This is a genomic window from Pseudomonas sp. UBA1879, assembly GCF_002338065.1.
GTDB lineage: Bacteria > Pseudomonadota > Gammaproteobacteria > Pseudomonadales > Pseudomonadaceae > Aquipseudomonas.
The window spans coordinates 487,913-543,972 of record NZ_DDHJ01000004.1; the positions used below are offsets into that span (position 1 = coordinate 487,913).

The 56,060-nt window shown below is 59.1% G+C and carries 56 protein-coding genes and 2 pseudogenes (2 of these 58 running past the window's edge); 34 read left to right on the forward strand and 24 right to left on the reverse strand.

The features are described from left to right. The 5 genes from B3N48_RS05365 to B3N48_RS05385 all read right to left on the reverse strand — a co-directional run. Nucleotides 1–118, reverse strand: the start of a protein-coding gene (locus B3N48_RS05365) for an SMP-30/gluconolactonase/LRE family protein (RefSeq protein WP_296180375.1). Its footprint begins 803 nt before the window's first position; only the first 118 of its 921 coding nucleotides appear in the window; its start codon is at nt 116–118; the stop codon falls past the left edge of the window. A 326-nt stretch (nt 119–444) separates the two neighbouring features. Continuing rightward, nucleotides 445–1,605 carry a lactonase family protein gene (locus B3N48_RS05370; RefSeq protein WP_296180378.1) on the reverse strand — a complete coding sequence of 387 codons (1,161 nt, stop codon included), beginning with the start codon at nt 1,603–1,605 and terminating at the stop codon, nt 445–447. A 90-nt stretch (nt 1,606–1,695) separates the two neighbouring features. Next, complete coding sequence (locus B3N48_RS05375; RefSeq protein WP_296180381.1) at nt 1,696–1,950, reverse strand: hypothetical protein; 255 nt, start codon at nt 1,948–1,950, stop codon at nt 1,696–1,698. Between the two features lie 25 nt (nt 1,951–1,975). Further along, nucleotides 1,976–3,322: a TRAP transporter large permease subunit gene (locus tag B3N48_RS05380; protein ID WP_296180383.1), complete on the reverse strand. Its 1,347-nt coding sequence runs from the start codon at nt 3,320–3,322 to the stop codon at nt 1,976–1,978. 55 nt (nt 3,323–3,377) lie between these two features. Then, nucleotides 3,378–4,622 (reverse strand): alpha-hydroxy acid oxidase, encoded by a 1,245-nt coding sequence (locus B3N48_RS05385; RefSeq protein ID WP_296180385.1) that lies wholly within the window; start codon nt 4,620–4,622, stop codon nt 3,378–3,380. Between B3N48_RS05385 and B3N48_RS05390 the strand changes: the two genes are divergently transcribed. Next, nucleotides 4,614–5,576, forward strand: coding sequence for a LysR family transcriptional regulator (locus tag B3N48_RS05390; protein WP_296180388.1), 963 nt, complete (start codon nt 4,614–4,616; stop codon nt 5,574–5,576). The two genes, B3N48_RS05385 and B3N48_RS05390, sit on opposite strands and share 9 nt — an antisense overlap. A gap of 47 nt (nt 5,577–5,623) precedes the next feature. On the opposite strand, the gene B3N48_RS05395 is transcribed toward B3N48_RS05390, so the two are convergent. From B3N48_RS05395 to B3N48_RS05410, 4 genes are read right to left on the reverse strand one after another with little or no spacing between them, the layout of a single operon-like run. Further along, nucleotides 5,624–6,667, reverse strand: coding sequence for an amidohydrolase family protein (locus B3N48_RS05395; RefSeq protein ID WP_349677020.1), 1,044 nt, complete (start codon nt 6,665–6,667; stop codon nt 5,624–5,626). Further along, a complete protein-coding gene (locus tag B3N48_RS05400; protein ID WP_296180394.1) occupies nt 6,646–7,521 on the reverse strand; it encodes an ABC transporter permease in 876 nt (291 codons plus the stop codon). Before B3N48_RS05400 ends, B3N48_RS05395 begins: the two co-directional genes overlap by 22 nt. Continuing rightward, complete coding sequence (locus tag B3N48_RS05405) at nt 7,514–8,329, reverse strand: ABC transporter ATP-binding protein (RefSeq protein WP_296180397.1); 816 nt, start codon at nt 8,327–8,329, stop codon at nt 7,514–7,516. Before B3N48_RS05405 ends, B3N48_RS05400 begins: the two co-directional genes overlap by 8 nt. 1 nt (nt 8,330) lies before the next feature. After that, nucleotides 8,331–9,374: an ABC transporter substrate-binding protein gene (locus B3N48_RS05410; protein ID WP_296180401.1), complete on the reverse strand. Its 1,044-nt coding sequence runs from the start codon at nt 9,372–9,374 to the stop codon at nt 8,331–8,333. A gap of 549 nt (nt 9,375–9,923) precedes the next feature. Between B3N48_RS05410 and B3N48_RS05415 the strand changes: the two genes are divergently transcribed. Continuing rightward, nucleotides 9,924–10,238, forward strand: a complete 315-nt coding sequence (locus B3N48_RS05415) for an aminotransferase class I/II-fold pyridoxal phosphate-dependent enzyme (RefSeq protein ID WP_296181612.1) — start codon at nt 9,924–9,926, stop codon at nt 10,236–10,238. Between the two features lie 319 nt (nt 10,239–10,557). Continuing rightward, the gene (locus tag B3N48_RS05420) at nt 10,558–11,136 is read left to right on the forward strand and encodes a hypothetical protein (RefSeq protein ID WP_296180404.1); all 579 of its coding nucleotides are present in this window, start codon (nt 10,558–10,560) and stop codon (nt 11,134–11,136) included. 318 nt (nt 11,137–11,454) lie between these two features. Here the strand turns inward: B3N48_RS05420 and B3N48_RS05425 are convergent, their stop codons facing one another. After that, the gene (locus tag B3N48_RS05425; RefSeq protein WP_296180407.1) at nt 11,455–11,784 is read right to left on the reverse strand and encodes an antibiotic biosynthesis monooxygenase family protein; all 330 of its coding nucleotides are present in this window, start codon (nt 11,782–11,784) and stop codon (nt 11,455–11,457) included. Next, a pseudogene (locus B3N48_RS05430) lies at nt 11,765–12,940 on the reverse strand (cytochrome P450). Before B3N48_RS05430 ends, B3N48_RS05425 begins: the two are co-directional and overlap by 20 nt. Before the next feature lie 74 nt (nt 12,941–13,014). On the opposite strand from B3N48_RS05430, the gene B3N48_RS05435 reads away from it, so the two are divergent. Further along, nucleotides 13,015–13,785 carry an ArsR/SmtB family transcription factor gene (locus tag B3N48_RS05435; protein WP_296180409.1) on the forward strand — a complete coding sequence of 257 codons (771 nt, stop codon included), beginning with the start codon at nt 13,015–13,017 and terminating at the stop codon, nt 13,783–13,785. A gap of 127 nt (nt 13,786–13,912) precedes the next feature. On the opposite strand, the pseudogene B3N48_RS26815 reads toward B3N48_RS05435, so the two are convergent. The 3 genes and pseudogenes from B3N48_RS26815 to B3N48_RS05445 form a co-directional block, all read right to left on the reverse strand. Beyond that, a pseudogene (locus B3N48_RS26815) lies at nt 13,913–13,999 on the reverse strand (DEAD/DEAH box helicase); the annotation flags it as partial. 68 nt (nt 14,000–14,067) lie between these two features. After that, nucleotides 14,068–15,048 carry a M10 family metallopeptidase C-terminal domain-containing protein gene (locus B3N48_RS05440; protein WP_296180412.1) on the reverse strand — a complete coding sequence of 327 codons (981 nt, stop codon included), beginning with the start codon at nt 15,046–15,048 and terminating at the stop codon, nt 14,068–14,070. Nucleotides 15,049–15,366: 318 nt separating this feature from the next. Then, nucleotides 15,367–16,677: a GAF domain-containing hybrid sensor histidine kinase/response regulator gene (locus B3N48_RS05445; RefSeq protein ID WP_296180414.1), complete on the reverse strand. Its 1,311-nt coding sequence runs from the start codon at nt 16,675–16,677 to the stop codon at nt 15,367–15,369. 326 nt (nt 16,678–17,003) lie between these two features. Between B3N48_RS05445 and B3N48_RS05450 the strand changes: the two genes are divergently transcribed. Further along, nucleotides 17,004–17,681, forward strand: a complete 678-nt coding sequence (locus B3N48_RS05450) for a lipopolysaccharide kinase InaA family protein (protein WP_296180417.1) — start codon at nt 17,004–17,006, stop codon at nt 17,679–17,681. A gap of 57 nt (nt 17,682–17,738) precedes the next feature. On the opposite strand, the gene B3N48_RS05455 is transcribed toward B3N48_RS05450, so the two are convergent. Beyond that, on the reverse strand, nt 17,739–18,776 hold the full coding sequence (locus B3N48_RS05455) for an AraC family transcriptional regulator (RefSeq protein ID WP_296180420.1): 1,038 nt from the start codon (nt 18,774–18,776) through the stop codon (nt 17,739–17,741). A 156-nt stretch (nt 18,777–18,932) separates the two neighbouring features. On the opposite strand from B3N48_RS05455, the gene B3N48_RS05460 reads away from it, so the two are divergent. The 3 genes from B3N48_RS05460 to B3N48_RS05470 are packed head-to-tail and all read left to right on the forward strand — an operon-like array spanning nt 18,933 to nt 22,042. Beyond that, nucleotides 18,933–19,871 (forward strand): 3-keto-5-aminohexanoate cleavage protein, encoded by a 939-nt coding sequence (locus B3N48_RS05460; RefSeq protein WP_296180424.1) that lies wholly within the window; start codon nt 18,933–18,935, stop codon nt 19,869–19,871. 39 nt (nt 19,872–19,910) lie between these two features. Next, a complete protein-coding gene (locus B3N48_RS05465; protein ID WP_296180428.1) occupies nt 19,911–21,254 on the forward strand; it encodes an MFS transporter in 1,344 nt (447 codons plus the stop codon). After that, a complete protein-coding gene (locus B3N48_RS05470; protein ID WP_296180431.1) occupies nt 21,251–22,042 on the forward strand; it encodes an SDR family oxidoreductase in 792 nt (263 codons plus the stop codon). Before B3N48_RS05465 ends, B3N48_RS05470 begins: the two co-directional genes overlap by 4 nt. Before the next feature lie 175 nt (nt 22,043–22,217). On the opposite strand, the gene B3N48_RS05475 is transcribed toward B3N48_RS05470, so the two are convergent. Next, the gene (locus B3N48_RS05475) at nt 22,218–22,688 is read right to left on the reverse strand and encodes an arsenate reductase ArsC (protein ID WP_296180433.1); all 471 of its coding nucleotides are present in this window, start codon (nt 22,686–22,688) and stop codon (nt 22,218–22,220) included. A gap of 226 nt (nt 22,689–22,914) precedes the next feature. Continuing rightward, nucleotides 22,915–23,874 carry an AraC family transcriptional regulator gene (locus B3N48_RS05480; protein ID WP_296180435.1) on the reverse strand — a complete coding sequence of 320 codons (960 nt, stop codon included), beginning with the start codon at nt 23,872–23,874 and terminating at the stop codon, nt 22,915–22,917. A gap of 148 nt (nt 23,875–24,022) precedes the next feature. On the opposite strand from B3N48_RS05480, the gene B3N48_RS05485 reads away from it, so the two are divergent. Continuing rightward, nucleotides 24,023–24,907 carry an alpha/beta fold hydrolase gene (locus B3N48_RS05485; protein WP_296181615.1) on the forward strand — a complete coding sequence of 295 codons (885 nt, stop codon included), beginning with the start codon at nt 24,023–24,025 and terminating at the stop codon, nt 24,905–24,907. Between the two features lie 213 nt (nt 24,908–25,120). Here B3N48_RS05485 and B3N48_RS05490 read toward each other — a convergent pair whose 3' ends face one another. Then, nucleotides 25,121–25,759, reverse strand: coding sequence for a TetR/AcrR family transcriptional regulator (locus B3N48_RS05490; protein ID WP_296180436.1), 639 nt, complete (start codon nt 25,757–25,759; stop codon nt 25,121–25,123). Nucleotides 25,760–25,787: 28 nt separating this feature from the next. Between B3N48_RS05490 and bdcA the strand changes: the two genes are divergently transcribed. Then, nucleotides 25,788–26,501 (forward strand): SDR family oxidoreductase, encoded by a 714-nt coding sequence (bdcA, locus tag B3N48_RS05495; protein WP_296180439.1) that lies wholly within the window; start codon nt 25,788–25,790, stop codon nt 26,499–26,501. 113 nt (nt 26,502–26,614) lie between these two features. Here bdcA and B3N48_RS05500 read toward each other — a convergent pair whose 3' ends face one another. After that, entirely contained in the window at nt 26,615–27,055 is a 441-nt protein-coding gene (locus tag B3N48_RS05500; RefSeq protein ID WP_296180442.1) for a hypothetical protein, read from the reverse strand. Nucleotides 27,056–27,063: 8 nt separating this feature from the next. On the opposite strand from B3N48_RS05500, the gene B3N48_RS05505 reads away from it, so the two are divergent. Both B3N48_RS05505 and B3N48_RS05510 read left to right on the forward strand, forming a co-directional pair. Next, complete coding sequence (locus tag B3N48_RS05505) at nt 27,064–27,312, forward strand: helix-turn-helix domain-containing protein (protein WP_296180444.1); 249 nt, start codon at nt 27,064–27,066, stop codon at nt 27,310–27,312. A gap of 101 nt (nt 27,313–27,413) precedes the next feature. Next, nucleotides 27,414–27,560, forward strand: a complete 147-nt coding sequence (locus tag B3N48_RS05510) for a DUF2256 domain-containing protein (RefSeq protein WP_296181618.1) — start codon at nt 27,414–27,416, stop codon at nt 27,558–27,560. Between the two features lie 659 nt (nt 27,561–28,219). Here the strand turns inward: B3N48_RS05510 and B3N48_RS05515 are convergent. Then, entirely contained in the window at nt 28,220–28,945 is a 726-nt protein-coding gene (locus B3N48_RS05515) for an SDR family NAD(P)-dependent oxidoreductase (protein ID WP_296180446.1), read from the reverse strand. Nucleotides 28,946–29,041: 96 nt separating this feature from the next. On the opposite strand from B3N48_RS05515, the gene B3N48_RS05520 reads away from it, so the two are divergent. Together B3N48_RS05520 and B3N48_RS05525 are read left to right on the forward strand one after the other, a co-directional pair. Continuing rightward, nucleotides 29,042–29,434: a winged helix-turn-helix transcriptional regulator gene (locus B3N48_RS05520; RefSeq protein WP_296180449.1), complete on the forward strand. Its 393-nt coding sequence runs from the start codon at nt 29,042–29,044 to the stop codon at nt 29,432–29,434. A 251-nt stretch (nt 29,435–29,685) separates the two neighbouring features. Next, entirely contained in the window at nt 29,686–30,498 is an 813-nt protein-coding gene (locus B3N48_RS05525; protein WP_296180453.1) for a DUF1206 domain-containing protein, read from the forward strand. Nucleotides 30,499–30,608: 110 nt separating this feature from the next. Here the strand turns inward: B3N48_RS05525 and B3N48_RS05530 are convergent, their stop codons facing one another. Both B3N48_RS05530 and B3N48_RS05535 read right to left on the reverse strand, forming a co-directional pair. After that, nucleotides 30,609–31,565 (reverse strand): 3-hydroxyacyl-CoA dehydrogenase, encoded by a 957-nt coding sequence (locus B3N48_RS05530; protein ID WP_296180454.1) that lies wholly within the window; start codon nt 31,563–31,565, stop codon nt 30,609–30,611. 28 nt (nt 31,566–31,593) lie between these two features. Continuing rightward, complete coding sequence (locus B3N48_RS05535; protein WP_296180461.1) at nt 31,594–32,700, reverse strand: ATP-NAD kinase family protein; 1,107 nt, start codon at nt 32,698–32,700, stop codon at nt 31,594–31,596. 111 nt (nt 32,701–32,811) lie between these two features. On the opposite strand from B3N48_RS05535, the gene gcvPA reads away from it, so the two are divergent. Beyond that, nucleotides 32,812–34,221, forward strand: coding sequence for an aminomethyl-transferring glycine dehydrogenase subunit GcvPA (gcvPA, locus tag B3N48_RS05540; RefSeq protein ID WP_296180463.1), 1,410 nt, complete (start codon nt 32,812–32,814; stop codon nt 34,219–34,221). Beyond that, a complete protein-coding gene (gene gcvPB, locus B3N48_RS05545; protein WP_296180465.1) occupies nt 34,214–35,752 on the forward strand; it encodes an aminomethyl-transferring glycine dehydrogenase subunit GcvPB in 1,539 nt (512 codons plus the stop codon). The genes gcvPA and gcvPB overlap by 8 nt, the downstream gene beginning before the upstream one ends. A 43-nt stretch (nt 35,753–35,795) precedes the next feature. Here the strand turns inward: gcvPB and B3N48_RS05550 are convergent, their stop codons facing one another. Continuing rightward, the gene (locus B3N48_RS05550) at nt 35,796–37,199 is read right to left on the reverse strand and encodes an aminotransferase (protein ID WP_349677021.1); all 1,404 of its coding nucleotides are present in this window, start codon (nt 37,197–37,199) and stop codon (nt 35,796–35,798) included. A gap of 117 nt (nt 37,200–37,316) precedes the next feature. On the opposite strand from B3N48_RS05550, the gene B3N48_RS05555 reads away from it, so the two are divergent. The 15 genes from B3N48_RS05555 (at nt 37,317) to B3N48_RS05625 (ending at nt 51,839) form a co-directional block, all read left to right on the forward strand. Continuing rightward, the gene (locus B3N48_RS05555; protein WP_296181622.1) at nt 37,317–38,771 is read left to right on the forward strand and encodes an NAD-dependent succinate-semialdehyde dehydrogenase; all 1,455 of its coding nucleotides are present in this window, start codon (nt 37,317–37,319) and stop codon (nt 38,769–38,771) included. A gap of 62 nt (nt 38,772–38,833) precedes the next feature. Then, entirely contained in the window at nt 38,834–39,628 is a 795-nt protein-coding gene (locus B3N48_RS05560) for an IclR family transcriptional regulator domain-containing protein (protein WP_296180468.1), read from the forward strand. Between the two features lie 387 nt (nt 39,629–40,015). Next, entirely contained in the window at nt 40,016–40,783 is a 768-nt protein-coding gene (locus B3N48_RS05565; RefSeq protein WP_296180470.1) for an SDR family NAD(P)-dependent oxidoreductase, read from the forward strand. 140 nt (nt 40,784–40,923) lie between these two features. Beyond that, the gene (locus B3N48_RS05570) at nt 40,924–41,730 is read left to right on the forward strand and encodes a transporter substrate-binding domain-containing protein (protein WP_296180472.1); all 807 of its coding nucleotides are present in this window, start codon (nt 40,924–40,926) and stop codon (nt 41,728–41,730) included. A gap of 66 nt (nt 41,731–41,796) precedes the next feature. After that, a complete protein-coding gene (locus tag B3N48_RS05575) occupies nt 41,797–42,471 on the forward strand; it encodes an amino acid ABC transporter permease (RefSeq protein WP_296180475.1) in 675 nt (224 codons plus the stop codon). After that, nucleotides 42,471–43,217, forward strand: a complete 747-nt coding sequence (locus B3N48_RS05580) for an amino acid ABC transporter permease (RefSeq protein ID WP_279890439.1) — start codon at nt 42,471–42,473, stop codon at nt 43,215–43,217. The genes B3N48_RS05575 and B3N48_RS05580 overlap by 1 nt, the downstream gene beginning before the upstream one ends. Further along, nucleotides 43,201–43,875 (forward strand): amino acid ABC transporter ATP-binding protein, encoded by a 675-nt coding sequence (locus B3N48_RS05585; RefSeq protein WP_256600640.1) that lies wholly within the window; start codon nt 43,201–43,203, stop codon nt 43,873–43,875. The genes B3N48_RS05580 and B3N48_RS05585 overlap by 17 nt, the downstream gene beginning before the upstream one ends. A 30-nt stretch (nt 43,876–43,905) precedes the next feature. Continuing rightward, on the forward strand, nt 43,906–45,615 hold the full coding sequence (locus B3N48_RS05590) for an FAD-dependent oxidoreductase (protein ID WP_296180492.1): 1,710 nt from the start codon (nt 43,906–43,908) through the stop codon (nt 45,613–45,615). A 168-nt stretch (nt 45,616–45,783) separates the two neighbouring features. Beyond that, nucleotides 45,784–46,716 (forward strand): dihydrodipicolinate synthase family protein, encoded by a 933-nt coding sequence (locus B3N48_RS05595; protein ID WP_296180495.1) that lies wholly within the window; start codon nt 45,784–45,786, stop codon nt 46,714–46,716. Between the two features lie 14 nt (nt 46,717–46,730). Then, complete coding sequence (locus tag B3N48_RS05600; protein ID WP_296180498.1) at nt 46,731–47,858, forward strand: NADH:flavin oxidoreductase/NADH oxidase; 1,128 nt, start codon at nt 46,731–46,733, stop codon at nt 47,856–47,858. Nucleotides 47,859–47,880: 22 nt separating this feature from the next. Next, nucleotides 47,881–49,011 (forward strand): NAD(P)/FAD-dependent oxidoreductase, encoded by a 1,131-nt coding sequence (locus tag B3N48_RS05605; protein WP_296180500.1) that lies wholly within the window; start codon nt 47,881–47,883, stop codon nt 49,009–49,011. Between the two features lie 23 nt (nt 49,012–49,034). Next, a complete protein-coding gene (locus B3N48_RS05610) occupies nt 49,035–49,775 on the forward strand; it encodes an SDR family oxidoreductase (RefSeq protein WP_296180503.1) in 741 nt (246 codons plus the stop codon). Between the two features lie 126 nt (nt 49,776–49,901). Then, nucleotides 49,902–50,594: a type 1 glutamine amidotransferase domain-containing protein gene (locus B3N48_RS05615; protein ID WP_296180505.1), complete on the forward strand. Its 693-nt coding sequence runs from the start codon at nt 49,902–49,904 to the stop codon at nt 50,592–50,594. A 185-nt stretch (nt 50,595–50,779) separates the two neighbouring features. Next, complete coding sequence (locus B3N48_RS05620; RefSeq protein WP_296180508.1) at nt 50,780–51,151, forward strand: histone-like nucleoid-structuring protein, MvaT/MvaU family; 372 nt, start codon at nt 50,780–50,782, stop codon at nt 51,149–51,151. Nucleotides 51,152–51,371: 220 nt separating this feature from the next. Then, nucleotides 51,372–51,839 (forward strand): hypothetical protein, encoded by a 468-nt coding sequence (locus B3N48_RS05625; protein WP_296180511.1) that lies wholly within the window; start codon nt 51,372–51,374, stop codon nt 51,837–51,839. Here B3N48_RS05625 and B3N48_RS05630 read toward each other — a convergent pair whose 3' ends face one another. Further along, entirely contained in the window at nt 51,840–52,745 is a 906-nt protein-coding gene (locus B3N48_RS05630) for a polyprenyl synthetase family protein (RefSeq protein WP_296180514.1), read from the reverse strand. A gap of 210 nt (nt 52,746–52,955) precedes the next feature. On the opposite strand from B3N48_RS05630, the gene fni reads away from it, so the two are divergent. The 3 genes in view from fni to crtY are tightly spaced (each overlapping or abutting the next) and all read left to right on the forward strand, a layout consistent with a single transcriptional unit that may run on beyond the window. Beyond that, nucleotides 52,956–54,011: a type 2 isopentenyl-diphosphate Delta-isomerase gene (fni, locus tag B3N48_RS05635; protein ID WP_296180516.1), complete on the forward strand. Its 1,056-nt coding sequence runs from the start codon at nt 52,956–52,958 to the stop codon at nt 54,009–54,011. After that, nucleotides 54,008–55,285 carry a glycosyltransferase gene (locus B3N48_RS05640; RefSeq protein WP_296180518.1) on the forward strand — a complete coding sequence of 426 codons (1,278 nt, stop codon included), beginning with the start codon at nt 54,008–54,010 and terminating at the stop codon, nt 55,283–55,285. Before fni ends, B3N48_RS05640 begins: the two co-directional genes overlap by 4 nt. Further along, nucleotides 55,282–56,060, forward strand: partial view of a lycopene beta-cyclase CrtY gene (gene crtY, locus B3N48_RS05645; RefSeq protein ID WP_296180519.1) — the 5' portion only. Its footprint extends 388 nt past the window's final position; 779 of the gene's 1,167 nt are visible here — the first part of the coding sequence; the start codon lies at nt 55,282–55,284; the stop codon falls past the right edge of the window. Before B3N48_RS05640 ends, crtY begins: the two co-directional genes overlap by 4 nt.

The following is a 56,060-nucleotide window of genomic DNA, read 5'->3' on the forward strand; positions in this document are numbered from 1 at the left end:
TGGTTTTTCCCTGCCGGTTAGCGTCGGCCCACGTCGTGCGCCGTGGATGGCGAAAGCGCTCGGGCAAGCGAGTGAAGACAGTGGTTTCGGTGATAGTTGGGGCGGGGAAGAAGCTCATGCGTGCTCCTGAGACGATCCGACGGTATGGCCGCGGCATTTTATTAAAATAGAATTACATTCCAAAAATAATCCATTTTACAGAGGCGCGCGAGTGCTTTTTCCCGCTGCTCGTCTCCTTGCGCGCATTACACGCGAAGGAGGGAAGGAAGGGTAAGGGCAGTATTGAAACGTGGATTTCTAGAATTTAATTTCAATAGACCACGGAAGCTGCGACGCGGCGTCTGACCGCTTCTCGTGGCTTGGGATTTTTTATCCCTTGCGCCTGAAGCTTTAGCCCATGTGCTGCTCTCACATCAGCTGAAGCCAGGCGCTCCGCCCAAGCGCCTATGGCAGATCGACAATCTCCACCCAGTTAGCCCCATGGCCGCCCGGGTAACGACCGACCTCACTCAGCTTGCCCGAGTCCGGATCTATCTTATAGACGGCCACTGATTCGGACTTCTCGCCCGACGCTATGAGAAAGCGACCTGAAGGGGCAATTTTGATACCCCGGGGTTGCAGCACGGTAGGGTAGTTGAGCGCGTAGGAGGGCGCCCCTGTTGTCGGGTCCAAGTTGAACAGCGCGATTTTGCTACCGGTTCGCTCTGTCGTGTACAGGAACCGCCCGTCAGGACTGAGCTGGATGTCCGCCGCAGCAATGGTGTTTCGCGCTTTTTCATTGTCCCGGGCGGCTATACGTGTCGCCGTGATTGCAGGCTGGACCGAACCCTGGATCAATCCGGAATCCGAAGGGACGGAGGCAACTGATGTAAGCGCGTGGAGGGTGCCTTTGTCTGCATCGAGCGCGTACTGGGTCACGGTGCCGGTCAATTCATGCAAGACGTAAACAAAGCGATTGTCTGGAGAAAACACGAAATGACGGGGACCTTCTCCCTGCTTCGTATGGACCACGGGCGGGACATTCTCGCTCAAGTGTCCAGTGGCAGCGTCGAAACGAAACTGCATGATCTGGTCGCTTCCGAGATTGCTGATGAAGACAAAACGGTTGCTGTGGTCAGCCTGAATCGAGTGGGCGTTCTTGCCCGTCTCGATGATTTGTTGCGCGGGCCGGGTGACCCGCCCATCAGCGTCGATTGGACTCACGGCGGCTTTATTACCCGAGTACGACGCGGTGAACAAGAATCGGCCAGTGCGATCAGTGGCGACGTTGGGCATGCTGTCAGGGAGCGGAGCTTGAGCCGCTTCAGTCAATTGGCCCGACTGCTTATTGATGCTGTAGCTGAAGACTCGCATCGGTTCCGAGCGGGTGACGGCGTACAGGTGCGACTTGTCAGGGGCGATGGCCATCGGCATCACCAGTTTCGCGGCAGGTACGGCGCCCATGGGCTTCAATGCGCCCGTCGCACTTTCCATTTCGTACGTCGATATGTTGCCGTCAATCGAGTTCGATACGTAAACGAACGTTTTGGACAGCGCGGGCAAGGCCACCAGCGAGGTGGAAACGAGCAGGGTCAGCGCATGCAAATAGCGGCGTTTTGTTTTCATTGTGTATTCCTCTCGGGGGAACTTGCGGCAGGAAAGCGGGTAGGTCACTGCCCGCTGCGGGTTTACGTCAAGGCTCAGGGTCGGTCGGTTTCAGTCCGCGGTTTTCCAGCCCGCCACATAGGCGAGCAACAGCGTCCATATCCCGAATATTCCCGAGAGCGTGAACAGAATCGGGTTCAGCGTTTCAGCGGTCCGGGTGATCCACTCACGGTGGTGGAGCAGAAAACCCAAAGCTTGCAGAACGACAATGACACCGCCCAATATCAGCATCGCGCTTATCTGGATCACAAATCCGCTGACCATCAGTCGAGCCAATGGTCCGCGTTTGGCAATAGAGTCGGGCATGACAGCCACCTCAGATGATTTCAGGTTAAACAGGCACAGGTAGCCAGCCCATTCCAACGCCGGTTCCTATCAAGATGAAGGGCAGGACGTAGAGCATGACCAGCGGCATGAATGTCTGGCTAGGAGGAACCTGGGCGATACCAGCCGCGATATAGATGGCGGCAGCGCCCGGTGGAGAAGCGCCTTCGGTGGAGGACGCAGTGAGGATCAGTCCTGCAGCCAGGTAAGGGTTGACCCCGGCATGCATCAACACGGTAAAGCCGATCCCGCCAATGGTGGCGACGGTAGCGGTCGAGTTCAGTGGGCCTGCCACCAGAATGACCAGCACGACCACAATGAGGCAGGCCACCAACGGCGATGCATTCAGGCCATTGAGCACCTGGGATAGCTGTTCCGCGAGGCCGAGTGCGGCCAAGGCTGCGCCTCCAGCGAAGGCGAACACGATCGTCGTGCCGATTTCCCGATACCGCGGGGCCGTGGACGCAATGAGTTCATACCAGGCGGACCCGCTTTTCGGGAGCTTGCGCCATCCTAGCAACAAGGTGAATCCGCCCAGCATGACGGGCATCCAGACCATGATGGAGACCGACTTGATGGCGTCTGCGCCGAGGCTCTTGCTCAGATGATCGCTCAATGGGCCCAGGGTCAGCAGAATAGGGACTGCGATGCCGAGGAAGATCAGAACCGTCCACCAGCCTTGAGCGAAGGTTTTGCGAAACCGCTCTATTTCACTGTCTTCGACTTTCCCGATCTTGAAGCGGCGAACAAAGAGATATACCACGGCCAGACGCCATGCCAGGCACCATGCGGATACGCCATACATGGTCAGTAGCAGTTTCTCGACAGAGATATAGGGCGCGACGGTGCCCAGCCCGACCAGGATAAAAAACGATGCACTGGGTGGTATGACCGTTCCCATGCCGGCATTACCTGCGACCAGCGTGGCAGAAATGTGACTTGGCCAGTGAGACTTGCTCATCCATGGAATCGTAACGGTGCCAACCGTCGCTGCGTTCGAGGAGCCGGAGTGGGCAATGGCACCGAACAACGCAGCACCGACCGTTGATACGTAGCCTGCGCCTCCAGGTAAACGCCCAAGCAACGAGTTCAGCATCGCGACCTGCCGGTCGATGATCCCGGTCTTGGCCAAAAGGGTGCCGACAAACGTGAAGGCGAGTGCCGAAAACACAACCTGCTCGGCGAACGCCGCTTTGATACCTTCCGCTGCTATCGCGAAGAACTGCCCTTGGCCAAAAGCGCACACCAGCACGAATCCGACGACCATGGCTTCCGCGATGCCTCTTTTGAGCACGGTGCTCCAGATGACAATAATCAGGATGTAACTCGCCAGCGCGATGACTGCGATGCCCATGGGTAAACTCCGTCTTTATTATTGAGGTTTGGAGCAGGATGGAGAGGGTCTGTGCTCAGTCCTGTAATCGACGAACTCTCAACCTGTCGGCGCTCACCTCAGCGGGCCGCGAGATGCCTAGCAAGGCCATGTTTCTGGAGAGTTCGGTGGCCAATATGCCGATGGCATGTTTGATCCCTGGCTGACCCGCCACCGCGCCCGCGTAATTCATGGGCCTTCCCACGAATACGAATTTGGCACCCAGCGCGAGGGCCACAAGGATGTCGGTTCCCCGGCGAAAGCCACTGTCAATCATCACTGGATAGAGGTCGCCAACGGCTTGTACGATCTCGGGCAGAACTGAAATGGGCGAGACACTGCCATCGAGCTGTCTGCCACCGTGATTGGACACGATGATGCCGTCGACACCCGCCTGTTTGGCCTTCTGGGCGTCCAGAGGGTCGAGGATGCCCTTAACCACCAGGATGCCCGTCCAGCGCTCGCGGATAAGCTTCAAATGCCCCCAGTTCAGATGGTCACGGGCGCCGAAATCGCGCATCACGTTAGCCGAGACGATAGGCGCGCCGCGCTTTACGCCGGAGTTTTCAAAATGCGGCATCCCGTGACGAACCAGCGTTCGTAACGCCGTGCCCATCAGCCATCGGGGATGTGTAAGGCCTTCCCACGCCAGGCTTAAGTCAGGCTTCAATGGAGTGGAAAAACGCGCACGAATCAGGTTCTCCCGATTGGCGGACACAGGCACATCAGCCGTGACCACCAGTGTTTTGAAGCCTGCCCGATGCACGCGCTCAAGCAGCGCCACGATCTTCTGTTCTTCTCCGGGAACGTAGGCCTGAAACCACGCATCTGGGTTGGCCTGCACAATCTTTTCCATGGGCATGAGCGAAGAGCCACTCATGATCGCCGGTATGTTGGCTTCGGCCGCTGCACGGGTCTGTATCAGGTCGCCTTCGAAAGCGGTCAGTGCGCTGATCCCCATGGGGGCGATACCAAACGGCGCGGCATAACGATGACCGAGGACTGAGGTGTCAAGGCTGCGCTGTGAAGTATCGGTAAAAGCACGCCCTAGCCATTCGTAGCGATCAAAATCCGACAGGTTCGCCCTTAGCGAGCGCTCGTTTTCGGCTCCTCCGCTGACATACGCGAAAATAGGCTTGGGAAGGAATCGGCGTGCTGCCGTTTCGAAATCATCCAGAGACAGAATGTGCTTCAGCCGTCTGGGTATTCGATAGCTCGCACTGGCATGCGGCACGGTGTGTGATGCCAGTGGATAGTCTTGAAGTCGCATCGGATGAGCCATCCCACAATTATTCTTGTTCCGGCCATCATAGGCGACCGACCCTCGAATAAAAGTTATTCTTTGTTGATCCAAAGACGAGGATTCCTCATGAAAATAGAGGCGTTGATGACCTTGCAGGCAACACTGGAGCGCGGCTCGTTTGCAGCCGCTGCCGAGGCGGTCAATCTATCGCCCAGCGCCGTCAGCTTGCAGATCAAGCAGTTGGAAACGTATTTCGGTCAGTCGCTGTTCGACCGATCCGGTCGTAGCGTGCGCCCGACTCGATTCGCGACATTGCTGGTCAATACCGTGGCACGCACGCTGGCAGATCTCGAAAATCTGCGTACTCAGCGTTATCCGTCGATGTCGGGTCGGGTCAGGTTGGGCGTCACAGGTTCGATACAGACGACCCTTTTGCCCAGGGCCGTAGCCGAATTACAAAAAAGGGCCCCCGGGCTTACCTTGCAGCTAGAGCGTGCCAATACGCCTGAAATGCTTTCGTCATTGAAAGCCGATCGTCTGGACGCCGCAATTCTCGTTCGCCCGCCGGGCGGCGGTTCTGCGCGGTTGTACTGGAAGGATCTGTTGTGCGAGCCAATGGTTTTGGTGGTGCCTGCGCACCTGGAGAGCATGGAGCCCGCAGACTACCTGCGACGCTATCCATGGATACGCCTGGACCGGAAGCTGGTGGTTGGCAGGATGGCCGCTCGTTTCGTGGACAACCTGATTCCGCACTGCGAGGCGCTCATCGATGTGCCGTCCGCCGACGCTATCATCGCCATGATCGGGCTTGGTTTGGGAGTGTCAGTGATGCCACGCCTGCGCAAGGAGCATTTGGCTGTGTATGCGGTGCGGGAAGTCTCTCTGGGTCCTTCGGCACCGACCCGACAGCTCTCAATGGTTCGGCGCAAACAGGACTCAGAGAACATCTTGCTGCGTGCTGTCGAAGAGGCGTTTGAGCGGGCTTGTCGCTAGCTTCCCTGAACGTGCAGTCGATTGCGAGCAGACCCCAAACGCCTGTTTCATTGAAGTCTCAAACGGTAAGCCTTGGCAGCGTTGCGGCTAAACAAAGCGTCTTTTTCATCCTCGCTGAAATCCGCGGTGATTTTCTTGAACGCGTTCCACAACACGCCATAGCTGACCATGCCTTTGTCGACCGGGAAGTTGCTTTCGAACATGCAACGGTCCACGCCGAAAATCTCGATGCACCGCAGCAGATAAGGTCCCCACAACTCAGCAACGGTCGTCGAGTCAGGAGGGGAGGCGCGCAGATCCAGGTCGAAGCCATTGACGCGCATCCCTAGCCCGCCGAGTTTGATTTGCACGTTCGGGCATTGCGCCAAGGCGCGCAACGACAGATCCCATTCTGCAAAGACCTCATTGCGCTTCCCTTTGTATGGACCCGCACCCAGAGGGCCTCCAGCGTGGTCGAGAATGATCCGCTGATTGGGGTGCTTTCTGGCGAGATCGATGACCTCAGAGAGCTGCGAGTGATAGGCCCAGATGTCCAATGACAGATCGCGTGCAGTGAGCTGCAAGATGCCCTGGCCGAATATCGGATCAAGCAGTATTCCACCCGGTGGCGGGATTGGATTGGAAATCAGAGTAGAGTCGCTATGCCAGGCTGTCGCGTTACGGATACCGCACAGACGTCCTGCGCCCACCTCAATCATCTCGTCCAGTACGCCTGCGACCTCACTGCCCAAGAGCAGGTTGGCACCGCCAACAATCCCTGCGCAGAGCTGAACGTCTGGCGGGGATTGTTCAGCAATGGCGGCTGCGAAACGCACCTCACCGACAGGCTTGAAAGCGTCGGGACGGTTCAGGTCATACATCGACCTGCACTGCACGTAGACGGTGGCGAGCACCCGATGGCCCGCTCCAACGTCGTCCAGCAATTCTTCGCCGAGGTAACGCTGACCCGGACGGTCCCAGAGATGATGGTGCGGATCGACAATAACGCGACGAGGGTCCAGCACCGGCTCCTGGACATCGGCCAACCACTCCGGCCGCACTGGCGCATGAGGTGACGCAGAGGCGTTTGTCATGAGTTCTGCATGCCCCATCGCCGTATGGTGAGCACCTCAATACTGCGAAATACCACGCCTTCCACCACCAGACCAATGATGATTACCGTTAACAGGCCAGCGAAGACGTTGGGTGTCTCCAACGCATTTCGGTTCTGAAAGATGTACCAGCCCAGCCCGCCCGAGTTGCCTGAGACGCCGAACACCAGTTCAGCAGCGATCAAGGTTCGCCATGCGAACGCCCAGCCGATCTTCAGGCCTGCGAGGATCGAGGGGATCGCAGCGGGTATGAGGATACGCAGCACCAGGCGCACGCCCTTGAGTCCGTAGTTGCGCCCAGCCATCAACTGCGTTTGGCTGACTGATCTGAAACCTGAGTAGGCATTGAGCGATACCGCCCAGAGAACCGAATGGACAATGACCAGGATCAGGCTTTGAACGCCTAGCCCGAACCAGAGCATGGCCAGTGGAAGAATGGCAATGGCTGGAAGCGGGTTAAACATGGCGGTCAACGTAGAGAGAATATCTGTTCCGATACGCGTGGACACTGCCAGGGTCGTCAAAACGGCGGCCAAGGCAACCGCCAGACCGTAACTCATCAACAGCACCTTCATGGAACTCACGACTGCCAGCGGTAGGACACCATTGACCAGATCACCCCATAGCGCTGTTGCGGTGGCGCTGAAGGTGGGAAACATCAGGTCGTTTCCCAGATAGCGTGCGTAAATTTCCCAGAGCACCGCCAGTGCGATCAGCACCAGCGTACGTCGCAAGCCTGCATGACCCATCCATCGCTCCAGTGGGCTGAGTTCGCGGGCGATATCTCCGATCTGTCCAACCGGTGAGGGCGTGTATTCGACATCAGGGCGTGATCGCAGAGGATGGTTATTCATGAGCGGTGTCCTGATCTCCGAACAGCATGTGATTGATCCGCCGCTGAAGGCTGGCAAAGCCCTCGCTTCCCTGGGTCGAAAAATCGTGCTCAACAGCATCCAGTTCGGCGCGAACCTGGCCGGGGTGAGGGGTGAGCACGAGAATTCGAGAACCCAGCAAAATCGCTTCTTCGATGGAGTGGGTGACAAACATGAGCGTGAACGGCGTTTGCCCCCAGAGCTCCAGTAGTTCCTCCTGCATCCGGCGCCGGGTCAACGCATCCAACGCCGCAAAGGGCTCATCCATGAGCAAGACTGACGGTTCCATTGCCAGTGCTCGGGCAATTGCCACTCGCTGCTTCATGCCGCCGGAAAGTTGATGGGGATAGGCGTCTTTAAACCGCTCCAGTCCCACTTTCGTCGCGACGCGAATGGCGCGCTCAGTGATTTCCTGAGCGGGGAAGCGCTTGGTCATCAGCATGGGAAACATGATATTGCCCAATACCGTTTTCCAAGGCATGAGCTGATCGAATTCCTGAAACACCATCATGCGGTCAGGGCCAGGCTTTTGAATGGTTTGACCGTTGAGCTGGATGGTCCCGGCGGCGGGCGGCAGAAAGCCTGCGACACTCTTCAGCAGGCTGGACTTGCCGCACCCCGAAGGGCCCAACAGAATGAAACGGTCATTGCGCTGGACAGTGAACGATACGCCATGGGTCGCCGTGATCAATTCGTCTCGTGTCTTGTATTGCAACGTAACGCCATCCACGCAGAGCAGCGCCTGACTTTCGACAGAGGATGGCGGAGTATTCAAAGAGAGGGCGTTCATGTCAGTTGCCTTCCCCTTTGGCCACCGGATCAAAGAACACCTGCCGCCAGTCGGTTGGTCCCTCCTTCAGTGATCCGGTGCGCACCATGAATTGCGCCAAGTTCATTACGCCTGAGGGTTGGACACTCCATTCATCACGCACTTTCGCGAGCATGTCCTGTGTCTGCTCGCTGGTCAGTTTTGAAGGCTCGCTAGCGAGAAAAAGCTCTGCAGCGCGCTGAGGGTTCTCGCGAATGAATTCATCTGCCTTGGCGATGGCCGCGACCACTGCGTCGGTCAGTTGCGGGTTTTGCTTCACAAACTTTCCGGTAGTCGCGAGCACGCCGCTGGTCATGCGCATGTTGAGCTGCCTGGAAAAATCAAACAGCTTGTGAACACGCTCGTCATGATCGAGCAGGTAACTATAGGGGTTCGGTCCGATGTAGCCCTTGACTCCTGCTTTGTTGATCAGACTGGCCATCGCATCTGGATGGGGAAGGGCAACCATCGTGCTGTCCATCTGATGAGCTTTCCCTTCACCAAAACTTTGCTCAGCCGCCATCTGCAGCAAAACTGCCTGCTGGCTGTTGGGCGCTGTGACTGCGATTTTGTCGCCGGGCTTGAAGTCCGCAAGGCTTTTGATAGTGGGGTCATTGACGTACAGACCGTTATCGCCGGCAACGAGCGCGCACAGCGCTTTGATATCCAGCTTGCCTTTGGTTTTCTGCCATGCGGTCAGCGTGCCGTACAAGCCGTAGCCGCCGATGTCGACGCTATTGCTTATCAAGGCGTCATTAATGGAGGCAGCGCCGCTGATACGCTTTATGACAAAGCGCGTCTCGGGCTGGCCGCGTGCGGCCGCAGCTTCGGTGAAGAACCCGAGTTTGTCGGCGACCGCAACAGGCAAATAGGCATAGCCGTACTGGACCGCGACCGTCACTTCATTTTGTTCGGTTTGTGCCTGAACACTAGACATAAAGCAGATCGCCAGCGCGATACCGAGTCCAGTGACTGCGAGCCTTAGGCGAGGGAGGGGAGTGGGGCGGCAACGTGCATCGACAGACATTGTGCAAACTCCATATTTGTTATTTTTGAAATGGTGTTTCCATTATCCTATGCAGGGATGATGGTTGCGTCAATTTCTATCAATTATTTGTGCGAAATGTATTCGAATGAGTGGATCTGTCGCTTCCAGCGCTTAAGGTATGGAAACTCCATTTCATTTCAAGGATTTTTCGACGGCGCTGATGAGAGGTACGCCGGGGGATATCTATCTGATATCCGAGGGGGGACACTGGGCAATGAATGTAGGAATTACCGAGACACCGAGGCCCGCGATAGCTGCTTCTCGAATGGCATCGCCGTAAGAGAATTCAAGCCGGCTGGTCACTGGTGGCACGGTGTCGCCGGTGAATCTTCAATAGTGCGCGTCTTAACGTTGGAGTAAGTCGCCCCGAAAAGCGTGAAAGCTTTTCAGGTTTTCGTGGGGTGCCAAGGCGTTCGAGCAGCGCCGGGCTGGTAACGCACACATGACGCACGGTTACGAGCCGTCGAGCCGTCGCGAAACAAGCGACCAGTCTGGAAGAAGTGCACTGCGGATGGCGAGATCGAAACCATTGCGTCCCAACTGCTACTGACGGACGGTGCGACTCAAGCGGTCGATTTGATGTTGCGTCATACAGCGCGACCAGGTGACGCTGCCATGGTGGACGACCCAGGCCATTTCAATCTCTTCAGCAACCTGCAACTGCAGGGCATTGATGCGCTACCTGTAACTCGTACCGCGGAGGGGCCGGATCTTGAACAGCTCGAAGCGTTGGCTCGCGAGTATCGACCCAAAGTCATGTTCACCCAGTCGGTGCTGCATACGCCGACTTCCTCAATGTGCCGACAACCCGTATTGCTGCGCTGGATCACTTGCAGCGAGTGATCTACGTCGGCAGCTCTTCGAAAACGCTGTCAGCGGCTGCGCGTGTAAGCTTCATTGCCGCTTCCGAAAAAAGTAACACACGACCTTTGTAGCATCGTCGCGCAGACCAGTTAGCGTTTCAGGATCAGGTGCATCTATCAGCACTTTGCCTTGGCGATGCGGAGCGCCGGATTGCCACCGGCCATTCGTTGTTCTCTAACAGATGATCGAAAAGGCTGACCAAGTCTTTTAAGGGGCACGATTATGTGCGCAAGGCTGACCTGATCATTTGAGATCAATGGTCGGATGACGAGCCTTGCCGCAATAGTGGGCTGCTCGCATGGATTTCCCGCTGGTGCATTACAGTGTAGATTCTGGCAGTGCAGGGAAACTGCAGAAGAGCCGTGCAAGGATCACTAATGCTGCTGTCAACCCTGACAGCTGTAGGCGTGAGAACACAATCAAAAAATGGACGTATACAATGAAAGAAAAAGTGCTTTGGCTTCTAATATCTTTGGTGTCTGGATGTTCGGTCGTTGCGCCTGAACGTGAGGCCGCTTCGAACATGATGGGAAGGAATATTGCTGAAGCCTATTCGAAATTTGGACAGCCCAATTATGTTGAGACACACGTGGGGAGTGCTGACGATAAGCTAAATGGTCAGAAGGTCTATACGTTTGAACGGTTCGGTGCGCGATACAATACATATTCAGCAGTCGGTAGCGAAACAGCACCCGTCAACGGCCAGTTAACTCATACAGAGTACATTCAAACTAACACCGTTCAAGAAAGCTGTACTGTGCGGTTATTTGCGGGGAAAGATAATATTGTCGATTACTACGAGGTGGCTGGAAATTGTGGACTTTGGGATGCAGGCTTCGGCACCACCGGACCGCTGCACCGTTACGGGATAAATTAAGGTACTGCGTTGAGCAGTGTAAAATTTTTTAGAACGATCGTAATCGCTTCTGTCGTCTCAGAACGTGTTCAGCAAAAAAGTCAGCATTGCAAAGAAAATCATTGGGAAGAGCGGCATGGTTTCAATGCGCCTGCCGCTGCTCAAAACCACCCATGCTTGAAAAAAGAGGGGGGATCTGAAAGGGATCAACCCGCAAACGGCCACCGCCGCGATGCAAACGAACTCGGTATTGAGCTCGACGGCTGGGCGAAGCAGCTACCCGATAGTGTGGTATTGGCGAGGTGCTTTCATCTTTACTATTTGCGGGTAGTGCGGTCATCAACAGCGGGTAGTGCGTTGATCACGATCCTCAAAACTGTAATCTCTAACGACTTGGGCGATGCGCAGGTGATAGTCATCGAAAACCTGCCTACGGCCTGCTAATTGAGCCGCACGATGCAGCTCAAGGCCGCGCCAACGCTTGATGGCTTCCTCGTCACGCCAAAATGACAGCGAGAGAACCTTTCCCGGTTCACTTAGGCTTTGGAAACGCTCAACCGAGATGAACCCATCCAGCTCTGCTAGCAATGGTTTCAGTTCACCGGCGAGTTCTAGATACCGCTCGTATTGATCCTCATGAGGCCATGCTTCAAAGATAACGGCGATCATTGCTGAGTTCCTGTTCACGATAAAAATGAGGGATGCGACCATTAAGCGAGGGCAAATAACGCCAACGGTAAGGATGAGCAGATAAGGCTGGTTGTAGATGCAGCCATGCCGAAATCGCCTCAGAGGCGATCGCTAATGCAAGTCGCTGGCCGGGACATTGATGTCTTCCTGAGCCGAAGCTGAAGATTCGTCGCTGCGTCCGTTTTACCAAGAGGCTATCGGGGTCCGGGTTCGCGTAGGGATCCCTATTGGCTGAAGCGAGCAACACTAGAACGGTATCACCCGCCTCCAAGACGCAGTCCCCGATGGTGCATCGCTTCGCAACGAATCGCCGGGTGTTTTGCACAGGCGAGTCGTAGCGCGCGACTTCTTCCACGAAGTCTGCAACGAGCGTCAACGTGGGTTGCATGTCTTTAATCAGATCAGGGTCACGATGGAGTGCTACGAGGGTATTGCCGATCAGGCCTGCGGTGGCTTCGCAGGTCTGTGACAAAAGGCCGATCAGGTTAGCAATCAATGCATCATGATCTGTCCAGGCGGAGGCTTCGCACCCGCTCTAGATATGACTCAAGAAGCGGCTACTTTCATCGCCCTGACCCAGCAGCGCGCTGAATAACTGACTAAGCCGAGTGGCTCCGGAATTCGCTTCGTCGAGTTGAGTGCTATCGCTCAAGGGTGACAGACAGGCGACAAAATTACGTGTCAGCCTCGCGACTTCCCGTAGCTGGCTGGATGGAAGGCCTATCAGAGCGGCAACGACAGAAACCGGTAACGTGAACATCAACTCATCTAGGTTTTCGACCGGGTTATCGAGGGTCTCGAACACGCGAGACACGATGTTCGCTATGCAATCTGTCTCGACAGAGGCCAAGGCAGGTTCAATAGCCATCCTGGGGCACAGGTGCTTCGGGCCCTCGTTCATGCGCATCAGACGACCGAAGATCACTCCTGCCACACCTTGCGCAATGGCAGGAGGTACCGGCTCGTTTAGCGGACGCACCAGACAGTCAGGATGCCCCAGGATGGCTTCGACAGCTTTGGCACTGCTTGCAATCCATAAACGAAGATCTGCATCGAACAGCAGGCCGTTTTGTCGCCTGAGACCTGAGTAATAAATGTAGGGATCTGAATGGGTAGCGGCTTCAAAAGGTGTCATTCCGGAAGTCCAGTTCACAAAGAACGGCTACTATCGAACATCCTTCATGGTGACGATTCGCTCAGGAACGAAATATGGATGGTCGAAGCATTGACACCGCGATTTCCAGGGTAGCCGGCGCTATTGCCGAGTTGGCCAGGACGAAAATGCTCTGTTCGCTGATGGACGGTCACGCCCGTACCAGTACCGAAATGGCCGTCGTCGCCGACGTGAGTGCATCTACGGCGAGCGCGCATTTGGCGAGACTGACAGAGGACGGATTGGTTAGGTTGCACACCCAGGGCAGGCATCGCTACTACAGTCTGGCTGACGCGCAAGTGGCTCAGGCTATCGAGGCGCTCATGGTGATCAGCCAAAACGCAGATACCCAATATGTGAGCACGACCCCAACCCGATTGCAGTTCGCGCGTACCTGTTATGACCACATGGCAGGAACATTGGCTGTGCAACTGCATGACCGTTTCATGGAAGTAGGCTGGTTAACCGTGCCGGTTTCTGGGGAAAGGACGTATCAGCTCACGATGAGCGGCGAAAAAGCCATGACCGATCTCGGTATCGAGATAGAAAAAGTAAAGGCACTACGGCGTCGTTTCGCGTGCCCTTGTCTGGACTGGAGCATGCGGCGCCCTCATCTTGCCGGTGCGCTCGGAGCGGCTTTGTTGCAGACGGCCATAAGCCGCAAATGGGTCATCCAGGACCTTGACAGTCGGGCACTCGCATTGACATCCAAGGGACGAAAAGAGCTGTCTGGCCGATTCGGGATCATGCTGGAAAGCGAGAATAAAATACAACGAGCAGGTGATGGTTTGGCTAGGCGCACTGTACGACGAAGGCACGCGCCCTAGTGTGAATTAAGTTACACCATTGGTATCGCAAGGATCGTCGCTCAGTAGGCGTCCTGCACCGGCAGCGTTTGAGTGAGGAAATGGAGAAGACATGTGGCCAACCAACCGCTTCGGGTCGGTAGCTGTCTGCCGAGGTCGGGAAGTCGAGCAGATCCAGACCGGTCTTTACCAGCTCCGGGTTGATGATGAGAACGTCGATGCCGCGATCAACCTGGAGAAACAAAGCTGCCCCGATATCAGGGCAGCCTGCGTCGGGTTCGTCGTATTATGCGACGCGCATGGTCAGGCCAGGCCTGAAGGCGTGTGCTCAGCGATGCCGAGTAATTGGATGGCCACAGCGTCGTCCGCCGGCGCAGGGGCATGCAGTGTTGCTTGGTCGCTCGGTGCCGTGGCTGCTGTGGAAGCAAATGCAATGCCGTCGCCTTTAAGGTATTGGCTGACATCGCCCTTGAATGACACCTGAAAACGGCTGCCGCTTTCATCGGTGTCATAGGACTTGAGGTAGGTACGGGCGCCTGCGGCATCAACCTCGACCCTCAGCGTATGGTCATGGCCGTTACCCAGTCCGGTGAACCCCAGGGCAGAGACGTCAATGCGGTCCTCTCCCGAAAAATCCAGGATCAAGTCGGATTGGCTAAGGCCGTCCCGTTGATAGCTGTCGTTAAGGTGGTCGTAGACAAAAGTGTCAGCACCCGCGCCCCCCGTGAGGGTATTGGCCCCTGGACCACTGTTGATGATGTCTGCCCCGCTGTTAGTGATGATCCGATCTTGAGTGAGGTACTGGCTGACATCCCCTTCAAAAGCCAGCTGAAAGCGGTCACCTCCTTCGTCGTATGCGTAAGACTTGAGATAGGTGCGGGTACCTGCGTCGTTGACCTCGACTCTCAACGTATGATCGTGGCCATTGCCTAATCCGGTGAATCCTAAGGCAGATACATCAATGCGGTCGTCGCTTGAGAAGTCCAGGATCAAATCTGAAAAGCTCGTACCGCCGCCTTCATGACTCTCGCTAATATTCGAAAAAACGAAAGTGTCGGCACCCTTGCCGCCCGCGAGTGTGTCGCGGCCCAATCCACCGGCTATGACGTCATTGCCGTCGTCGCCGTACAGGTGGTCATTGCCCCCGCCGCCGTAGATGACGTCGTCACCGCCTGCGCCATGAATGCTTTCGCCAATGGCAGTGCCGTTTAAGACATCCGGGCCGTCAGTCCCGGCCACGAGTAGGGTGTCGGTATCAGTCGCTGTGGGTTTAACCAGGCTCATGATTTACTCCAATGGTTGAAATTTGCAGGACGCTCACGATGCCGCGCACGCTTGGCATCGTTCGCCGACTGTTTCAAACATGAGTCAGACCGCGCGAATGCCTCGGCATTTGATTAGCCGCGCGTGCGCCGATGAAGGGTATGTCTGCAGATTCTGCAATGGAGGATCGGATGCGTAAGCTATCGCGTCACCATGGCCCCAGGCCCGTCCGGCTCAGCTGCGATTATTCGCGCCAACTTCAGCTGATGAATGGTCAAGTTTGAGAGCAGCGTTGTCCGGAGGGTTTGAACAGCTCAATCTCTGATGCACTGAACTGCGCTACACCACTTCAGGCACAGCAATAGGGCCTAGTATCCGCAGGTATAGGCTGACGGTGGTGCCTTCTCCCTGCGCGGTCTCAACACGCACGTCACCACCGGATTTGAAGGCAAAATCCTTCGCTTGTGCCAAGCCCAGGCCGGTGCCTTTGCCAACAGGTTTTGTCGTGAAGAACGGCTCGAATGCCCTGGCCACTGTTTCCGCAGCCATTCCGGGTCCGTCATCGCATACGCTTAAAACGATATAGTCGCCCGCCGCCAATGTTGGATCGCTCTCCACATGCTGCCATCGAGTCGCTACGTGAATGCGGCCCACACCGGTAATCGCATCTTGCGCGTTGGATAAGAGGTTCATAACGACCGCATGCAATTGGACTTCGACGCACATCACGCCCCATCCCCATGCAGTGAAATCGAATGAAAGGGTGATATGGGGGCCCACGGCGTTTCGCATTGAAGCCTGCGCGGCATGGAGACGCGAGGATATGTCGATGCAGATAACCTCCGGACCGTCCCCGCGTACACTCGATAGCAGATAGTGTATGAGCTGACGGCCTTGCTCGATGGATTGCAAACCTGCCGCAGCAAAGCGTTCCACATCTACCGGACGCCGTGACCGCAGACGCATCATTTCGAGCGCGGTTCCTACGCCTTGGAGCAGATTGTTGAAGTCATGGGCGATGCTGGCGGTGAGCATACCCAGCGAAGAAATGCGTTTGGAGTGGTCAAGTTGCGACTTTGCCTCATCGCGGCTGTGCGCGAGTCGATCGAGCTGACTGTGCAGTCGTGTCACTTGTTCGTCGCGCTGAAGCTGGAGAAGTCGTGCGTCGAGCAATGCGGCAGCCTGACGCGCCAGCGCCTGCAACGCGGTAACCTGAGATTCGGACAACTGTCGAGGCTTCACGTCGATGACGCAGACTGTGCCCAACGCGTGGCCGTCCTCCGTGACGATCGGCGCGCCGGCATAGAAACGTATATAAGGAGGGCCGTTTACCAGAGGACTGTAGGCAAAACGCGCATCTGCAGTAGCGTCTTCTATCACCATGACGTCAGTGGGTTGGAGAATGGCGTGAGCACAGAACGCCAGGTCTCTGTGTGTTTCCTGCACGTCCAGGCCGATACAGGATTTGAACCACTGGCGGTCGCGGTCAACGAGAGAAACCAATGCGATTGGCACATCACACAGGGTCGTGGCCAGTAGCACGATGTCCTCAAACACCTTTTCAGGAACACTGTCCAGTACCTTCAGGTGTTCTAGCGATTGGACCCGTTCTTCCTCGTTGAAAGGGAAGGGCGCTGGTTGATGGGCCATTGCTTTACCAAAGGATGAAATATTCGTTTCGCATGATGCGCCGGGCCGCCGTCTGTCGCAAGGACAGTCATCTGTCTAGATATTGACTGGCGCCTTTCGTTCAACCGCTTAGCATTAAGGACTGCTCGCTTGCCGGGCGCCCGGGATGAGTCTTTGACGATTTCAATCAGCCGTTCACCGGCATATGCAACTGTCGCGCAACCTGTATGTCTGACCCATCCGTGAAATCAGCTGTAGCAGCAGCCCGCGCATCTCGCTGATACTTCAGCCGCGAGCGTGCGCTGCGCGAGTAATAGAATTCTAATAACTATTAAGGACGTTGGAGAATGGAAGGCCTTACCTCGTTAGGTTTCGATCATTGGTGGAATACGAAAGGGCCTTGGGTCGAAGAACCCAACGAACGTCGAAGTGGTACTAGCGGTGTCCAGAAGGTGATGCAGGGTGACACGCTGTTCTACGTGAAACGACAGATAGGGCATACCTACCGTAGTCTTCGCTACCCGTTTGGTCGGCCAACGGTCATTAGAGAAGGCAAGGCATTAGACCGTCTTTACGCGCTAGGCGTTAAAGCGCCTCAAACGGTTTTCTATGGGGCACGGAAAGTAAACGGTCAATGGCAAGGTCTGCTGGTTACCCGCGAGTTGGCAGGCTTTCGTGACCTGGACACGTGGCTGGCTGATCAGAGTAATCTTTCGCAAGAGAACCACCTGCTTATCCTGACGAATCTTGCTGTGATGCTGGCCAAACTTCATCGAGGACGTCAGCAGCACGGATGCATGCGCGCCAAACATGTCTTCATTAATCCGAGCGTCATAGACAACTTTTCAAACTTTGAACTGGCCCTGCTCGACCTCGAAAAATCACGGCCCAGACTTTCCAAAGGCCGAGCTGCGCGCCACGATGTGCGCCAACTGCGCCGCCACTCTCCGTGGAACGACGCGCAATGGAGTTTCTTTTTAGATCGCTATGAGCAAGAAGCAGGTCGCGGTGTTCCACTCAAGTAGAGCTGCGCGCTTTTTCGGCGGGTCCGCTGCGAAGCGGCGATTGGCCAATGGTGCACATCAGGTCGGTAAAGTCCGGCGATAGTCTTTAGTGGTTTTTCCAGTCCACCGCTTGAAGGCACGCCTGAAGTTGGTGGGTTCAGAAAAGCCCAACAGCAGTGCAATGTCGTCGGTGCTCATCACGGTTGTTTTCAAATATTCGATGGCGAGGGAGCAACGCACGTCGTCAACAATCGCAACGAACGAAGTCTCTTCGTCCTGAAGCTTTCGGCGCAGGCTGCGCGTGGTCATGTGCAGCGCTTCGGCCACCGCTTCCATACTCGGAAATGTCCCTGGTGTGTGCATCAGCATCTGATAGACCTCGCCTGAAATGCCCGAGGACACCTTGGCCTGACCAATCAGGCGTTCACAGGTTTCTTGCAGAACCGATGCGGTCAGACGATGCGCCAAATGGGGCTTCTGGTCGAGAATCGAGCTGTCGTAATGCAATTCGCACCGGTCATGATCGAAGGTGCAAGGGCACCCCAGATACTCCGGGTAGAGGTGAGCATGCGCCGGGGCAGGGTAGGAAAAGCAGGCTTTGACAGGAGGGCAACTCTGACCGAAGACATCCTGTAGATGGGTGACGTGTTGCGTGAATTGCTGCTCGATCCAGAACTGTTTTATTTCTTTCGACGGACTGGGCGTCGAGGCGTCGGGAAAGGTCCAGACCGCTTTGTCTTCATACTCCTGCCACTCGATGGTGAGGGTCGGCGTCGCCAGCGCGTGATACTTGACCCCTAACCTGAAGTAATCGCGCAGCGACAGGCAGGACATCAGCGCATAGCCGTACATGCCGTAGGCAGACAAGTGCAGGCGAGCGCCCGTCTTGAAGGGCGTTGCCGGGTCTTGGGAAAGCGAAACCGCATTGCCACATACCGTCGCGTACTGGCGCACCGAGGTCAGCGTGGTCGCATCCTGGATCTGATGCTCGTCAACGCCACTTCCTCTCAGGCTGGCCTCAGCCGGGATGCCTTGTTCACTGAGCACTTCAACCAATGCGGCGATCTTGTACGGCGCGTAAATGCGCTCATTGAACAACGGCAATCGCCGGGTCATCGGCCAGCTCCTATGAATGTCCCGTAAGGATCTCTTACTGTCCGGTAATGATCTTACCGTGCTCCTGAAAACTCAATAAGCTTGACCTCACAACGAGCGGCTGCGAGTCAACGCCATCGCGCCGATCCTGCCCAATAAGAACAAGGTCGTCCCGCCATGAGTCAGCCGAGCCGTAAGGTCATCATCTCCTGCGCCATCACCGGTGCAACGCACACTCCGACGATGTCCGAGTACCTGCCTGTCACGCCTGCCGAGATCGCAGAGCAGTCCATCGAAGCGGCCGAAGCCGGTGCAGCCATTCTGCATTTGCATGCTCGCGATCCCGGGGATGGCCGGCCCACACCCGACCCTGAAATTTTCAGCGAATTCGTCCCGACGATTGCCCGCGCGACCGACGCGATCATCAACATCACTACCGGCGGCAGTACCCGGATGACGCTGGCTCAGCGTCTGGCTTATCCGTTGATTGCCAGGCCTGAACTCTGTTCGCTCAACATGGGATCAATGAATTTTTCGATTCATCCGATCGCCAGAAAGATCTCGTCCTGGGCTCATGACTGGGAACGCGAGCATGTCGAAGGGATGGAAGATGTCGTGTTCAAAAACACGTTCAAGGACATCAAGCAGATCATGCAACAGTTGGGCGAACACGGGACGCGCTTCGAGTTTGAATGCTACGACGTGGGGCATCTCTATAACCTCGCGCATTTCGTCGAGCAGGGGCTGGTGAAGCCGCCACTGTTCATCCAGTCATGTTTTGGCATTCTGGGCGGCCTGGGTGCCGATCCCGAAAACCTGGTACTGATGCGTACCACCGCCGACCGACTCTTCGGGCGCGAGCATTACGAGTTTTCCATCCTGGGTGCAGGGCGTCACCAACTGCCGTTTGTCACCATGGGGGCGATCATGGGCGGCAATGTGCGCGTTGGCCTGGAAGACAGCATTTATCTGGCCAAAGGTGTGAAGGCCAGAACCAACGCCGAGCAGGTGCGCAAGGTTCGTCACATCCTCGAAGCGCTGTCATTTGAGATCGCGACCCCTGAAGAAGCCAGGCAGATGTTAAAGCTCAAGGGCAAGGACAACGTCCGCCTGTAATTGACCCTCTAATCCAGAACAACAAGAAGAGTTTCAACGATGACGACTTCTCCCTTTGCCGCATCGATCCACGCGCTGGCGACCCGGCGAGCGATGGCTCGACTGATCCCGCTGATGTGCGCCATCTACTTCATGTCCTATCTCGACAGGACCAATGTCGCGCTGGCCAAGGCTGCACTGAATGCCGATCTGGGCATCAGTGCAGCGGCCTTCGGCTTGGGGGCAGGCATCTTCTTCATCGGATACGCATTGCTGGAGGTGCCGAGTAATCTGCTCGCCCACCGCATCGGCCCAAGGCGCTGGATCGCCAGAATTGCCGTGACGTGGGGCGCGTTGTCTTCAGCGATGATGTTCGTCCAGGGCGAATGGTCGTTCTATCTGCTTCGGGTCCTGCTGGGCATCGCCGAGGCCGGTTTGTTTCCGGCGCTGATGTACATGGTGACGTTATGGTTTGCGCCCAAGGATCGCGGGATTGCTATCGGCTGGATTTATATCGCTCCGGCGCTGGCGCTGGTGATTGGCAATCCCATCGGTGGCGCACTGATGCGCATGGATGGGATCGGCGGGTTGCATGGCTGGCAGTGGATGTTTCTGCTGGAAGGACTGCCAAGCATCGTGGTCGGGGTGATCCTCTGGTTCAAACTTCCCGAACGGCCTCGGGATGCACGCTGGCTGACACAGACTGAAGCCGAGGCACTGGAGACGCATGCCCTGTTGCCCGGGCATGCCAACGCCCATCAGTATTCCGGCCATTGGGTAAAGGCGCTGACGCGTCCGACCACCCTCCTGATCGGCTCGATTTACTTCCTGAATCAGGTCGCGTTCGTAGGGCTGGTGTTCTTCACGCCTTCCATCATCCAGCAGATGCAGATGACCTCCACGCTGACGGTCGGATTGATGTCCAGCAGTGTGGGCTTCGGCTTTCTGGCGGGGGTTTTGATCCTGCCCAGGATTCACCGCAAGCTTGACCGTGACACCTACTCTCTGAGTCTTTTCACCGGAGGCCTGATCGTGAGTGCGGTCGCATTCACCCTGCTCGAGGCTGCCGGCGCCCGCATCGCATTATTCACTGCCACCTCCTTCTTCGCCGGAGGGGTGTTGCCGACCTATTGGGCGATCGCGATGAAGCGGCTTCAAGGCATCGAAGCGGCAGCGGGCCTGGCGTTCATCAATACGCTCGGACTGCTGGGTGGTTTTGTCGGGCCTTTTTTGTTCGGGCTTGTCGAGAAAGCCTCAGGCCTGAGTTCTTCCGGTTTTTTCGTGATCGTGGCAGCTGCCGTGCTTGGCCTGCTACTCGTACCCTTGTTGGGCATGGCCATCCGCGCAGAGGGCCGTCGTCCGGCGGTTGACGCGTCTGTTATTCAAGGTGAGGAAGCGCTGTGAACATTGTTGATCGACTCAAGCCCGCTGCGAATTTGAAAGTGCTGATAACCGGCGGCGCCGCTGGCATCGGCGCGGTCATCGCCAAGGCGTTTCATGAAATAGAAGCGCAGGTCTACATCTGCGACATTGATGCCGATGCCATCGAGCGCATCAAGCGCGAACATCCCGGAATGCACGGTGGTGTTGCAGATGTCGGAATAAGGCAGCAGGTCGACCGGATCATGGATGAGGGGATTTCGCTATTAGGCGGCCTCGACGTTTTGGTGAATAACGCCGGGATCGCAGGCCCGACCGGTAGCCTCGAGGATCTGGTGGAGGCGGAATGGGAAGCCACCGTTTCGACCAATCTCAACAGCCAGTATTACGTCTTGCGCAAAGCGATTCCGTTTCTGAAACAGTCGAAACAGAGTCCGCACATCATCGCGATGTCTTCAGTCGCAGGGCGTCTGGGCTATCCGTTCAGAACGCCATATGCCTCCACGAAGTGGGCGATCATAGGCCTCATGAAGTCACTGGCTGGCGAACTGGGTCCGGATAACATTCGGGTCAACGCCATCCTGCCCGGCGTGGTGGCAGGCGAGCGGATGAATCGGGTGATCGATGCCCGCGCTCAGACGCTGGGGATCACGTTCGAGGCCATGCGTGACCAGTACCTGGAAAAGATCTCGCTGCGCCGAATGGTGACAATGGAGGATGTCGCGGCGATGGCGCTCTTTCTGTCCTCTCGGGCGGCGGCGAACATCAGCGGCCAGGCCATCAGCGTGGACGGCAATGTCGAGTACCTGTGATGGCTTTCGCCAAATCGATTTGAAAACGTCGAGGCAGCCTCAACGGTTCGTCGACGGGGTGCAGCCTTTCAGGCAGTGCCATTGCGAAAGCTGTCTATTCGGCGAAACCTGTCCTCGGCCGAGTGAGACAGGCCGAGATCCAGATTTGGCGTACTTCAGCCATGTGTGATTCTGCTTAAAGCGTTGCGATGCGATGCAGTTCGCGCTTGAGGGCTTCGGGGTCGAGGGAGCTGAATGGAAGCTCGAAGAAGGCTCGGCAGCGTCGTTCAATACGCGCCAAGGTTGCGACAAATGCCGTGTTCACTGCCTCTTCTTCACCCACCACGTCTGAAGGATCTTCTAACCCCCAATGTGCCTTCAATGCGGGGCCGAAATAGACGGGGCAGGATTCCCCAGCGGCCTTGTCGCAGACGGTGATAACGATGTCTGGAGGGCACTGCTCGAATGCATCGTTGCCTTTGCTGCTCAGCCCTTCGATTGAAATGCCCGCTTGCTGCAGGGTGGTCAGGCTACGAGGAAGCACCTGCCCTCTGGGGAAACTTCCGGAACTGACTGCCTCAAAGCCCGCGGGAGCCAAGTGGTTGAACATCGCCTCGGAAAGAATGCTGCGGCAGCTGTTGGCCGTGCACATGAACAAAACTCTCATGAAAAGCTCCTGCCGCGCAGAGGCGGGCATCACAGGTCGAATAGCAACAGGCGAATGCGGATGCAGGCCCGTACAGGTTTGGGATGGCGTCCTCGCACTCAATCGATCCATAAATTCCTCATGCCAATTTCGATCCAGGCTCACGAATGGCGTAACGTGGTCTTTTGGCGCGTGCGTATATTGCCCAAGCAGCAGTCCTGTATACGCATGTACGCCGCTCGGTGCGCTATGAAGAGTTGTCATCAGCGCCACGAACGGCGCCTGGCGAAATGCCGGTGCACCTTTTGAACGCTCGACTGAAAGCAGCCAACGATCCGTAACCCAGATCGATGGCAACGGCCTCGATTGGCTGATGTACCTTTTTTAGACGTTGGAAAGCCAGACGCATCCTTAATTCTGTCAAGTAGCGCAAGGGCGAAACGCCTGTGGCAAGGAGGAAACGTTGCGCAAATACCGAGCGGGAATTTCCCACCTCTTTTGCAAGGCTGGCCACACTCCATTGTCTACCTGGATGTCTGTGCATCATGACGATGGCCTTGCTTAGCCGGGGATCGCTCAAGGCGCTGATCCAGCCTGTAGCGTTCCCACATCCGGTAGCGACCCAGCCTCGCAAGATCAGGGCAGCAACGACTTCTGCGAGGCGTACCAGGATGCCAGCGTGACCGGCCTGCTGCCTCATCGATTCGCGCTCCATTGCGTCCAGCATCGGTCTGATTTCAGGTGACGACTTCAGAATCGTATCGACCCGCATCACGCTTGGCATCTCGGCAACCAGCGACTGCATGCCACCGAGTTGAAGCTCCATGCAGCAACTGAATATCACCGCGCTGTCGGCAGTGTTCACAGGTGCGGCGTGACCGTGTTCTTCGCCATCGTCGTCGGCAGGATCGAACGTTTTGATCTCGCACGCGGGCGTAGCAGGCGCAGATAGCATGGCATGCGGTCCACCGTTTGGAATGAGCAGCGCATCGCCCGTTTTCAGCGCATGCAGCGTTGCTTCGGGGCCGCGTAGCCAGACCGGGCCGCGCCCGACGAAGTGAAATTGCGCGCGTCCCACGGGGTTGCTGAAACCAATGCCAGACGAAGAGGCGATCTCAATGCTGCGGAACTGAACCCCATGCAGTCGCATGCCGAGCAGCAATTCACTGACCAGTTCGCTGGCGTCGCAGGTAATCACGTCAGCCATGATGCATCTCAGGACGAATAATCAAATGATCAACACTGTACGTCATAGACCGTCCTGAAGCAGCCACCCTAGACTTGCCTCACATTCATTCATCTTCAAAGGTAGACCCATGGCTCGCCTGACTAGGGTTAAAGCATTACGGGGCGTGATGATTGCCGTCTTTTTCGCGGTCATTTCCTCAATGGTCGTAGCGGGAGAAAAGCATTACACGGTCACGGCGCCTGACGGGGTAAAGCTGGCGGTGCAGGAATCCGGAAACCCGGATGGGCGGCCGATCATCTTCATCCACGGCCTTCTTGGTAGCCGCCTTAACTGGGAAAAGCAGATCGAAAGCCCTGAGCTGCAGCGCTATCGACTGATCACATATGACCTGCGTGGGCACGGGCTGTCGGATAAGCCGGAAGACCTCGAAGCCTATCGAGACGGTCGCCACTACGCCGATGATCTGGTGGCAATCATCAAGGCGACCGACAGCAAACGCCCGGTTCTGGTGGGCTGGTCCTTGGGCGGCGTCGTGGTGTCAAACTACCTGGCTGCATACGGGGACGCCAATATCGGCGCAGTCATGTATGTCGATGGCGTCATTGAACTCAGCGCTGCACTAATTACCGCACATCCCGGCGTCTACGCCGGTCTGGCTTCCGATGATCTGAAAACCCACCTCAACGCCATTCGCAGCTTTCTTGAGCTGTGCTTCCACACTCAACCAGAACGACCTACGCAGGAACTTTTGCTGTCGAATGCCGCGCTGGCATCCTGGACCATGACCCGCGCCACGCCTTCGATGTCAGTGGCTGCCGCTGAGGGTTTGCCGAAAGCAACGGTGCCGGTTCTCCTGCTGTACGGCAGCAAGGATGCCTTGGTCAACCCTCGGGCGAGCATCGCGCGCGCCAAGGCGCTCAACGCCCACATTCAAACAAAGATCTATAAAACCTCAGGTCACGCGCCGTTTTTGGAAGAAGCCCGGCGTTTTAATCACGATCTGGCGAACTTTGTCGATTCGAGTCAGCCATGGACAGAGGTTCAACGATGATGAGTCCAGCGCCGTTTGCTGCAGCAACTGTCCCAAGACTGGAGTTCGATTGAAACAGCTGGCCTGGACGCTCTGGAAGCGCCGTCGGTGGCCTAACCAGGCACGAGCCGGGATTGCCTGACACTCAGTAGCCATGGGGTATTGACTATGAAATGAGTATCGTCGGCATCGAACTATCTCTTCTCTGCGGTTGCGGAACTACCCGCGTTATCCTCACATTTCAGCTGGAATAGCTTGGGCGATCGCAACACTGGCAAGTTTTGCGGTGGCCAGGAGACGATCCAGGCTTTGTCCGTGGCGCGCGCTGGCTGAAAGGCCAGCCATCGTAGTGCAGACGTAATCTGCTAGCCGGTCAGCCTCTTTCGGGTAGCGCTCAGCAATGATGTTTTTGATCACATCCTGTGCGGCAACATGAAAGGTGCAAGCGGCCTCGCGCGCTTCCACGTCGTTGCATCGCGTGCCCTCCAGCACCATACAGCCAGTAGCTAAAGGATCGGCAGCGTAGGCGCGCGCAGCGTGCTCCAACACCTGCGCGAGCGACACAGCCAGCGGCCGGGGCGTTCCGAGTATCTCCAGCAACGGAACGGCTCCGGTCAGGGCATACCGATCAAGCACTCGTTTGTACAACTGCGCTTTGCTGCCAAACGCCGCGTAAAAGCTCGGCGGATTAATCCCAAAGGCTTTGGTGAGGTCGGCAACGCTTACATCGTCGTAGCCTCTGGCGTGGAACAAGCTCTGGGCGGTAGCGATGGCCACATCCGGGTCGAACCGCCGAGGACGTCCACGAGCGGGCTTATCTGTAGTCACTGTTACAAAATCCTTTGACAGGGTGGCAGGTGATAAATGTATCATGCGCTACATTAATAAGGGAGGTGCGGTTATGACGAATTTCAAAAACAAGTCAGTTCTGGTACTTGGCGGCAGCCGTGGAATCGGTGCGGCGATCGTCAGGCGTTTTACTGCCGATGGCGCTAAAGTGGCTTTCACTTACTCGGGTTCGCCGGAAGCGGCGCATTCACTGGCTACCGAAACAGGCAGCAGTGCTTATTTAACAGACAGTGCCGACCGTGATGCGGTCATCGCTCGTGTTCGCGACAGCGGTCCGTTGGACATACTGATCGTGAATTCTGGCATTGCTATCTTCGGCGACGCGCTTGAGCAAGACCCGGACGCGATCGATCGGCTGTTCCGCATCAATGTGCAGGCGCCTTACCACGCTTCGGTGGAGGCGGCGCGACAGATGCCTAACGGTGGTCGGATTATCGTAATCGGTTCGGTGAATGGCGACCGCATGCCGATTCCCGGTATGGCGTCCTACGCATTGAGCAAATCCGCGCTCCAAGGACTGGCCCGGGGGCTATCCCGTGATTTCGGCCCGCGTGGAATCACGATAAATATCGTGCAGCCAGGGCCCATCGATACTGAAGCCAATCCAGCGAACGGTCCCATGAAAGACCTCATGCACAGCTTCATGGCGATCAAAAGACACGGTCGTTCTGAGGAGGTCGCGGGAATGGTGGCCTGGTTAGCCGGTCCGGAAGCAGGCTTTGTTACCGGCGCAATGCACACCATTGACGGGGCTTTTGGCGCCTGACTGTTCAGTAAGGGCTGGCTGGCTGGCGGCGGGTTGTTGTGGCTTCAGGTTGATACGTGTCATGTGATGCTCCAGTGATGTCGCGGGGTTGAATTCAGCAGGGCGCGCAGGCCTCAGTGATTGATCTTGCCGGGGAGAGACAGGTCGTCTGATGCCACCTTGAACACGTCAACGACGCACAGCAGCGGCTCATGCACGCTGGCATTGACGCGTAAGGCGGCCGTGACGCCGTCAAAAGCGCCGGCCTGGACGGTACTGATGTCGTCAAACGGCACCCGCACTTCGACGGTTTCCTTGGTGAGGGGCGGGGTCCAGCCGGGGCTGTCGATCAGCATGGGCAGACCTGCCCACGTCTTGGGGACCCGTGGCTTGGTGCCTTTAAGGATGTCGACCACTTTCAGCGCATCTTTCCCGCAGGCTGGATCGGGCTGCAGCACCACCCTGTGCGAGTGCCACAGGTCACCGTCGTTATCCAGGCGCCCGTCGTGGTTCTCGTCGAACAGCGGGGTGTCGTCTGGTTGCCATCCACGAAGACCCTGGCGGTGCCTGGACATTGGAGCGCATGGCTGAGCGCGCCTGCTTGTCGCGCACGGCATTCGCTAATACCTTTCACGATCTCGTGGGTCAAACCCCGGTCGACTACTTGACCACGTGGCGCATCGCCTTGGCCCAAAGCCGTTTGCGGCAAGGTGAATCGATCAAGAGTTTGACCGAAGCGCTTGGCTATACCACACCGTCCGCACTTTCGCGAGCCTTTACGGCCAAAGTGGGTCAATCGCCACGAGAGTGGCTTTCCCAGCGCTCGCTCTGATGCAGAGACTGACGCTGAAGTCAGTTCGAGCCTGGCCCCTGGCTCAGGAAGGCCGTGTGAATCGGGTGCTTTTAGCGCCTGAGGAATGAATGGAGAATCCGTTGAAAAAGAGTGAGCTTCCGGTCAAAACCTGCGCTTACTGCCAGCTGCCTTTCGCCTGGCGAAAAAAGTGGGCGCGGTGTTGGGACGAGGTCCGATATTGCTCAGAGCGCTGCCGGCGTGCAGGGAAAAGTCAACGACAGGGATAGGCATGAAAGCAGAACGCAGTGATGCTCCGGAAAGGATTCTTCGAACGGGCCGCAACCTTGGCATTCAAAGGTTCGCCCTCTATGCAGTGATAGGAAGCATCGCCGTCATAAGCGGGGTTACGCTCCTGAGTCGCTCCGAGACTCATCGCGGCAGCGCGCGGCCAGGGGCTGAACATCTTCGCTCATCACCGGATTGGGGGGAGATGAACAGCGGTTCAGTCATACGATCGGGTCCCGCTGTAGACCTGCAATCGTCAAACACCAGCGCTCACGTCAATCAGACACGGCAGACGGCTTTCAACGATCAAAACGTTATCCCCAGAGGTGCCCGCAACGTCGTTACCTTCCGCGACACGGTGCACCCAGTGCCCGAAGAAGTGTCGCCAAAGCCGGTCAAGCTGATGATTGTCCGGCAATCGCCCAGCATGAAGGATCGGGTGTGCTGGCCATGGAAGCAGGGGAGCATCGAGTCTCGAAACTGTCGGGCGGCGGTGGGTCTCAGGCATCGTGACTAATGCGAGGGGGCTCTTCGTTCCGCCCCCAGCGAACTTGCGAGAACCAGGGTGTCGGGCCAAGGTTCCCCACACTCGACCCGCCCTGAATAAGACGCCTTCCGACGCGGCAACGGCCGCTGCCTGGATGCAGGCCGCGCATGCTGATCAGACTTGCGCCATGCCGCCGTCGACAGGCAGCTCCACCCCCGTGATGAAGCTGCTTTGATCGCTGGCGAGGAACAGCGCGGCCGAGGCCACTTCATCGACGCGACCCATGCGGCCAAGGGGTATCAGCTGCATCAGCGTATCGCGCACCTCGTCGGAGGCCGCTGCCATCATCGCGGTGTCGGTGGGGCCCGGTGCCACGACGTTGACGCGGATGTTGCGAGGTGCCAGTTCGTTGGCCCACGTCCGTGCGAACGAACGCACAGCCGCCTTGGTTGCGCCGTAGACGCCATAGCCTTTGGTGCCGATCGCGGCGGCGATCGAGCCCACCAACACGATTGAACCACCGTCCGGCATGATCGCCGTTGCCCCTTGGGTCGCGAACAGCAGGGTGCGGACGTTGAGGTTGAAGGTTCGGTCAAAATGATCCTCGCCAACGCCATCAAGCGTTGCGTATTCGGACATGCCGGCATTGACAGCGAGCACGTCCACTCGTCCGGCTTCTTTGCTCACCGCTTCGAAGAAAGCGCTGAGGGCTGCCAAATCTGAAGCATCGACGCGACGGGCATGCAGCTTGCCCGTGCCAACCTCGAAGTCGCCTTCTTCGGCGCGGCGACTGGTGGCATACACCTCGGCCCCTTCGGCGGCAAACCGCTCGGCGATCGCGCCACCGATACCGCCGAAGCCACCGACCACTACGACGATTTTTCCTGAAAACCTGTCCATGCTGCCTCCTGATTACGGGTGAAGGCGCATGCTAGCATTCGTATATCTGATAACAAGAACGCACCTGATGGTGCCTAGATAGCGAGGTGTATACCCATGTCCCAGGACGTTCTCGAGCTGCCGCTTGATGTGACCGCAACGCGGCCCATCCTTGACCACATCGCCAACAAGTGGACGGTGCTGATTCTTAGCGTCCTCTGTACGGAGCCGGCTCGCTTCAACCACCTCAAGCGCCGCCTCGACGGCATTACGCACAAGGCTTTGTCCGAGGCATTGAAGCGACTGGAGCGCAACGGCTTGATCAATCGCAAAGTCCTGCCGACCCAGCCGATCGGTGTCGAGTACACCATCACCGAACTCGGCTGCTCGTTGCGCGAACCCTTCGCCGCGCTTTACAACTGGTCGCTCGCCAATGGCGCCGCGATGGAAAAAGCGCAACATGCCTACGACACCTCGAGAACAAACGGCGAGCGCGAGCAGGACGTTTAGCCTCCTGCGCACGTGCTGCCAATTCGCGCACTGCCCAACGTTACGGCCGCTGTTTCTCTGAGGGGTGAAGCCTGTCACTCGACGAGCGCCGACCTACGCCATCGGGCCAGACCCTTCGCCAGTGGAGGAGCACAGCTGATCCTCGAGCCTTCATCCCCGACAGTCGTTCAATGGCGCTTCGCCCGTTCAAGCGATAGAACCCATTGCCGTCTGACGAGTCTCTTGCACCATCACTTTCGGGAAAGCAGCCCATGTCAGCGCATCACAGCCTTATCGTTCTTGCACGCGGAGGGTACGCGGCTCGAGGCGTGCTTTACCTGATCATCGGTATCTTCGCGCTGCTTGCAGCATTGGATTCGACGAAACCGAAAGACAGCCATAAAAGCCTGGAAGCGTTGTTGAGCCAGCCGTTTGGTTATTTTTTGATAGTGCTCGTGGTCGCGGGATTGCTCGCCTATGCCGCTTGGCGTGTCCTTCAAGCGACGCGTGATGTTGATCATCACGGCAAAGACTTCAAGGGGCTGGTCATTCGCGCCGGGCTGTTTGCAGGCGGTCTGGTCAATGGTGCTTTGGCGTTTTTTGCGTTAGGCCTGCTCATCAGCGGCATCAGCAGCTCGGGTCACTCGGGAGGGCACACCACCGATTGGCTGGCACACCTGTTGTCCTGGAAGCATTCCAATCTATTGGTGTACGTGGTCGCTCTGATCCCCCTCGGCGTGGGGATTGCTCACATCATCAAAGGCTGGAAGGCGTCGTTCGAGAAATATTTCGAGGCTGACGAAGACGTCATGCGCTACGTTCGCCCGGTGGCGCAGTTTGGCCTGATTGCCCGTGGCGTGGTGTTTATCGAGATTGCGGTGCTGTTGGCGGTCAGCGGTTCTGCCTATCAAGCGATGGACCCTCCGGGCATGAAAGAAGCCCTCGACGCGCTGCAGAACTTGCCCGCCGGGTGGCTGGTGCTGATCGTTATGGCGTTCGGGCTGATCGCGTTCTCGGGCTACAGCTTCGCCGAGGCTTTCTGGCGGAAGATCAACATGGAAGTACCCGGTGTGTCGAACGCCTGATATGCACGTGCGCCGGTGGCCTCAGCGCCGTTTGGCGCCTGACGGCGTTCCGAAACGCACAGTGCAGCAATGGCTTGTGTTGGGGTCAGCGCGCGAGGCCTGTCATCCGTCTACTCCTTCGCACTCCCTTTGCGTCTGATGTCATCCCTGGCGCGCTCCATGAGCGCTCGATCACGCCAGGCCACCCGTGATTCCCAGTCTTCAAGCGGGACCAAGGCCCGACGTTGGCTTTCGACAGTGGCGACCAGATCCGCCGTCCAGGGATCCTGCTGGCCCCGTTGAGCGCCCATGCGTGCGTAGGCCGGCCCCATTTTCAGAGCATGGGAGCCGATACCGCCGCGGGTATTGAGGTCCACTGTTTCGAATGGACCCATGAACGCCCAGCGCAAGCCGAGGCCATGGCTCACCACTTTGTCGATGTCAGCCACGCTGCTGACGCCATCGCGCACCAGGCAATAAGCTTCGCGAAGCAGTGCGCCCTGAAGACGATTGAACACGAAACCTTCGATCTCTTTTTGCAGGCGCACGGGGGTGAGCCCCGCATCGGCGTACAGTGCCAGTGCTCGCTCAACGCAGTGAGTTTCGGTGAACGATGCCGGAACGATTTCGATAACCGGCAGCAGGTACGGCGGGTTGCCGGGATGGGCCACGAGGCATCGACCACGACCGGGCACCGTTTCAGCGAAGCTCGACGCTGTCAGTGCCGACGACGAGCTGGCGAGCACAGCCGTGGGGGGCGCCAGGCGGTCCAGTTGTTGAAACAGTTCGATCTTGAGGTCAAGGCGCTCCGGGGCGCATTCCTGGACGAGGATGACGTCAGCCACCGCGCTGGCCAGATCGCTGCACAGCGTGACCCGCTCATTGAGGGCATCGGGCGTCTCCTCGATCAGCCCGTAGTTGAACAGCTCCGCACATTTGCTGGCGATCTCCTGCCGGGACAGTTGCAGCCGTTGAGGATCAGGGTCTTGCAGGCGGACGCGCCATCCGGCACGCGCAAACACGATAGCGAACGCAACGCCGATACTGCCAGCGCCGATGACGGCCACGACCTGAGGGGATGTGTGCATGAACTCTCCGTTTTTATAGAACTGATCTTCAATGCGTCACGCGCAACATGACGCTACGACCCGGTGCTGTGTGCACGCGAATGAAACCGCTGTAACGAACGTCGATGGCCAGGTCTCCGGTGTCGACGAATACCTGGCCATCCGGTAACTGGGCGATCTTTGCGGCGCTTGCCAGCACGTGAAGGTTGGCAGGATCGACCAACGCAAGAACGGCCGCGCTGATTTGCTGATTGCCGCGACCGAACAGGCACCCTTGACCGCCCGTCAGGCTGACCACGAGGTGCACCGGATGCTGCGCGGCAAGCGCCAACAACTCACGCTCGCTGGCATCACGGCAGACCAGCTTCTGTCCCAGGTAGGCATCCACACCCAGCAATGTGCCGTCGCCATCGAGTTGCCTGGCCAATGCCTGAAGGGTTCGGCCAGGCCCCAAAAAATAAAGGTGATCGGCGAGCATTTGACTGGCAAACAGTTGCGCGGCGGCTGCGACGGCACGATCCGGATCGCTGCTTCCCGCTTTGGCGCTCTGCATGTGCCGTGAGTGCGCCGGCACCCGGGCATAGCCGTAGAGCCGGGTGCTGATCCGGTCGCTGCGGGTGGCCTGTTCGTCGATATCGAGTACTTCCGCTTCGCGGATCGTGACAGGCCCCTCGGCGCACTGTCGGACAAGATCTCCGGCGTGTTCCGGTGTGCGGGCGAACACCCCGGAATACATCTTCACGCCGCATGGAATCCCGAGCAGCAGGGCAGGGGCAGAGCCTGACGCGGCCATCACGTCGCGAGCCGTACCGTCGCCGCCGCCGAACAGCAACAGATCAATGCCCTCCGCCAGCAGTGCGCGGCAGGCCTCGACGGTATCTCGCGCAGTGTTCACGGCCGGCGGTGTCGCGACCAATCGTGCATGTACGCCTGCTTCGCGGCACGCGGTCTCGCCCATCACGCCAGCCACGGTATACACCTGCACCTTGCTGCCCACGATGCGCTTCAACGCACGTATGCAGCGCGCCTGCGCTTTGGGCTGGGCGCCCCGCGCCAAAGCCATTTCGACGATATCGGCACCGTCGCTGCCCTTCAGACCGGCTGTCCCGCCGAGCCCGGCGTAGGGATTGATGAGCAGGCCAACCTTGAACGTCATCGATATGAGCCTTCAGACCATTGAGCAGTTGCGGGCATTTGCGATGCGACGTAGATTGTGCGCATTGCAAACTTAAGTTCGCATATACCCAATATTGCGTCTGGAGGCGAAATGAGTCAACCCAGCTCTGCACACCCGTTCATGGCCAACGCGCTGCCGGATATCAAGCAGGAAATGCTCGATTTTCTAGGCGTCGACCATATCGAAGCGCTTTTCGAGCAGATCCCTGATGCGCATCGATCAAAAGAAAAACCCGAACTTATGGGCGCCCTGCGGTCGGAAATGTCCCTCAGTCGCCACTTGCGTGAAACCCTTGGCCGCAACCGACACTGTGGCAACACGCTGAGCTTTTTGGGCGGCGGGTGCTGGCAGCATCATGTGCCGGCGATTTGCAGCGAGATCACAGGCCGCAGCGAATTTCTGACGTCGGTATGGGGCACGCCATCTTCGGACCAGGGGCGTTGTCAGGCCTGGTTTGAATTCAGCAGTCAGTTGGGGGAGCTGGTGGGGTGCGAGTACGTAGGCCTGCCGGTGTACAGCTGGGGCTGCGCGGCCGGGCATGCGTTGCGCATGGCGTCGCGTCTGAATCAGCGCAACACGGTGTTGTTGCCTCAGATCATCGATCCGGAGCGGCTGGCGGTGATTCGCAACTATTGCGAACCCAATATGGCCAACGAACTGACCTTGGAATTCGTCGCCGCCGATCCCGTCACTGGCGCCATGGACCTGCAAGACCTCGAACGCAAACTGGGCAGCCACGTGTCTGCGGTGTACCTGGAAACCCCTGACTATTTCGGCTTGATCGATGGCGGCGCAACCCGCATCGGCGAATTGGCCCACGCGGCTGGCGCAGAGTTCGTGGTGGGTGTAGACCCCTTATCGCTGGGGATACTGGCGCCACCGCCGGAGTACGGTGCGGATATCGTTGTCGGCACCATCCAGACCCTGGGCATTCCCATGTATGGCGGGGGCGGCCTCGGCGGTTTCATCGCCACCCGTGACGAGGAACGTTACGCCCGCGAATACCCGACGCTGTTGATCAGCGCGACCACCACCCTGCGCCCGGGGGAGATCGGTTTCGGCCTTTCGCTCGCCGAACAGTCTTCGTACGGCCTTCGGGAAAACGGCAAAGACTGGACCGGTAATTCCGTCTATTTGTGGGCCATCGCCAACGCGGTCTACATGTCACTGATGGGACCTCAGGGGTTCGTCGATGTCGGCGAGTTGATCTTCGCTCAGGCCCACCTCGCGGCCCGCCGGTTGAACGAATTGCCCGGCGTCAGCGTCCGGCATGGCGACAACTTCTTCAAAGAATTCGTGGTCGATTTCAGCGCCAGCGGCCTGAGCGTCGCGGCCATCAATCAGGGTTTGCTGTCCCGAGGCATTTTTGGCGGGCATGACTTGAGCCAGGAATTTCCGGCACTTGGACAATGCGCGTTGTATTGCGTGACTGAATTACACCAGGACGACGATATCGAGCGTCTGGTCAAAGCCCTTCATGAGGTACTCACACATGACTGAATCGGTGACTTTGCGGCGTTATCAAGGGGCGGTGTGGGACGAGCCGGTGGTGATGACGCTGTCTCGACCAGGGCGTCGGGGCGTGGTGTTTCCCGCCCCGCGGGTGCCCGGCGAGCTGAGCGCGATCCCAACGGCCATGCGCCGCGCCGTGGCACCGGAGTTGCCGGAAATGTCCGAGCCGGATGTGCTGCGTCATTACCTGCACCTGTCGCAGCAGACGCTGGGCATGATGGGGATTTCACTGTTCGGCACCTGCACCATGAAATACAACGCGCGGGTCAATGAAGCGATCACCGCCCGCGATGAGGTGGCCCAGCTACACCCCCGTCAACCGGATACGACGCTGCAGGGCTCGCTGCAGATCATGCACGATCTGGATCTGAACCTGAGGGCGTTATCGGGCATGGACCGCTTTGTGTTCCAGGCGGCGGGCGGAGCGGATGCGGCCTTCCTTCATGTCTGCGTGACCCGGGCCTACCACGCCGCACGCGGCGAGCTCGAGACGCGGGACGAGATCATCACCTCGATCCAGTCTCACCCCTGTAACCCTGCAACGGCAGCGACGGCCGGTTTCAAGATCATCACACTGCCGCTGGAAGCCAACGGTTACCCGTCTCTTGAGGCCCTCAAGGCAGCCGTGTCGCCACGCACCGCCGCGCTGATGATCAATAACCCGGACGACATGGGCATCTACAACCCGGACATTGCCGAGTGGGTGAAAGTGGTGAAAGCGGCGGGGGGCTTGTGCTTCTACGACCACGCCAACTTCAACGGGGTGATGAGCAAGATCCGGGCGCGGGATTTGGGATTCGACGCCTGCATGTTCATGCTGCACAAGACCTTCGGTGCGCCCAAGGGCGGTGGCGGACCTGCGGTCGGCGCCTACGGCTGCAGCGAGGCGTTGGTTCCCTATCTGCCCGGGCCGTTACTGACGCAAGAGGAAGGGGCGTTTCGCCTGCAACCGGGCAGCGACAGCGGCATTGGTCGGGTTCGCGAGTTTCTCGGTAATTTGCCGCAGATGATCAAAGCCTATGCCTGGGTGCGCGCCATGGGGGCCGACGGGATTGCCGAGGCGTCTGACCTGTCAGTGCTGGCCAACAACTACATGGGGCGCAAGCTGGCACAGATTCGCGGGGTCACGTGCTCCCATCCGCACCTCACGGCGTGGCGCCTGGAGATGACTCGCTACAGCCTTGAAGTGCTGGAGCGGGAAACCGGCGTCAGCGCGTATGACGTGCAGAATCGCATGGTCGACTACGGCGTCGACGCGTTCTGGCTGGCCCATGAACCCTGGATCATTCCGCAGCCGTTCACCCCGGAAGCCGGGGAGATGTGGTCGAAGGAAGACATCGATTACTGGATTGCGGTATTGGCCAAGGTTTGTCAGGAAGCCTACGACGATCCGCAGCTTGTGAGAACGGCACCGCACAACCACGTAATCGGACGGCTCAATAGCGGGCCGCTCGAAGATCCGGCGCAGTGGGCCACGACCTGGCGGGCGTACACCCGCAAGCACCTCACGCCGCAATGAAGCGAAGCCGCCGACGCACTGTGCGTCGGCGGCCCCAGAGGAATCAGCCTTTCCAGTGACCTTCGGCGTGTAACTGAGTGAACACTGTGTCCACGGCGCGGCGTGCACGGGCGACCATCTCGGCGATTTCATCCTCGCTGATGACGAACGGCGGCGAGAAGGAGATCGAATCGCCCTGCGGCAGTGCCCGGGTGATCAGGCCCTCTTGAAGAGCCGCCTTGGCGATGCGCGGCGCGACTTTCAGCGCGGGGTCAAACGGGGTCGCCGGATCGCGTGCAGCCACGAACTCCACCGCACCCATCAAGCCGACGCCGCGAATCTCGCCCACGGCAGGATGGTCGGCAAAGGTTTCGCGCAGCAAACGGTGCATGACGTCGCCCCGCGCGCCGGCCTGCGCCACCAGATTTTCATCTTCGATGATTTGCAGATTGGTCAGTGCGACGGCGGCTGCCAGCGGGTGAGCGCTGTAGGTGTAGCCATGAGCGAATGCGCCATACCGCTCGCCCCCTTGAAGCAGGCCTTGCCAGATTTTCTCGGACACGATGCACGCCGACAATGGTACGTAGGCGGAGGTAATGCCTTTCGCGACGGTCATCAAATCCGGCCGCATGCCCATTTTTTCGCTGCCGAATTGAGTGCCCAACCGACCAAAACCGCAGATGACTTCATCGGCAATGAGCAGCACGTCATATTTATCGAGAACCGCCTGAATGGCCGCGTAGTAACCCGCGGGTGGCACGATCACGCCGCCAGCGCCCATGACCGGTTCCATGATCATTGCGGCGACGGTCTCGGGGCCTTCGGCGAGGATGAGGTTTTCCAGATCCGCGGCCAGCCGCGCCACGAAGGCGGCATCGCTTTGTCCGGGCTCGGCCTGCCACAGACGGTGCGGCGCCGTGGTGTGGCGAACGAATGGCAGCGGCAGGTCGAAACCGGCGTGCATGCCCGGCAGCCCTGTCAGACCGGCGGCGACCACTGTCACGCCGTGGTAGCCCCGCTGACGCGCGATGATTTTCTTTTTCTGCGGCAACCCGCGGGCGTTGTTGTAATACCAGACCAGTTTGACCTGAGTGTCGTTGGCGTCGGAGCCCGAGTTGCCGAAGAACACTTTTGACATGGGCACCGGCGACATCTGGATCAGCTTTTCCGCCAGCAAGATCGGGGTGTCAGTGGCCATCGACGAGAACGAGTGGTAGTAGGGCAGGCGCAGGGCCTGGGCATGCAGCGTGTCCGCGATCTCCCGGCGACCATAGCCGACATTCACGCACCACAGGCCTGCCATGGAATCGATGTAACGACGTCCGGCGGTGTCCTCCAGCCAAACCCCTTCGCCCTTGGTCATCACCAACGGACCGTTGCGCTCGTGCTCGGCCAAAGCGGTGAAAGGGTGCAATGCATAGCGCCGGTCCAGGTCATGCAGATCGGTCGATGGCGTCATTGAATCCATGGTTTCTCCTGAATCGTGCGTGTTTTCCAGTTGATAATTTGTGCGCATTGCGTTGATATGGGCGAAGCGCGAACAACAATGTAGCACCATAAATCCGCATCGAGGAAACAAATCATGCTGAATCTGAAAGACCCTTCATTGCTCAAGCAGGCGATCTTCGTTAACGGCGAATGGTCCGTACCCGAGGGTTGCGGCTGGATTGAAGTGACCAATCCCAGTACCGGCGAGTTGGTAGGAAGGGTGCCCAAGGCTGGCCGCAAGGAAACTGTCGAGGCCGTCGAAGGCGCAGAGAAAGCGTACCGACTGTGGGCCGCGCGTTCGGCGGGCGATCGGGCGAAAGTGGTCAAGCGCTGGTACGACCTGATCGTGGAAAACGCTGATGATCTGGCGCTGATCCTCACCGCCGAACAGGGCAAGCCGCTGGCCGAAGCGAAAGGCGAGATTCTCTACGGCGCCGCGTTTTTTGAATGGTTTGCCGAGGAAGCCAAGCGCGTTTACGGCGAAGTGCTGCCCGCCGCCCAACCGGGCCAGCGCCTGTTGGTACTGCGTCAGCCTATCGGCGTCTGCGCGGCGATCACCCCGTGGAATTTCCCTATGGCGATGATTCCGCGCAAGGCAGGTCCAGCCATCGCCGCCGGTTGCAGCATGGTGCTCAAGCCAGCCAGTGCCACCCCTTTTTCAGCCCTGGCATTGGCCGAACTCGGCCAGCGCGCCGGTTTGCCAGCCGGGGTATTCAGCGTCGTCACAGGGGCAGCCGGGGAGGTGGGCGATGAGCTTTCCACTCATCCGCTGGTGCGTAAAGTGACCTTCACCGGGTCCACGGAAGTCGGTCGTTCACTGATGGCCAAGGCGGCAGGAACCATCAAAAAAGTGGCCTTGGAGCTGGGCGGCAATGCGCCGCTGATCATTTTCGATGATGCGGACATCGACGTTGCGGTGAATGGCGCCATGGCCTCCAAATTCCGCAACATGGGCCAGACGTGCGTTTGCGCGAACCGCATCTACGTGCAGAGCGCCATTCATGATCGTTTCGTCGAGCGCTTCGCTGCAGCCGTCGCTGCCCTCAAGGTCGGGGATGGTCAGGCACCGGGCGTTCAGCAGGGGCCGTTGATCGATGAAGCGGCGGTGCTCAAAGTGCAGGAGCATATTGATAACGCGCTGGCACTGGGGGCGCGCGTGGTCACCGGTGGTCGTCGGCACGCCCTCGGACAGACGTTTTACGAGCCGACGGTGCTGGCCGATGTGACCGCTGACATGCGCATCGCTGTGGAAGAAACCTTCGGCCCTGTAGCGCCCGTGTTCCGCTTCGACACTGAAGCCGAAGTCATCGCCGCCGCCAATGACACCGAATTTGGCCTGGCAGCGTATTTCTTCACCCGGGACAACGCACGGGTATGGCGGGTCAGCGAGGCCCTGGAGGTCGGGATCGTTGGCGTGAACACGGGTGCGACGTCATATGAAGGTGCGCCGTTTGGCGGCGTCAAGTCTTCAGGCATCGGCCGCGAAGGCTCACATCACGCCATCGAAGAATTCACCGAGCTAAAATACGTATGCGTTGCTCAGGTGAGCTGATATATTCCGCCCAAACATCTGTGCGCTCGTCGCACAGAATTTTCCAACCATGGTGTCAAAAAATGCTCGATTCAGAATCTTCTATCGACGACCTTGAAAACCGTGATCGCGATTATGTGGGTTCTTTCGCGCGCGGCCTCGAGGTCATCAAGACCTTCACCCGTCACACGCCCAGGCGAACCTTGAGCGAGGTGGCAGAGGCCAGCGGCATGAGTCGGGCAACCGCCCGGCGTTTCCTGCTCACGTTGGTGCGTGAGGGGTACGCCGAGAGCGATGGCAAGTACTTCAGCCTCAAACCCAAAATTCTTGAAATCGGCTTTTCCGCGTTGTCCTCAATGAACATCTGGGACGTCGCGCAGCCCATCATGAGCGCGTTGTCCGATCGTCTCCAGGAGTCCTGTTTTGCAGCGGTACTCGATGGTGACTCGGTCATTTACGTGGCACGCGCCAACTCCACGCGCGTCGTCAACATCAGCATCTCGATTGGTAGCCGTTCGCCCGCCCATAGCGTATCCACCGGACGGGTGCTGCTTGCCGCGTTACCGGAATCGGAGTTGCAGGAATACCTCGATAAAGCCACGTTGACCAAATTCACTCAGCACACCGTGACCTCCAAGGTGAAGCTGCGAGAACTGATCAATGAAACCCGGCTCAGGGGCTGGTCGATCGTCGACCAGGAACTGGAGATCAGCCTGCGCTCGATTTCGGTGCCGGTCCGCGACCGGGAAGGGCGCGTGGTCGCAGCCCTCAACGTCCCTTGTCCGACGGACCGCGTCACCTTGCAAGACATGAGCACCCGGATCCTGAGCGAATTGCTCGAAGCGTCGAAGAACATCACCCAAGCCCTGCAAGGCTGACGCTTCAAACATTCCGGACGCGCCTCAATCAGCGGATTGGGCGCGTTTTTTTTCGCCCGCATTTTTGTGAAACAAAAGTGAGAACAGTAAAAACCGCGCACAATAGTTTGCAGTGCGCACATTTGTGCGATACCTTAGGCGCTACATCGAAAACAAAGAAAATAGCAAACGATGGAGTTTCACTGATGCACTCAGCACATGACGCATATCCCGCGCAGCGCATTCGGCCTGCGGTTCCTTCCGCCCTCTGGGGCACTGTCTCGACGCCAGCCAGCAGTTCGCAAGGCGCGTCACCCCACTTTCATTTCAAGGATCGCTCAAGCGATCTGACGACGTTGGCCTGCGCATTGGCCTGATCAATGCAGCGGTCTCTTCATGGAGTCTTCAATGTTTGACCTGAAAGGTAAGACGTTGCTTGTCACGGGCGCATCCAAAGGGATTGGTGCCGCGATTGCCGCCGCCTTGGGCGAAGCGGGCGCGCGAGTCATCGCCCATTACGGCGCAGACCGCGAGGGTGCTGAACAGGCACTGGCCGACGTGGCAGACGCAGACAAGCTTTTTTTGCAGGCCGATCTGCATGATCTGGCTGCCGTGGAACAGCTCTGGGATCACGCCCAAGCCTGGCAAGGCCGTATCGACGGGTTCGTGAACAATGCCGCCATCATGCGCTGGAACGGTGGTTTTGCCAGCGACGACGACACGTGGGACAGCGTGTGGGATGAAACCCTGAGCGTGAATGTGCTCGCGCCGGCGCGATTGATCCGGCGCGCGGTCAAGCATTTCCAGGCGGAAGGAGGCGGCATTCTGATCACCATTTCCAGCTGGGCGGCGCAGCGTGGCGTGACCAACCCGGACACGATTGCCTATGCCGCCTCAAAAGCGGCCGTGCGCTCGATGACCCAAACAGTGGCACGGGCCTACGCCAAGGAGGGAATCCTCGCTTACATCGTGGCGCCCGGTGTCGTGCGCACGCAGATGTCCGAGTCGTTCGCCCAGACCCAAGGGGGCGAGGAAGGTGTCACGGCACAGCTGGCCATGGGCGAATGGGTGCCGCCGGGCGATATCGCCGCGCTGGTCGCGTTCCTGGCCAGCGGGCGCTCCAGGCACCTCAGCGGCGCCACGTTGGATGTAAACGGCGCCAGTTACGTACGTTGAATAAAGCTGACGTGAATATGTGCGCTCTGACGTATTTTGTTCGTATAGCGCATAATTTTATTGACATAGATGCAGCGACGTCAGACATTGAGATGCCAGCATGTGCTGGTGTCGCTTGTCATCCCAATCAGGAGTTTCACATGCTGAAATTGAAGGCTGTCATTCTCTCGCTGGCTGTTGTGGCGGCAGCGACCTCGGGCGCTGTGCAAGCGCGCAGTCTGGATTCGATCATCCAGAGCGGCACCCTGAGGGTCGGAGTCAACCCGAATTTCCCGCCGATGAGCTCGTACAACGACCAGAACCAAATGGTCGGTTTCGACATCGACGCGGCCAATGAAATCGCCCGCAATCTCAATGTCAAAGTCGAATTCGTCCCCACCGAGAGCGCGCAGCGTGTGCCGTTCCTGCAGTCGGACCGGATCGACATTTCCCTCGGCGCCCTGACGCGTAACTCCGAGCGCGCCAAGCTGATCGACTTCACCGTGCCGCTGCACACCGAATCCATGGCCGTGCTGACCACCGACAAGCTCAAGGCCGATAACTGGAAGCAGCTCGACAGCCCTGACGTGAAGCTGGTCAACATGCGCGGCAACTGGTCCGTGGACTACCTCAAGAAAGAACTGCCCAAGGCCAACGTTCTGTTGGTCGAGACGATCGCCGACACCGTACGCGCAGTGGCCCAGGGTCGTGGCGATGCCATCGTCGAGAACATCGACTTCTTCATGAACTTCACCAAGAACTACCCGGACGTGAAATGGCGCGTGCTGAAAGATCCGATTTCCGTCGGGTATGACTGCATTGGCGTGGCGAAGAACAGCACCGGCCTCAAGGATTACCTGAACGTGGTGCTGTACGAAATGCACAGCAGTGGCTTCATCAATGCCACCTGGCAGAAAGCATACGGCGCACCGATGCTCTCGCCAGTGGCCGCCACCCCGTACTTCTAACCCTCGCAGCGCCCCAGCGCACCGGAACGGCTGCGCCGGGGACGGCAAAAAAGACGGATTAGCCTCGTGGACTACACCTTTCAGTTCTCCAACGTGATCCAGAACCTGCCCTATCTGTTGAAGGGCGCACTGTTCACCCTGGAAATCGCCTTCGTATCGTTCTGGCTCGGCGCGGCCATTGGCCTGGCCGGTGCCATGGCCAAAATGCATGGCGGACGCCTGCTGCGCGGGCTGGTCAGCGTGTACATCACGCTGTTCACCAATACCCCGGCGCTGGTGCAGATTTTCTTCCTGTTCTATGCCTTGCCCGATGTCGGCATCGTGCTGGAACCGATGACCGCTGTGTTGATCGGCCTGACGCTCAATTCCGGTGCCTACCTGACGGACATTCTGCGCTCCGGCGTCGAGTCGGTGCGCAAGGCGGAAATCGAAACCGCCGTCACCCTGGGGATGTCCGGATTGCAGACCGTGCGCTACGTCATCCTCCCGCACATTGCCAAGACCATCTATGCGCCGCTGTGCAACTTCTTCGTCTGGTTGGTGCTGGGCAGTTCCATCGGCGCGATTTTCGGGGTCGAGGAATTGACCGGTCGGGCGATCAACATCTCGACCGCCAACCTGCGCACCATTGAAACCTTCTCTGTCGTGGCGGCGATCTATGTGGCATTGACCTTCGTGGCTTCGATCGCGTTGGGGCTGGTTGGCCGTCACCTGTTCCGCGCAAAAATCAAGGTGTTCTGATGCTCGATCTGATCATTTCCCAAGCCCCACGCTTCTTCACCTGGTACACCCTGGTCTTCGTCCTCGAAGCCATGGGCCGTACCTTGATGATGACCGTGATCGGCTGCACCGTCGGCGCCCTTTGCGGCTTCGTTATCACTGTGATCCGTAGCACCACCAGTCAGTGGCTGATGCTGTTGCGACTGGCCGTGACGGTGTATGTCGAAGTGTTCCGGCGCATCCCGTTTCTGGTCATTCTGTTCATCGTCATGTACGCCTCCCAAGGCCTGGGCTCGAACATTTCGCTGTCGACCATTGCCACGGTCTCGATCTGCCTGGTAGCCACCGCGTTCCTTTCGGAGATCATCCGGGCGGGGCTTGAGTCGGTTCCTCGGCAGCAACTGGAGGCGGCCCAAGTGATGAACTTCGGGTTCAGTCGCACGCTGTTCATGGTGCTGCTCCCGCAGTCGTGGAAGGTCATTCTGCCGCCAGCCTTCGCCTTCATGGTGATGTTCATCAAGGACACGTCGCTGGCATCGCAGATGGGCGTCGTTGAACTGACGTTCACCGGCAAGGTGCTGATGAACCGTGGTTTCTCGCCCTTCCTGGTGTACGGGGTCGTCCTCGCTGCTTATTTCGCTCTGTCTTATCCGCTCAGTAAATTTGGCGCTTATCTGGAGAAACGTCTTGGCTCACCTCAACGTCGTAAATCTGTCGAGCGCGTACGCGCACATTCCGGTCCTGCAAAACGTGAGCTTGTCGGTTGATCGCGGCGAAGTCATCAGCCTGATCGGACCGTCCGGCTCCGGCAAAAGCACGCTGTTGCGGGTACTGATGGGCTTGCTGCCGCCCACGGCGGGGCAAGTGCTGATCGACGAAGAACCGCTGGACTATGTGTCGAAAAGCAGCCTGCGCGCCGCCCGAGACAAAATGGCCATCGTCTTCCAGCAGTACAACCTGTTCCAGAACATGGACGTGCTGCGCAACGTGACCGTCGCACCGACCAAGATCAAGAAGCGCCCTCGCGCTGAAGTCGAGGTAGAGGCCAAGGCCTTGTTGAACAAAGTGGGCCTGGGCGAGAAATACCACGCGTACCCGGATGAGTTGTCCGGCGGCCAGCAACAGCGTGTCGCGATTGCCCGGGCATTGGCGTTGCGTCCGCAAATCCTGTTGCTGGACGAAGTCACGGCCGCACTGGACCCGGAGCTGGTCAACGAAGTGCTCGACACGGTGCGCGGGCTGGCGAAGGAGGGCATCACCATGTTGCTGGTCTCTCACGAGATGTCGTTCGTGCGCGAAGTCTCGACACGGATCGTGATGATGGACAAGGGACAGGTGGTGGAAATCGGTACACCGCAGCAGATTTTCGAGGCGCCGGTCGAAGCCCGCACCCGGGAATTCGTGGGCAAAATCCTGCGCCACTGAGATGTTCATCGAAGGCAGAGAAGAAGCGGCATGACAAACATTGCAGTCACCTTCGAAGGCACCGAATACACCGCACGCGCCGGCGAGTCGCTGGCTGCTGCGTTGATTGCGGGCGGCGTGAAGCATTTCCGCGAGACGCGTAGCGGCGCCTGCCGGGGGATCTTTTGTGGCATGGGCGTGTGTCAGGAATGTCTGGTGGACATCGACGGCCGTCCGAACCAGCGTGCCTGCATGACCAAAGTCGTGGCGCCGATCAGCGTGCGACGCAGTATCGGCCAGGCTGTGTTGCCACTGGACGTCGCGCAGGCTGTGTTGATCGAACCCATGGAGGTTCACGCCCCTGATGTGCTGGTGATTGGTGCCGGGCCGGGTGGTTTATCCGCCGCGCTGAGCGCGCGACAGGCCGGCGCCACGGTGGTGGTGCTGGACGAACGCAGCTTGGCCGGCGGCCAGTATTACAAGCAGCTGAGCGTCAGCGGCCCTGACATCCAGCCCCCGGACCGGCAGCATCGGCAGGGCGCTGAATTGATTGCCCGGGTGCGGGAGGCGGGCGTGGACATGATCGGCGATGCGTTGGTCTGGGGCGCATTCGAGCCCGGCGAATACGGGGTGGCGATCAACGGCCACACTCAGCGCTGGAAGCCACGGACGACGATCATCGCCACAGGTGCCTACGAGCGCGCCTGGCACGTACCCGGCTGGACGCTGCCGGGGGTGATGACCACCGGCGCTGCGCAAACGCTCTGGCGTACTGCGCGACGTTTGCCGGGGCGACGCGTGCTCATCGCCGGGAACGGCCCGCTCAATCTGCAATTGGCGGCCGAGCTGCGTGCAGGGGGCGCGACGGTGGTGGCGGTGGTCGAGGCTGCGAAGCCACCAGGGTTGTCGACGCTGTCCAGTCTGCTGCGCATGACAACGTCAGCGCCAGGCTTAGTGCTGGACGGGCTGCGTTATCGCTGGTCGTTAGCCCGCAGCACTGGCCGGATGATCCACCGAGCGAGGGTGGCGGGCATCGAGGCCCACGGCGAAACGTTGCAGGTCAGCCTGTGTGATGCAGACGGCAAGGCGCTGCCGGAACGTTTCGAAGTCGATTGCGTGTGCCTCGGCTATGGGTTTGAACCGGCTAACGAATTATTGCGCGCCTTGGGCTGCAGCCACGATTACGACGCGACCCGCCGGCAATTGGTGACCCGGCGTAACGCACGAGGCGAAACGGATATTGCCGGGGTGTTTGCCTTGGGTGATTGCACAGGGATTGGCGGAGCCAAGGCCGCCTTGGCGGAGGGGCACTTGGTGGGCTTGAACGCGGCCAGCCAATGCGGCTATCAGCCTTGTGACGAACTGCGTGACAGTGCTGACGCCGCAGACGCCGAGCTCAGACGCCAGCGGGCGTTTCAGAAGGCGTTGTGGACCTTGTATCAGGCCGACGTCCGCCCTCCCGCCATCGACTCGACGGCTGATGCGCAGCGCCTGATCTGTCGCTGCGAAGAAGTCAGTTTCGCGACGCTGCAACAGGCATTGGACGACGGGATCAGCACCGTCGGTGCCATCAAGCGCCACACGCGAATCGGCATGGGGCGCTGTCAGGGCCGTTATTGCGCGGCCTCGCTGGATGAACAGGTGTGCGCCATGACCGGGGCGCAGCGCTCGGAGCTGTCCGGGTTCGCCCCTCGACTACCGGTCAAGCCTGTAACCATTGCGGAGCTCGCCGGCGCACTGGAAAAGACTGAAATCACTTAACCGCGAACCTGCGTTCGCCTGTGTAACACCGTTTTGCAGGTGTCGGGATTCGGCCGCTTCGAATAAAGCGATTGGGGCCAAATCAGCCCTGAAAACCGTCATTCGTGACACAAAAATCGTGGATGCATACCGCGTCCGCGCACATTCGTACGACAGTTGGAGTCAAGCATGAGTAAGGAATTTCGCGGCAGCTATGGCGTTACTGTGACGCCCTTCACCCCCGATGGCAGCCAGATCGACTACAAGGCGCTGGCCGCGTTCATCGAATGGCAAATCGAATCCGGCTCGCCAGGCATTATCATTCTCGGCACCACCGGCGAATTTCTGACCATCTCCGATGACGAGCGCACGCAATACATCGAAACCACAGTGAAGCTGGTCAACGGCCGCATTGACGTGCTGGTCGGGACGATGAACGCCTACACCCCCAATGCCGTGCGCTACACCCGCGAGGCCGAGGCGTTGGGCGCCGACGGTTTCATGATTGCGCCGCCGTATTACTACACCCCCACCGAAGACGAAATCTTCAATTACTACCGGGCGGTGTCGGAGGCCACTTCGCTGCCGATCATGCTCTACAACAACCCGGTGACCACCAACGTCGACATGTCTGCCGCGCTGGTGGCCCGCATGACCAAAGCTTTCGACAACGTGCGTTACATCAAGGAGGCCAGCATGGACGTCGGTCGTATCTACGACATCGTCGAGGGCACTCAAGGCGTGATGAATGTGTTCGCCGGCGAGCGCCCTGTGGAGAGTTTCCTGCTGGGTGCCGTGGGCTACGTCAACCCTTACGCCAACTACATTCCGCGCGCGTCGACCCGCATGTGGGAGGCGCTGGTGGAAGGCAAGCTGCAGGAAGCGAGCAAAATCCAGGCGATGATCAGCAGCTTCGATCACATCATTGCCGAAGGCCATCCGACCTATGGCCACCAGTGCTATTCCAAGGCGCTGGCAGCGTCGCAAGGTTACCCGGTGGGTGACGTGCGCGCGCCACTGACGCAGTTCGCCGACCTGGGTCAGGAAGGGATCGACCGCCGCGCGCGGATTGTCAGCATCCTTGACGACATCAACAGCTACGTTGCCACTCAAGCGAAATAAGACGAGGAACCGGCATGAACCGTGCCCCGTTGTTTACGCCGTTCGACTGCCGAGGCGTGAGCTTTCGCAACCGTCTGATCGTGTCGCCGATGTGCCAATACCAGGCCGAAGAAGGGCGGGTGAATGACTGGCATTACGCTCATCACGCCCGGTTCGCACTGGGCGGGATCGGCGGTGCGATGCTTGAAGCCACGGCGGTGCTGCGCGATGGACGCATCAGCCCCGGCTGTCTGGGTCTCTGGAGCGATGAGCAGATTCCCGGCATGCGTCGCCTCGCGGAGCTGTACCACCAGCAGGGCATCCCCTTAGGCGTGCAACTGGGCCATGCCGGGCGTAAGGGCAGCTCGGCGGTGCCCTGGCTCGGCAGCGGCCCCTTGACCGCCGATGACCCGACACCAGCCTGGCCTACGCTGGCCCCTTCTGCGCTGGCGCACACCTCGGGCTGGCCGACCCCCGAAGCGGCGAGCATCGAAGACATCCAGCAGGTGGTCGCGGCGTTCGCTCAGGCCGCACGCCGCGCCGTGGAGGCGGGTCTGGATTTCGTCGAGATCCACGGCGCCCACGGCTATTTGATCCACGAATTCTTTTCACCGCTGGCCAACCGGCGAAGTGACGCTTACGGCGGCGATTTCGCCGGCCGCGCGCGACTGGCCCTGGAGGTCGTGCGCGCCGTGCGCGAGGCGATACCTGCTCAGACACCGGTGTGGTATCGCGCTTCCTGTGTCGATGACGGCGAGGGCGGCATCACCCTCGACGATACGGTGCGTCTTGCGCAACTGTTGGCCGAGCAGGGGGTTGATCTGGTGGACTGCTCGGCGGGTGGGATTCTGGGACCGGTAGCGCGTTCCGCGACGCTGGCAACCCCAGGGCATCAGGTGCCTTATGCAGCGCGAATCCGTGCAGAAGCCCGGGTCGCGACCATGGCGGTCGGACTCATTACCGAGGCGCAGCAGGCCAATGACGTGATCGCCAGTGGTGCTGCGGATCTGGTGGCGTTGGGGCGGGCATTGCTGGATGATCCGAGCTTTGCCTATCACGCTGCCCTCGCGCTGGAAGTGACCGATGCTCATGAATTGCTGCCGCAGTCCCACGGTTTTTTTCTCGCGCGTCGTCAGGCCCGTGCACAGGGGAAGAGCGCATGAGTGACGATCCGGGGACTTTTCCATGGCCGATGTGATTGTCATCGGTGGAGGGCTGGCGGGGTGCGCCACCGCCTATTATCTGGCCAAGGATGGCGTGGACGTGCTGGTGCTCGAGCGCAGTGAGCTGAACACCCAGGCATCCGGCTCGAATGCGGGCAGTTTGCATGCTCAGATTCCCCACGATCCCTTCGTGAACAAGGGTTCGGCGTGGGCCGAGCGTTTCGCGCCGAGCATCGCGTTGATGGCCCGCTCTATCGACCTGTGGCACGCGTTGCCGGACGAGCTGGGGGTCGATCTTGAGGTGTCGACCAAGGGCGGTTTGTTGGTCGGCACGACCGATCAGCAACTGCGCGAGATCGAAGCCAAGGCGCGTCTGGAGCGCAGTCAGGGGCTAGAGGTCAATGTGCTCGACCAGCGTGGCGTGCGCGAGTTGGCGCCTTACCTGTCGGATCGGGTACTCGGTGGGGCATTTTGTCCCATCGAGGGCAAGGCGAGTCCCTTGAAAGCGACCCTGGCCTACGCGGAGGCCGCCAAGCGTCTTGGGGTGAAATTCCGTCGTCATTGCGAAGTGATCGGGGTTGAACGTGGTCGACACAACTACCGCATCAGTCTGGCGGATGAGGTGCTGATCGCCAGGCGCGTCGTGAATGCCGCGGGCGCCGACGCCGGACGCATCGCCGCGATGCTCGGCATCCATACCGATGTGCAGGGCTTTGCCATTCAGGTGGCCGTCACCGAGCAGACCGGGCCATTGATCCCGCACCTGGTGTACTCGGCGGGGGAAAAACTGACCCTCAAACAGAACGCCATAGGCTCAGTGCTGATTGGCGGCGGGTGGCCGGCGCGCTGGCACGGGCGCGGTCATCCGGTCACCGACCCGGATTCTCTGGCTCAAAACATGGCCCTGGCGCTGCAAACCGTACCGGCCCTTGGCCCCCTGCGGGTCATCCGGACCTGGGCCGCGGTGGTGAATGGCACCGATGACTGGCGTCCGATCCTGGGTGAGGTGCCAGGCTCGCCGGGCTTCTTCATGAATTTCTTTCCGTGGATGGGGTTCACGGCCGGGCCGATCATTGCCCGAATCATCGCCAGCCTGGTGCAGGACAAACCCGTGCCGCTGGACATCGATTACAGGCCGTTCCTGTGCCAATGACGAACGACGCCTCGGAGGTTTCCATGCGTGACAAAGTGGTCCTGATTACCGGCGGCGCGGGCGGCTTGGGCCTTGCGTTCGCCGAACGTTTCCGTCGAGCGGGCGCACGCGTGTATTGTGCTGACTTGCCAGGCGACGGCACTCACGAGTCCCCGGACTTCATCGGTTGCGACGTCACGCAGGTGAAAGATCTGCGTCGGGCCGTGGAACGGATCCTGGCGCAGAGCGGCCGACTCGACATTTGCATCGCCAATGCCGGCTGGGTGCCCCCGTGGCGCAGTACGTCCGAGCTTCACATAGACGAGTGGGAAAGGGCGCAAGCGATCAATGTACGCGGCGTCGCCTTCACCCTCTCGGCCAGTGCTGATGCATTGAAAGCCAGCCAGGGTGTGGCGCTGGTGATGTCATCGGTCAACGGTCGATTTGCCCATGGTCAGCAGATGGCCTACAGCGCGTCCAAACATGCGGTGCTCGGCATCATGCGCGCCGCCGCGCGGGACCTGGGGCCGCATGGCGTGCGGGTCAATGCCATCGCGCCGGGCCCGGTCGCCACGTTGGCGTTGCGTGCCCGAGTGTCGGCGCGCAGCGGGCATAGCGCAGAAGCAGAAGAACAAGCGTTGCAGTCGATGGCCGATGGCAATGCCTTGCGACGTCTCGTCACGGTGGAGGAGGTCGCTGACGCGGCGTTTTTCCTGTGTTCGCCGGCCTCAAGCGGAATCACAGGCACCGTCCTGCCGGTCGATGCCGGGATTGAACACCTTTAACTGCGCACCGTGATCAGCTTTGCGACCGTCACCCTGTCAATCGACTTGAACATCTGCGCGATCAGGGTTTCTGACAATGACGCGGCGCGACTCTGTGCTGCCCATATCGCAAGGAGACAGACGCGTATGAAGATTCTGATGATCCTGACGTCTCACGATCAGCTCGGTGATACCGGCAAAAAAACCGGCTTCTGGCTGGAAGAATTCGCGGCCCCGTATTACGCGTTCGCGGACGCCAACGCCGAGATCACCTTGGCCTCTCCCAAGGGCGGACAGCCGCCGCTGGACCCTAAAAGCGACGAGCCGGATGCCCAGACCGACGCCACACGTCGTTTCGTCAAAGACGATGAGGCCAAGGCGTCGTTGGCCAATACCGTGCCGTTGAGTGAGGTCGATCCCTACGATTTCGACGCTGTGTTCTACCCAGGCGGCCATGGTCCGCTGTGGGATCTGGCCGAAGACAAAGACTCCAAACGGGTGATCGAGGCGATGTATGCGGCGAACAAGCCGATTGCCGCCGTGTGCCATGCGCCGGGCGTCTTGAAGAATGTCAACGCGCCCGATGGTCACCCCGTGGTGCAGGGCAAGAAGGTCACGGGCTTCACCAATTCAGAGGAAGAGGCAGTCGGTCTGACGAACGTCGTGCCCTTCCTGGTCGAAGACATGCTGAAGGCCAAAGGCGGGGACTACTCGAAGGCTGCGGATTGGGCCAGCTACGTCGTGGAAGACGGGCACCTGATCACAGGGCAAAACCCGGCGTCTTCAGAGGCCGTGGCCAAAGCGTTGTTGAAGCGGCTGGCGAGCGAAGTGTCGGCCTGATTCCTGCGGCCCGGTCTGCACCCCGCGGACTGGGCAGCCTCTATCTTTTCGTGACGACTTTCATCATTCTTCCGGAGGCATAAGCCACGCTGCCACGCACTTGGGCCATTGCGATTCCGGGAACGATCTTTATGTAACAGACTCAACTAGCATGAACGGCCCCATTAGGACCTCAGGAGATCAACATGTCGCGACTTGCCGAATTCCGAAAACTCGAACAGCAACTGGCTGCGCAACTTGCTGAGTTGGAAACGTTAAAAAATGATAAAGGCCTGAAAAAAGAAATCGAGTTTGAGACCAAACTCAAAGGCCTGTTGGAAGAGTACGGTTACAGCCTGCGCGAGATCGTTGGCATCCTTGATCCGCAAACCGCCGGCAAAAAGAACGCACCTATTGCCGCTCCGGAAAAAAGCTCGCGCAAGCCGCGCTCTCTCAAGGTGTATAAAAACCCCCACAATGGCGAGATCGTGGAAACCAAAGGGGGGAACCACAGGACGCTCAAGGAATGGAAGGCCGAGTATGGCGGCGCAGAGGTTGAGTCGTGGCTGACAAAATAATGCGTGAAACGCGCTAAAAGTCGCTTGAGGGCGGCTTTTTCAATTGAAGTGACGACTGCACACTGTCATTCAGCTTTTGTCTTTCGATCGGGTTTGGTGAAAAAGCTCGGCGACTTCAGCAGCAGCGGATTCATTTGGAAATTCGGTCTGACAAACATCAGGCAAAGTGGCAGTCGCTGACTTAAGATAAAGGCCCATTTCGCTATCAAGAGTTTTTAAGATGCGTCGTCTTGTTCTCATGGCAGGGGTTCTCCTGTGTTTCAGCGCTGTGGCCGACAGCGCGGTTCAGCCTGTCAGGAAATGGACATTGCTGGATCAGAATGACAAAGCCTATACCCTCGATGACGATGCTCAAGTCTTGCTGGTTGCCAGAAGCATGGCGGCGGCAAAGCTGGTCAACGCCGCCATCGAGGACGCGCCCGCGGGCTACCTGGAGGCACGGCATATGGTCTATGTCGCGGATATCGAAAAGATGCCTTCGGTGATCAAGCTGGTGGCTGTGCCCGCAATGCGTTCGGCCAAATACAGGATCCTGCTGGATCGCGACGGTCGGGTTGCAAGCGCGTACAACGGTGATCGGGACTCTGTGCAATGGTTGACGTTGAAGGGCGGTGCGGTGGTGCAAGAGCAGCGATTCGCTGACGGCGCGGCGCTCAAGCAAGCCATTGCCGAGCGGCCAACACCCTGATCAGGCCGCGATTGCGGCTTTCTTGAACACCAATGCCATGAAGCCTGCAATCAGATCGGCGTCATCGAAGACTCGGCGCAAATTCGACTCGGCGTTGGACAGGTGAACGTGCAGCTGCGCTCTGACCTTGTCCTCGCCGTAGATCGACACAAAGGTCGATTTACCCGCGTCTTTGCCCATGTCTTTGCCGGTGTCGGCGCTGCTGTCGCAAAGATCGTCGTACATTTGAAACGCCTGGCCCAGTTCCATCGCAAAACTCTGTAGCGTGGCGCGAGCGCTTTCATCGCCGTCACTGATCAACCAGGCCATGTCCACGATGGCGCCAAACAGCACCCCAGTCTTGAGGTTGTTGGTCATGGCGATGTCTTCCGCGCTGCGGGCTTGCTGGCCGTCGCGCAGGTCCTGGAATTGCCCGCGCACCAACCCCTGCATGCCCACGGCATTGGCCGCCAGTTCGACCAGCTGGGTTCTCACCGCAGGCGACACGTCATTGATGCCCGCAATGATCCCGAACGCCCGGCTCAACAGCGCAACCGCCGTCAGGATCGCCACGTCTTCGCCAAACTTCAGGTGTACCGTGGGCCGACCACGCCGAAGTGACGCGTTGTCCATGCACGGCATGTCGTCCAGCACCAGGGACGCGGCGTGGATCAGCTCGACCGCGCACCCCAGATCCAGCGCCGCGCTGCCCTGATGGCCGAGGCCGTCGGCGATCAGCAACAGCAGGATAGGGCGCATGCGCTTGCCCGGTGCCAGCGTGGATTCGCGCATCGCCAGAGCGACCAGATCACGCTCGTTGCCACTGACGGGCAATAATTCGTCCAGGCGCTTCTCGATGGACGCGCGTACCTGGGAAAGACGCTCGTCGAAGCCGAGGTCGAGGATGGCGCCGGAGTCCGTGGTCATCGGAGTGTTTACCTCTGCTATCGCCAATGGGCGTCTGGATCATTTGCTTTTACCTGCCACGTTGCAAGTCCGGGGAACGACTGTGCAAAGGAGGTGCCTCAGTGTGAGTCAATCTTGTACAAAAGGTGTACTGCATGCCCTTCTGTATAAGTTTTCATCCGTAGATGACCACGCCGGGTATCAAATGATTCAAGCAATTTGGGGCTTGTCATGAGCGACACTGATCTGAGCAGACGCAAGGACGACCATTTGAACATCGTGCTTGACCGCCGCGCGGGCCCGCGGGGCGCGGGCACGGGCCTCGACGCGCTGCAGTTCGAACACTGTGCATTGCCCGAGCTGAACCTGGACAGTATAGATCTGGGCAGTTCGCTGGTGGGCAAATCGCTGCGTGCGCCGCTATTGATCAGCTCCATGACGGGTGGGGCAGACCGGTCTGCCGCCATCAATCGCCATTTGGCTGAGGCAGCGCAAACGCTGGGCATCGCCATGGGGGTCGGTTCGCAGCGGGTCGGCCTCAGGAGCGGCAATGATCAGGGACTGACCCGCGAGCTGCGTCGGCTGGCACCCGACATTCCTCTGCTCGGAAACATCGGCGCTGCGCAACTGCTGGAGCGCGATGGCCTAGACCTGGCGCACCGTTCGGTAGAGACGCTGCAAGCCGACGCCTTGATCATTCACCTCAATCCCTTGCAGGAAGCGGTTCAGGCCGAAGGCGACCGCAACTGGTTAGGCGTGCTGGAGGCGATCCGGCGCACTGTCGAGTCGGTCGGCGTGCCGGTTGTGGTCAAGGAGGTTGGCGCGGGGATATCACCTCCGGTTGCCGTTGCGCTGGCCGATGCAGGTGTGCACGTCATTGACGTGGCAGGCCTGGGCGGCACCAGCTGGGCCGCGGTTGAAGCAGCCAGGGCCGAGAGGGCGGAAGATCGCCGGGTGGCCGAGGCTTTCATTGGTTGGGGCATTCCAACGGCCATCAGCCTGCAGAGTGTCAGGCGCGCACTGCCTGACATGCCCCTGATCGCCTCCGGGGGAATGCGTAACGGCGTCGATGCGGCGAAAGCGCTGTGTCTCGGTGCCGACGTGATCGGCCAGGCCGCAGGGGTTCTGCACCAGGCCACCCTGTCGACAGAAGCCGTCATCGAGCATTTCGACATTGTTATCCGGCAGCTCCGCATCGCCTGCTTCTGCACCGGCTCGGCCAACCTGGCGGCGTTACGCAACGCACGCCTGCTGCCCGCCGACCCGACGCTGTCCTTGTTCCCATGAGTCACTTCGGTGTCGTCGCCCCGGCGTTCTACAGCCATTTTCAGGCGCTGCAGGCGCTGTCGTCGGCGCTGATCGACCGTGGGCATCGCGTGACGTTTTTTCAACAGGCCGACGCCCGTCGCTGGCTGACTGACCCGCGCGTCGGGTTTCACGCTCTGGGCGCTCTCAGTCACCCGCCGGGCAGCCTTGACGGCGCGTTGCGTCGGGCTGCGACTTCCAATAATCCACTGAAGCTGCGCGGGGTCATCCGCGACCTGTGCACCACCACGCGCATGCTGTGCCACGAGCTACCGCCTGCGTTGACTCAAGACGGGATCGATGCGCTGCTGTGCGATCAGATGGAAGCTGCCGGGGGCTTGGTGGCCGAGGCGCTGGCGATGCCGTTCGTGTCAGTGGCGTGCGCCTTGCCGGTCAACCGTGAGCCCCACATTCCATTGGCCGTCATGCCATTCGCCTATGGCGAAGATGAGCGCAGTCGGCGCATGTACGAGGGCAGCCAACGCGTGTATGACTGGCTGATGCGTCCCCTGCGCGACGTCATCCGCCGCGCCAGTGTTCAGTTCGGGATTGAACCCCGCGACGGCCTTCACCAATGCCTGTCGCCCTACGCGCAGATCAGCCAGACGATCACCGCGTTCGACCTTCCTCGGCAGCATCTGCCAGCGACCTTTCACGCCGTCGGGCCGCTCAGAGGGCAGGCTGTCGCTTCGACAGGCCCGTGGGCGATCAACCCTGAACGCCCATTCGTCTTTGCGAGCCTGGGTACGTTGCAGGGCGGGCGACTGGGCATGTTTCGGCAGATCGCCAAGGCCTGCGCTCGCCTAGATGCGCAATTGTTGATCGCCCATTGCGGCGGCCTAAGGCCTGCGCAGGAAGAGCGTCTGCGCCGCGACGGGGCAACCTGGGTTACCGACTTCGCGCCACAACAGTGGGTGCTCGACCACGCGGATGCCGTGGTCACCCACGGTGGGCTGAATACGGTCATGGATGCGATCAAGGCCCGCACGCCGTCGCTGGTCATGCCCATCGGCTTCGATCAGCCGGGCGTAGCAGCGCGGGTCAAACATGCAGGGGTGGGCGTGTCGTTGGGCCGTCATGCACGGGCGAACGCCATCCGCGACGCGTTGGCGCGGCTGATCGAGCATCCCCCTGCCGAGCCTTTGCATCGGCTGGCGACAGCGCTGGATCAGGCGGGGGGAACGTCTCGCGCGGCCGACATCGTCGAACAGGTGGTCCGAGCCGGTCGGCCTGTGCCGGTGGAGACGCATCGATGACCTATGACCTGATCCTCGCCGGCGGCGGGCTTGCCAATGGCTTGATCGCCTGGCGGCTGAAACAGCTGCGTCCCGAATGGCGGGTACTGTGCATTGAAGCGTACTCGCACATCGGCGGCAATCACACCTGGTCGTTCCACGACGGCGATCTGACCCCGGCGCAGCACCGCTGGATCGCGCCTTTGGTGGTGCAGCGCTGGCCGTGTTACGAGGTGCATTTTCCGGCTCGCTCCCGTCGCCTGCCTTCGGGCTACGCCAGCATTACGTCGGAGCGTTTTGCCGAGGTCATCGGTGCCGCGCTCGGCGACGACTTGCGCACCGCTCAGCGCATTACCGAGGTCACCCCGCAATCGGTATCTTTGTCCAACGGCGAGCGTTTGCAGGCCAGGGCGGTCATCGATGGACGCGGCGTGCGGGACAGCGCGCAGATGGTGCTGGGACGTCAGGCGTTTCTGGGCCAACTGCTGAAGTTGCAGGCGCCCCATGGCCTGGATGCGCCGATCATCATGGACGCCCGCGTGCCTCAGGAACTCGGCTACCGCTTCGTCTACGTTCTGCCGTTCACCCCCGATACGCTGCTGGTCGAAGACACCCACTATGTGGACCGGCAGGCGCTGTCCGCTGATCAGCTGCGCGCCCACATCGCCGAATACGTGAAAGGGCAAGGCTGGACAATCGAGGCGTGTCTGCGCGAAGAACAAGGTGTGTTGCCCATCACCCTCGCGGGCGATTTTTCAGGCTTCTGGAACGACGCGAAGGGGCTGCCGTTGTCCGG

Coding starts and splice junctions, on each gene's coding strand:
- B3N48_RS05370 (WP_296180378.1), bottom strand. CDS start 1,605: ATGAAAACAAAACGCCGCTATTTGCATGCGCTGACCCTGCTCGTTTCC.
- B3N48_RS05375 (WP_296180381.1), bottom strand. CDS start 1,950: ATGCCCGACTCTATTGCCAAACGCGGACCATTGGCTCGACTGATGGTC.
- B3N48_RS05380 (WP_296180383.1), bottom strand. CDS start 3,322: ATGGGCATCGCAGTCATCGCGCTGGCGAGTTACATCCTGATTATTGTC.
- B3N48_RS05390 (WP_296180388.1), top strand. CDS start 4,614: ATGAGCCATCCCACAATTATTCTTGTTCCGGCCATCATAGGCGACCGA.
- B3N48_RS05385 (WP_296180385.1), bottom strand. CDS start 4,622: ATGGCTCATCCGATGCGACTTCAAGACTATCCACTGGCATCACACACC.
- B3N48_RS05395 (WP_349677020.1), bottom strand. CDS start 6,667: ATGGGGCATGCAGAACTCATGACAAACGCCTCTGCGTCACCTCATGCG.
- B3N48_RS05400 (WP_296180394.1), bottom strand. CDS start 7,521: ATGAATAACCATCCTCTGCGATCACGCCCTGATGTCGAATACACGCCC.
- B3N48_RS05405 (WP_296180397.1), bottom strand. CDS start 8,329: ATGAACGCCCTCTCTTTGAATACTCCGCCATCCTCTGTCGAAAGTCAG.
- B3N48_RS05410 (WP_296180401.1), bottom strand. CDS start 9,374: ATGTCTGTCGATGCACGTTGCCGCCCCACTCCCCTCCCTCGCCTAAGG.
- B3N48_RS05420 (WP_296180404.1), top strand. CDS start 10,558: ATGGATTTCCCGCTGGTGCATTACAGTGTAGATTCTGGCAGTGCAGGG.
- B3N48_RS05425 (WP_296180407.1), bottom strand. CDS start 11,784: ATGATCGCCGTTATCTTTGAAGCATGGCCTCATGAGGATCAATACGAG.
- B3N48_RS05435 (WP_296180409.1), top strand. CDS start 13,015: ATGGATGGTCGAAGCATTGACACCGCGATTTCCAGGGTAGCCGGCGCT.
- B3N48_RS05440 (WP_296180412.1), bottom strand. CDS start 15,048: ATGAGCCTGGTTAAACCCACAGCGACTGATACCGACACCCTACTCGTG.
- B3N48_RS05445 (WP_296180414.1), bottom strand. CDS start 16,677: ATGGCCCATCAACCAGCGCCCTTCCCTTTCAACGAGGAAGAACGGGTC.
- B3N48_RS05450 (WP_296180417.1), top strand. CDS start 17,004: ATGGAAGGCCTTACCTCGTTAGGTTTCGATCATTGGTGGAATACGAAA.
- B3N48_RS05455 (WP_296180420.1), bottom strand. CDS start 18,776: ATGACCCGGCGATTGCCGTTGTTCAATGAGCGCATTTACGCGCCGTAC.
- B3N48_RS05460 (WP_296180424.1), top strand. CDS start 18,933: ATGAGTCAGCCGAGCCGTAAGGTCATCATCTCCTGCGCCATCACCGGT.
- B3N48_RS05465 (WP_296180428.1), top strand. CDS start 19,911: ATGACGACTTCTCCCTTTGCCGCATCGATCCACGCGCTGGCGACCCGG.
- B3N48_RS05475 (WP_296180433.1), bottom strand. CDS start 22,688: ATGAGAGTTTTGTTCATGTGCACGGCCAACAGCTGCCGCAGCATTCTT.
- B3N48_RS05480 (WP_296180435.1), bottom strand. CDS start 23,874: ATGGCTGACGTGATTACCTGCGACGCCAGCGAACTGGTCAGTGAATTG.
- B3N48_RS05485 (WP_296181615.1), top strand. CDS start 24,023: ATGATTGCCGTCTTTTTCGCGGTCATTTCCTCAATGGTCGTAGCGGGA.
- B3N48_RS05490 (WP_296180436.1), bottom strand. CDS start 25,759: ATGATACATTTATCACCTGCCACCCTGTCAAAGGATTTTGTAACAGTG.
- bdcA (WP_296180439.1), top strand. CDS start 25,788: ATGACGAATTTCAAAAACAAGTCAGTTCTGGTACTTGGCGGCAGCCGT.
- B3N48_RS05500 (WP_296180442.1), bottom strand. CDS start 27,055: ATGTCCAGGCACCGCCAGGGTCTTCGTGGATGGCAACCAGACGACACC.
- B3N48_RS05505 (WP_296180444.1), top strand. CDS start 27,064: ATGGCTGAGCGCGCCTGCTTGTCGCGCACGGCATTCGCTAATACCTTT.
- B3N48_RS05515 (WP_296180446.1), bottom strand. CDS start 28,945: ATGGACAGGTTTTCAGGAAAAATCGTCGTAGTGGTCGGTGGCTTCGGC.
- B3N48_RS05520 (WP_296180449.1), top strand. CDS start 29,042: ATGTCCCAGGACGTTCTCGAGCTGCCGCTTGATGTGACCGCAACGCGG.
- B3N48_RS05525 (WP_296180453.1), top strand. CDS start 29,686: ATGTCAGCGCATCACAGCCTTATCGTTCTTGCACGCGGAGGGTACGCG.
- B3N48_RS05530 (WP_296180454.1), bottom strand. CDS start 31,565: ATGCACACATCCCCTCAGGTCGTGGCCGTCATCGGCGCTGGCAGTATC.
- B3N48_RS05535 (WP_296180461.1), bottom strand. CDS start 32,700: ATGACGTTCAAGGTTGGCCTGCTCATCAATCCCTACGCCGGGCTCGGC.
- gcvPA (WP_296180463.1), top strand. CDS start 32,812: ATGAGTCAACCCAGCTCTGCACACCCGTTCATGGCCAACGCGCTGCCG.
- gcvPB (WP_296180465.1), top strand. CDS start 34,214: ATGACTGAATCGGTGACTTTGCGGCGTTATCAAGGGGCGGTGTGGGAC.
- B3N48_RS05550 (WP_349677021.1), bottom strand. CDS start 37,199: ATGGATTCAATGACGCCATCGACCGATCTGCATGACCTGGACCGGCGC.
- B3N48_RS05560 (WP_296180468.1), top strand. CDS start 38,834: ATGCTCGATTCAGAATCTTCTATCGACGACCTTGAAAACCGTGATCGC.
- B3N48_RS05565 (WP_296180470.1), top strand. CDS start 40,016: ATGTTTGACCTGAAAGGTAAGACGTTGCTTGTCACGGGCGCATCCAAA.
- B3N48_RS05570 (WP_296180472.1), top strand. CDS start 40,924: ATGCTGAAATTGAAGGCTGTCATTCTCTCGCTGGCTGTTGTGGCGGCA.
- B3N48_RS05580 (WP_279890439.1), top strand. CDS start 42,471: ATGCTCGATCTGATCATTTCCCAAGCCCCACGCTTCTTCACCTGGTAC.
- B3N48_RS05590 (WP_296180492.1), top strand. CDS start 43,906: ATGACAAACATTGCAGTCACCTTCGAAGGCACCGAATACACCGCACGC.
- B3N48_RS05595 (WP_296180495.1), top strand. CDS start 45,784: ATGAGTAAGGAATTTCGCGGCAGCTATGGCGTTACTGTGACGCCCTTC.
- B3N48_RS05600 (WP_296180498.1), top strand. CDS start 46,731: ATGAACCGTGCCCCGTTGTTTACGCCGTTCGACTGCCGAGGCGTGAGC.
- B3N48_RS05605 (WP_296180500.1), top strand. CDS start 47,881: ATGGCCGATGTGATTGTCATCGGTGGAGGGCTGGCGGGGTGCGCCACC.
- B3N48_RS05610 (WP_296180503.1), top strand. CDS start 49,035: ATGCGTGACAAAGTGGTCCTGATTACCGGCGGCGCGGGCGGCTTGGGC.
- B3N48_RS05615 (WP_296180505.1), top strand. CDS start 49,902: ATGAAGATTCTGATGATCCTGACGTCTCACGATCAGCTCGGTGATACC.
- B3N48_RS05620 (WP_296180508.1), top strand. CDS start 50,780: ATGTCGCGACTTGCCGAATTCCGAAAACTCGAACAGCAACTGGCTGCG.
- B3N48_RS05625 (WP_296180511.1), top strand. CDS start 51,372: ATGCGTCGTCTTGTTCTCATGGCAGGGGTTCTCCTGTGTTTCAGCGCT.
- B3N48_RS05630 (WP_296180514.1), bottom strand. CDS start 52,745: ATGACCACGGACTCCGGCGCCATCCTCGACCTCGGCTTCGACGAGCGT.
- fni (WP_296180516.1), top strand. CDS start 52,956: ATGAGCGACACTGATCTGAGCAGACGCAAGGACGACCATTTGAACATC.
- B3N48_RS05640 (WP_296180518.1), top strand. CDS start 54,008: ATGAGTCACTTCGGTGTCGTCGCCCCGGCGTTCTACAGCCATTTTCAG.